Genomic DNA, 55,350 nt, shown 5'->3' with positions numbered 1-55,350 from the left:
CGTATTCCGCCATCCACGACGCCCCCGCCAGCAGCCGGTGGTAACGCTGCATGTCCAGCAGCGGCACCTGGCAGACGACAGCGCCGAACAGGTCCGGCCGCTGCGTCATCGCCACCCCGACCAGCAGGCCACCGTTGCTGCCGCCCATGATCCCGAGCCGCTCGGGGCGCGTGACCTTCGCGCGCACGAGGTCTTCGGCCACCGCGATGAAGTCGTCGTAGCTGCGCTGCTTGTGTGCGCCGACCGCCGCCTGGTGCCACGCCGGGCCGAACTCGCCGCCTCCGCGGATGTTCGCCACCACCAGCACGCCGCCCCGCTCGTACCACGCCAGCCCGAAGCCGCCCGAGTACCACGGCTGCATCGACACCTCGAAGCCGCCGTAGCCGTAGAGCAGCGTCGGGTTGTCGCCGTCGTCGCGGCAGCCCTTGGGGCGGACGAGGAAGTACGGCACCTGCGTCCCGTCCGCGCTGGTGGCGAAGCGTTGTTCGGCGGTCATGCCATCGCTGTCGAAGTAGCGCGGGCGCTGCTTGAGGACGTCCAGCGCGTCCGTGCCGGCGCGGGCCAGCATCAGCGAATCGGGCGTCAGGAAATCGGCATACGTGACCCAGTAGTGCTCGGCCAGCGGGTCGTCCGGCATGTGCGGGTCGTGCAGCGCGGCGATGCCCAGCGTGCCGGGGCCGGGCAGTTGGACAGCGCGGCGCTGCCACTGGCCGTCCACCAGCCGCAGCTCCTCCACCCGGTTCGCCACCTGGTCCAGCACGTTCAGCAGCACATGGCCGCGGGTCCAGGTGCTGCCGCCCAGCGAGCGGGTCGCGGTCGGGGTGAACAGCGCGGTCCACTGCGGGCGGCCAGCGAGCAGGTCATCGGCTTGGGCGACCAGCAGCGAGCCGGCCGGGTGGGTGACGGCGCCTTGCACGAGGTCGCTGCGCAGCTCCATCACCGCCCAGTGTTCGTGGAAACCAAGGCTGGCATCTGCCGGTTTGTCGAGGTGCTGCAGCGTGCCGTCCTGGCCGACCAGCCACATCTCGGTGGTGTAGAAATCGACCGAGCGGCCGTGGATGACGCGCTCGAAGCCGGGTGTGTCGTCCACGCTCACCCAGGCGGAGACATCGCTGGCCGCGCCTTCGTGGATGGTGACGGCGGCGCCCAGAGGCGTGCCGCGGTGCCAGCGTTTGATGACGCGCGGGTAGCCGGAATCGGTGAGCGCGCCGGGGCCGAAGTCGGTGCCGACCACCAGCGTGTCGGCGTCGAGCCAGCCCGCGCTGCTCTTGGCTTCGGGCAGGGTGAAGCCGCCTTCCGCCTCGCTGAGGAAGCGTTTGTCGATCAGGTCGAACTCGCGCACCACGGTCGCGTCCGCCCCGCCGCGGGACAGCGAGACGAGGCAGCGCCGCCACTCGCCGCCGGGCTGCGCGGGGGCCAGCACGTCGTCGCCATGCCAGACCCAGTTCTCGGCTTCGACCGCGGCGAGCGCGTCCAGGTCGAGCACGGCCTCCCAGTCCGGTTCCGGCTGCCGGTAGCTCGCCAGCGTGGTGCGGCGCCACAGGCCGCGGACGTGCTGCGCGTCCTGCCAGAAGTTGTAGAAGTGCGGGCCGACGCGGCTGACGTAGGGGATGCGCTCCCGGCTGTTCAGCAGCGCCAGCAGCCGGGGCTTGAAGTCGGCGTACTCGGGGCGGGCGCAGAGTTCGGCCTGCGCGCGGTCGTTGTGGGCGCGCACCCAGTCCAGCGCGGCCTCGCCCTGCACGTCTTCGAGCCAGAGATGCGGGTCGGTGGGCACAGCGGTGGCGGTGGAGGTGTCACTCATGGCGTGCTTTCGGCGTAGGGATCGGCGAAACCGAGCGCGGCCATGATCTCGCGTTCGCGCTGCTCCATGCACTCGGCGGCTTCCTCGTCGTCCTCGTGGTCGTAGCCCTGGGCGTGCAGCGTGCCGTGGACGAGCAGGTGGGCGTAGTGGTCGAGCAGCGCCTTGCCATTGGCAGCGGCTTCGGCCTCGACCACCGGCGCGCACAGCACCAGATCCGCCGACACCACCGGCTCGGCGCTGTAGTCGAAGGTGAGCACGTTGGTGGCGTAGTCCTTCTGGCGGAAATCGAGGTTCAGGCGCTGGCCTTCCTCGGCACCGACGATGCGGACGGTGATCTCGCCGGGCAGCTCCAGCGCGGCACGCACAAAGCGCATCACCTTGTGGCGCGGCAGCACGGCGCGGTGCCGCGGATCGGCGAATTGCAGGGACAGGCTCAGTTCAGGACGGGCAGCGGGCATGGCGGGTCGGCTCCGGTGGAGGACTTCGGTGTGCGGTTCAGTGGTCGGACGGATCGACGGCAGGACGGGCGGCGTCATAGGCTTCGACGATGCGCGCCACCAGCGGGTGGCGCACCACGTCGGCCGAGGTGAAGCGGGTCATCGCGATGCCGCGCACACCCCGCAGGATGCGCGCCGCGTCGGTCAGCCCGCTGACCTGCCCCTTCGGCAGATCGACCTGCGTGGTGTCGCCCGTGACGACGCAGCGCGAGCCGAAGCCGATGCGGGTGAGGAACATCTTCATCTGCTCGGGCGTGGTGTTCTGCGCCTCGTCGAGGATGACGAAGGCGTGGTTGAGCGTGCGCCCGCGCATGAAGGCCAGCGGGGCGACCTCGATCTGGCCCTTCTCGAACGCCTTGCCGACGCGGTCCATGCCCATCAGGTCGTAGAGCGCGTCGTAGAGCGGACGCAGATACGGATCGACCTTCTGCGCCAGATCGCCGGGCAGGAAACCGAGCCGCTCGCCCGCCTCGACCGCCGGGCGGGTCAGGATGATGCGCTGCACCGAGCCACGCTCCAGCGCATCGACCGCGCAGGCGACCGCGAGAAAGGTCTTGCCGGTGCCGGCGGGGCCGAGTCCGAAGGTGATGTCGTGGCCGAGGATGTTGTGCAGGTAGGTGGTCTGGTTGCGCGTGCGGCCGGCCAGCTCGCTGCGGCGGGTGCGCAGGACGATCTCGGGTTCGGCGCCCGCATCGGCGACCGGCTCGCCCGCGTGGACCACCCGCAGCGCGGGCGTGTCCTGCTGCATCGCCTGCACCAGCGCGAGCTGCAAATCGGCCGGATCGATCGCCTCGGTGGCGCGGTCGTAGAGCTGCTGCAGCAAGGCCACCGCCCGCTCGGCGGCACGGCGGGCGCCCTCGACCCGGAACGATTCGTTGCGCCGGCGGATACTCACGTCGAAGGCAGCTTCGATCGTGCGGAGGTGTTCGTCGAGCGCGCCGCAGACATGCGCGAGCCGGCGGTTGTCCTGGGGGATGAAAGCGTGGCGCAGGATCACGGGTGGAATGTGAACTATGAGGCAGGGGCCGGGAGCGTGATTGTCGCCGCGCCGCCGGTACGCCCGTGGTCCGGCAGAATCAAAAGCTTCGCCTTGCCCGCCTGTCTTTCGCTCCCCCTCTTCCGGATTTCACACCCCAGTGGTCACGCCTCCCGCGCCTGCGACAACCGTACTTTCGCCCGGCTGGCTGACCCAGCTCCGCACCCTCGGCTCCGGTCGCGGCCGTCCGCTGCTGATCGCGCTGCACCCGGCGCGCTGGGGGCTGATGGTGGTGGCGCTGATCCTGATCGGGCTGTGGATGGTGGAGATCGGCGGTCGCGCCAGTCCCGAGGGCATCACGACGATCCGCAACGCGGTGGTGGTGCGCGCCCCGACCCGCGAGGTGCCCATCACCGGCGCAGCGCGGCTGATCACGCTGCCCGATGTCTGGGACCACTCGCCCAAGTTCACGGCGCCGCTGTGGTACCAGTTGCGCTTCGACCTGCCAGCCAATCCGAATCCGGCCACGCTGCAGGGCCTGTACTTCGAGCGCCTGTGCGCCGCCTACGAAATACGCATCAACGGTTTTCGGCTGGCCGCGCGCGGCAATGTCTCGGCGCCGCAGCCTTACAACTGCCTCGACCCGGTGCTGATCACGCTGCCACCCGCACTGCTCAAACCGGCCGACAACCAGCTCGACATCCAGATCACGGCACAGGTGAGTTCCCAGGTGGCGGTGCGCGAACACGCCGGCCACCTCTCGCCGGTGCGCGTCGGGCGCATGGACGTGCTCGAAGAGGAGCTGCGCCGCGCCCGCACCTTCAACGTCAGCGCCACGCAGGCGCTGGCGCTGCTGGCCGGTCTGATCGGTGCGGCCTCTCTGGCCCTGGCGACGCTGACCCGGCTGGCCTACCTCGGCTATTTCGGCGCGGCCAGCGTGGGCTGGGCGCTGCTGTGTGCGCTGCTGACGGGTGCGCGGCTGCCCATGTCGGTGGTGGCACATGAATGGTTGATCGGCGCGCTGATGCCGCCGGTGGCCGTGGCGAGCATCCTTTCGCTGATGCGCTACAGCGGCATCAAGGTGCGCTGGCTGGAGCTGTCGATCGCGCTGCAGAGCGTCGTCGTGCCGCTGAGTCTGGTGATCGCCGCGCCCGACCGCATCAGCATGATCACCCACCCCTGGACGGTGATCCTGTCGCTGGAGGTCGCGGTGGCCACGGTGGCCTTTCTGCACCGCGCCTGGAACTACTCGCCGGCCGATTTCTGGGTGGTCTGTGCGGCGGTGGGCACGGGGCTGTTCGTGCTGGTCTTCGAGGAGCTGTTCGTGCCGGTGACGCTGCTGCTGCCGGGCAACCATGCGCTGAGCGTCGCTGCGGTGGTGATGTTCAGCGGCATGGTGCTGCGCCTGTACCAGCAGCTCCGCGGCGAGGTGGTGGCGGCCGAGCAGGGCCGGGCACAGGCCGAGCGCCGCGTGCAGGAAATCTCCGCCGACATCGAGAAGAACTACAGCCACATGGCCGAACTGCGTGTCGAGCAGGTGACGGCCAAGGAGCGCAAGCGCATCGCCGCCGACCTGCACGACGACCTTGGCGCCAAGCTGCTCACCATCGTCCACACCAGCGACAACGAGCGCATCGCCACCCTTGGCCGCGAAGCGCTCGAAGAGATGCGGCTGTCGGTGCGCGGCCTGGGCGGACGGGCGATGCAGCTCGGAGACGCCATCGGCGACTGGCGCAGCGAAGTGATGATGCGGATGTCGCAAGGCGGGGTCGAGCTGAACTGGAACACGCCCGACGACCTGCTGATGAGCGAGCGGGCGATGAGCGCGCGGGCCTATGTGCAGACGACCCGCATCCTGCGCGAGGCGGTGAGCAACATCCTCAAGCACAGCGGTGCGACCCATTCCGAGATCTCGATCCGGCAGGACATCAACGATTTCGAGCTGACGATTTCGGACAACGGCAAGGGCATCCCGATGGAGCTGGACGGCAAGCTCGACCGCGGCCACGGCATGTCCACGATGAAGGGCCGTGCCAAGCAGTTGCAGGGCCAGTGCCTGGTCGAGTCCGGCCCCGGCTATGGCACGACGATTCGCCTGACCTTGCCGCTATGAGCCTAACGCCCTTCGATCTTTCACGAAATTCGTTCAATTTCGTCCCCACGCTCATGTTCGCCATCCAGCGACCGATAGAGTCGTCACACTGCCATCCCGCCTGAGGAACGCTTATGAAAACCATTCTGCTGCTCGAAGACCTGCCCGAAATCCGCGCCTGGCTGCGTGCCCTGGTGATGCAGGTCTTCCCCGGCTCGACCGTGGTCGAATCCGCCCGCGTCCACGACGCGCTGCAACAGGTCACGGCCCACCGCTTCGATCTGGCGATGATCGACCTCGGCCTGCCCGACGGCTCGGGCGTCAAGGTGGTGCAGGCGCTGCGCGAGTCGCAGCCGGACGCGCAGTCGGTGGTCGTCACCATCCACGACGACGACGACCACCTCTTCCCCGCGCTGCAGGCCGGCGCGTATGGGTACCTGCTGAAAGAGCAGCCCCGCGAGCAGTTGATGGAACACCTGCAGCGCATCAGCCAGGGCGAGCCGCCGCTGTCGCCGTCGATCGCGCGGCGCATGATTTCCTACTTCTCCGCCCAGGCGAACAAGCCGATTGCGCAGCCCTACCCGACCACCGACACGCTCATGCCCAACGTGCAGTTGACCGAGCGCGAGCGCGAGGTGCTGCTGCGGGTGGCCAAGGGCTTCACGCTGCCGGAAATCGGCGTGCAGCTCGGCCTGTCACGCCACACGATCGCCGACTACGTCAAGCAGATCTACCGCAAGCTGAACGTGAGTTCGCGCGCTGAAGCCGCCCTTGAAGCGCAGCGCCTCGGTCTGTTCCGCCGCTGATGGTCTGCCTGCCGGTGAACCGTCCCGCGCATAATCGCGCCCCATGATCGGACGACTCACCGGCACACTGGCGGAAAAATCCCCGCCCCAGATCCTCATCGATGTGAACGGCGTCGGCTACGAAGTCGATGTCCCGATGAGCACGTTCTACAACCTCCCGCACCTCGGCGAGCGCGTCTCGCTGCACACGCATTTCGTCGTGCGGGAAGACGCACAACTGCTCTACGGCTTCCTCACGCCCGCGGAGCGCGAGACCTTCCGCCAGCTCATCCGCATCACCGGCGTCGGCCCGCGCATCGCCTTGGCCGTCCTGTCCGGCATGAGCGCGGGCGAGCTGGCGCAGGCCGTCAGCACGCAGCAGGTCGGCCGCCTCGTCAAGGTACCCGGCATCGGCAAGAAGACCGCCGAGCGGCTGCTGCTCGAACTCAAGGGCAAGCTCGGGCCGGATCTGGCGCTACCAGGCACGGTGGTGCAGACCGACGCGCAGTCCGACATCGTGCAGGCGCTGATCGCGCTGGGCTACAACGAGAAGGAAGCGGCGGCGGCGATCAAGCTGCTGCCGGCGGACATCGGGGTGAGCGACGGGATCAAGGCGGCGCTGAAGTCACTTGCACGCTGACGCCCTGGCGTTGGGATAAGCTCCCTGCAGGCACCGGGACGCAGCAAGGGACAGATCACCATGGCAATTCTTGAAGGCATTCAGATCCAGAACTACCGGGCCTTGAAGGACGTGGTGCTGGGCCGCACCATTTTTGAAGCCAAGGCAGAAACATTGCCCCGATTGATGGCGGTCATCGGTGCCAACGGAGTCGGAAAATCCAGCCTGCTGGATGCGTTGGGATTTCTCGGGGACTGTCTGGGCGAAGGCGTGGAAGCGGCCTGTGACAAGCCCCATCGTGGTGGATTCGAGCGGCTGCGCACCCAGGGCAGCACGGAGCCGATCTGTTTCGAGATTCGTTATCGAGAAAACAGCAACAGTCGCCCGATCAATTACACCCTGCACATCGACTGTGACACGCAAGGCCGCCCAGTCGTGACCAGAGAACGCCTGCGCCAGCGTCGGCAGGGTCAAACGGACGGCCAGCCTTATTCCTTTGTCGATCTCACCGACGGAAAAGGCTTTGCGTGGTCAGGTGATGCGACCAAGGAGCAAGAAGGAAAAGACAAGATTTCCATCAAGATGAGCGACCGCCAAGTGCTCGCCATCTCGACGCTGGGCACGCTGTCCGACCACCCGAGAATCGCCAAATTCAGGAAATTTCTCAGCGGCTGGTACCTTTCCTATTTTGTTCCGGAACTGGCCCGCAGCCAGCCCATGAGCGGCGCGGACCCGCACCTGGATCGTCGCGGCGAGAACTTGGCGAAATACCTTCGATTTATTCAGAGGGAACGCCCTATCACATTCAAGGACATGCTGACGCGGGTATCCAGGAAGATTCCAGGCATTCAATCCATAAAATCTGTTCCAGCACCCGATCGAAGGCTCTTGCTAGAGTTTCACGCAGAAGGTTATGCCGAACCCTTCTTTCAGCAGGACATGTCCGACGGCAGCCTGAAACTGCTGGCCTATCTGCTGCTGATGGAAGACCCGGTACCGGCACCGCTGATCGGCATCGAAGAGCCGGAAAACGGTCTGCACCACCAACTGCTGGGTCTGCTGGCCAGCGAATTCAAGACGTTTGCCAGCCAGCCAAAAGGGCCTCAAATACTGATCACCACCCATGCCCCCAGCTTGGTCGATGCACTGAGTCCCGATGAAGTCTGGATTCTCACCAAGGGGCATGACGGTTTCTCCAACATGAAACGGGCCAAGGATGTGCCGTCGGTGCAAGCCATGTTCGACGAAGGCATTCCGCTGGGCAGCCTCTGGTTCAGCAACCATTTTGGTCTCGACCCACAGTGATGCGCCCCTTCATCCATGCCCTGCTGGAAGGCGCGGCCGACGTGCCGGTGATGCGGGAAATCCTCACCCGGCGCTTTGGTCTGACCGAAACCCTGCATTTCGATTTGCACCCACACAACGGCAAGGGGAAATTGCCTGAAAATCTCCATCAACGCCCGAGTGAGCGCGATCGGACGTTGCTGCACCAGTTGCCCGCCAAGCTGCGGGCTTATGCCGATCTGGGGCAAGAAGTCCTGATCCTGGTGGTCGTCGATGCAGACGACACACCGGAGGCTGTCCTGCTGAACGAACTCGATGCCATGTTGTCAGCACTTCAGCGCCGACCGCCGCGTGTCCTGTTCCGACTCGCCATCGAAGAGACCGAGAGCTGGTTTCTCGCCGATCCCGATGCCATTGCAGCCGCCTACCCTGCCGCGAAGATCCAGCGCATCCAGAAAATAGATCCCGACGCGGTGGTCGGTGCCTGGGCAGAACGCATTGCGCCCCACATGAATTTCACGCACCCGCGTTCACCAAGCCTCAGAAAACTGCTGGACAGTCTGGTGGCTGAACACGTCGAGGAAGCATAAGCCCATGGCCATCCAGACCGACGACTTCGCCCCCGCCCCCTCCAAGCGCATCGTCAGCGCCGCCCCCAGCACACCCCAGGAAGAGGCGATCGAGCGCGCCCTGCGCCCGAAACTGCTCGACGAATACGTCGGCCAGGCCAAGGCCCGCGAGCAGCTCGAAATCTTCATCAGCGCCGCCAAGAAACGCTCGGAGGCGCTCGACCATGTGCTGCTGTTCGGCCCGCCCGGTCTCGGCAAGACCACGCTGTCGCACATCATCGCGGCCGAACTCGGCGTGAACCTGCGCCAGACGAGCGGGCCGGTGCTGGAAAAACCCAAGGATCTGGCGGCGCTGCTGACCAACCTGGAGAAGAACGACGTGCTCTTCATCGACGAGATCCACCGGCTCAGCCCGGTCGTCGAGGAGATCCTGTACCCGGCGCTGGAGGACTACCAGATCGACATCATGATCGGCGAAGGCCCGGCGGCGCGCTCGATCAAGTTGGACCTGCAACCCTTCACGCTTGTCGGCGCCACGACCCGCGCCGGCATGCTGACCAACCCGCTGCGCGACCGATTTGGCATCGTGGCGCGGCTGGAGTTCTACACGCCCGAGGAACTCTGCCGCATCGTCACGCGCTCGGCCGGGCTGATGGGGGCACCGATCGATGCGGAAGGCGCGATGGAACTGGCCCGCCGCTCCCGCGGCACGCCCCGCATCGCCAACCGCCTGCTGCGCCGCGTGCGCGACTACGCCGAGGTCAAGGGCGACGGGCGCATCGTCAAGCTGATCGCCGACAAGGCGCTGACGATGCTCGACATCGATCCGAAGGGTTTCGACGTGATGGACCGCAAGGTGCTGGAGGCCATCGTGCATCGGTTTGACGGCGGGCCGGTCGGGCTGGACAACGTGGCGGCGGCGATCGGCGAGGATTCGGGGACGATCGAGGACGTGATCGAGCCCTACCTGATCCAGCAGGGGTATCTGCAGCGCACGCCGCGCGGGCGGATCGCGACGCTGGCGGCGTATCGGCACCTGGGGGTGACGCCGCCAGCGAAGGCGGGGGCGCTGGGGGCGGCGGGTGATTTGTTCGGCGAGTAGCGATTCCAGAAGGACGGAGCCGGGCCGGGCCGGGCCGGGCCGGGCCGGGCCGGGCCGATCACGAAGCCGTGATCGAGTGGTACTTGGCCATCAGATCCTCGAAGAAGGACATGCCTTCGAGTTCACGGTTGTCTTCGTAGGCCAAGCAAATCAGCATGCGCACAAGAATCATTTTTTTGTCGCCTGTGGGCCTCGGGCCGCCATGGGTATCGACCCACTCCCACAGATGGTCCCGAATGCCTTCAAGATCAACAGCACCAGCGCCCATCCAATACATCTGAAGCTGCGGGAGCACGTCCTGGGTAATTTCCAGAGCAGCCCAATCCAGTGCCTTGATCTGTCTCAGCATGTATTCGGCATATTGACTATTTTCACGCACGAGACACTCTGATGGTTTTTCAAGCTTGGATTCCAGTAATTCGTCTTCCGTCATCTTGAAATCTTCAGAGAACTCGACGGTGTTCTTTTCATCCAGAAAACCGATCCTGCGTGGAGGCATCTTCTCGATATCCTGTACAGATCAGCGATCAGGTCACGATAACCCGTGCGCCGCCACCCCGCCACGGCTCCCGAGTCCGCCATCGCTGCTTTCTTCGAGCGCCACGCCCTCCAGATGCTGCGTATCCCCCCACCCCACCATCGTCAGCCGCTCCCCGGTGAACAACAGCCGGTTGATGCTCGCATTGCCGAGTTGCCAGGTGCGCGGCGCCTCGATCGGCATGCCGCAGGCGGCGCGGTAGAGGCAGTCGAGCACGCCGCCATGCGCCACCATCACCACGGTCTGCCCCGGATGCGCCGCAGCCAGCCGGTGCGCGGTGTCGATCGAGCGGGCATAGAACGTCCGCAGCGACTCGGCGCCCTCCGGCTCGAAATCCGGTTCGCGGGACTTCCAGCGTTGGACCAGCGCCGGGTGGATCGCCTCGACCTCGGCGACGGTGCGGCCCTGGAACAGCCCGAAGTGCCGCTCGCGCAGGCCGGCATCGTGGACCACCGGCAAACCGATGCGCCGCGAAATGGCGTCCGCCGTCGCCGCGGCCCGCACCAGATCGGACGAGTACAGCACCGCGATGTCTTCCTCCGCCAGCGCCTCGGCGGCCCGCTCGGCCTGCCAGTGACCCGTGTCGTTCAGGGGAATGTCGAGCTGGCCCTGGATGCGGGCATCGACGTTCCACGCCGTCTCGCCGTGGCGGACGGCGAGGAGGCGGGTGCTGCGGTCGTGGCCCATCACCGGCTCAGCCCCAGGTGTGCAGGCGGCGGTTCAGCGTGTAGGTGCCCGTCAGGCTGGTCTGGCCGAGCACATGGCCGTCGATCGCCGCCCGCACCTGCGCCCCCGTGAACGACCCCTCGACCGGGCAGCGGTCCAGGTCGGTGGCGTACAGCGTGAACACGTAGTGGTGAACCAGGCTGTCGTTGAACGGCGGGAACGGGCCGTCGTAGCCGAAGTAATCACCGGCCAGCTCAGGATTGCCGGCGAACCAGCCGGTGTAGTCGTTCAGGCCGTGGCGGGCGCCGTTGCGCGTGGCCGGGCCGGGCTTGCCGCGTGCGGTGAACCCTTGGCTGAACTCGCTTTCGTGCATGCGGTTCACCGTCGGCGGCAGATCGACCATCACCCAGTGGAAAAAATCCACCCGCGGCAGGTCCGCCGGCACCTCGCGGTCGGTCTGGTTCACGTCATCCCCCCGGCTGGGCGCGTCCGGGTCGTGGCAGATCAGCACCAGCGAGCGCGTGCCGGCCGGCAGGTCACGCCACCCAAGGTGCGGGCTGAGGTTGCTGGCGAACGTGACGATGTTGTTGCCATCCGATCGGCCGGCGGCAAAGCAGGGCGGGATGGGCGCGCCGTCTACAAAGGTTTCGCTGAACAGTTGCATGTCGGGTCTCCTTGCGGTGCAGGGGCTGAGGCAGCGGTTTCAAACGCCCCAGACGATGTCGTGGTCGGCGGCATGGGCACGCCGCAGCATCTCGATCAACGGCCACGCTCGCTGGCGCAGACTGACCTCTTTGGGTGGCGGCAGCGTGCGGCCTTCGGTGGCGGCTTCGGCCTCGGCGTCGCGGCGGGCGCGGTCTTCCTCGGCGATGGCGTGCTCCAGCGCGGCGATCGCGGCGGGCATCTGCACAGGCAGGAAGATGCCTTGCGCGGCGGGTTCGCGGCCCACCAGCTTCATCACGCGGTCACCGACAGGGGCGGTCATGATCAGGTCGCCAGCGGCCTTGGACTTGAACTTGTAGAGCATGGGCATTCCTCGGGTCGGTTCAAGCCGGATTGTGCGCTGCGTCGGACAAGCCCAGCGCCCCGGCGATCTGGCCGCGCACCGCCTGCACCAGCGCCCGCCGGTCCACGCCTTCGGACGACACCGGCTCCAGCACGCTGACGTGGACCTCGATCCCCGACGCGCAGGCGATCATCCAGAGACTTTGCACCAGCGTCGTTTCGCCGATGTAGGCCGCCGATGGGCTGACCGTGTGCCCCGGCTCCGAGAAGCGCAGCGCGATCGGCTGCACCGGTGCCCCGCTGCTCACCGCCGCCTGCAGCAGGTTGGCGTGGAAGGGGAGCAGGTGGTGGCCATCGGACGTGGTGCCCTCGGGGAAGAAGGCCACGGTGTCGCCCGCCTTGAGCGCCTCGGCCGACTGGTGGACCACGCGCAGCGCGTCGCGCTTGTTCTCGCGCTCGATGAAGAGCGTGCCGGCCTGCGTGATGAGCCAGCCGAGCAGCGGCCATGCCTTCACGTCCGACTTGGCCACGAAGCGGGCCTGCGGACAGACGGCGTGGACGGCCATGATGTCCAGCCACGAGACGTGGTTGATGGCCAGCAGTTGCGGCCCGTTCTGAAAGTGCCCGCTCGGTCGCAGCGTGATGCCCAGCAGCGCCAGCATCTCGGCCGACCACTGCTGGATGCGGGCACAGCGGTGGGCGGAGCTGGCGCCGTCGAACTCGCGCCACGCGATCCAGACGCCGCGCAGCACCTGCAGTGCCATGCGCCCGATCCGCCAGACCGCGCGCAGGCGTCGCCCGAAACCAGCCACCGCCACGTCAGCGCGTCTCGTGCGCGACGGTGCCGGCCACGAGCGTGGTGCGGACACGGCCGGGCAGCGCCATGCCCGTGTCGGCGAAGGCGAACGGCGTGTACTTGCCCTGACTCTCCAGCGCATCCGGCGTGACCGGCCACAGCGCCTCGGGGTCGAACACGCAGACATCGGCCACACCGCCCTCGACCAGCCGCCCCGCGCTCGACGACAGCGAGCCGAGCGCATCGCCCAGCACGCGCACCGGCTCGGACGTGACCCGCGCCAGCGTCTGCGGCAGCGACAGGCCGACATCCGCGCCCCACTTCAGCGCCATGCTCAGCAGCAGCTCCAGCCCGGTCGCGCCCGGCTCGGCTTCCGCGAAGGGCAGCGTCTTGGCGTCGCCCTCGACCGGCGTGTGGTCGGACACCAGCGCGTCGATCGTGCCGTCGGCCAGTGCCGCCCGCAGCGCATCGCGGTCGCGGCCCTGGCGCAGCGGCGGCGTCAGGCGCATCGCGGGGTTGAAGTAGCCGATGTCGATCTCGGTCAGGTGCAGCGAGTTGATGCTGACGTCGGCGGTCACCGGCAGCCCTTCGGCCTTGGCGCGTCGGAGCAGCTCGACCCCGGCCGCGCTCGACAGCCGGCACAGGTGGACCCGCGCCCCCGTGGAGCGCATCAGCTCGAAGATCGTGTGCATCGCGATCGTCTCGGCCGCCACCGGCACGCCGGACAGGCCCATGCGCGTGGCCACGCCGCCGCTGGCCGCAACCCCCTTGCCGAGCCAGTAGTCCTGCGGGCGCAGCCACACCGTGTAGCCGTGGGTCGAGGCGTAGAGCATCGACCGCTGCAGCACCAGCGTGTCCCGGATCGCCACGTCCGCCTGCGAGAAGCCGACACAGCCGGCCTCGGTCAGCTCGACCATCTCGGTCAGCGTCTCGCCCTTCAGTCCCTTGGTCAGCGCGCCCAGCGGGAACAGCCGGCACAAGCTGAGCTTGCGGGCGCGGAACTTGAGCATCTCGACCAGGCCGGGTTCGTCGAGCGCCGGGTCGGTGTCCGGCGGGCAGACGAGGCTGGTGACGCCGCCAGCCGCCGCCGCGTTCAGCTCGCTCTCCAGCATCCCTTTCTGCTCCTGCCCCGGCTCGCGCAGGCGGGCGGCCAGATCGACCAGTCCCGGCGCGACGATGCAGCCCGTCGCGTCAAGCGTGCGGTTCGGGTGGAAATCGGCGGGCGTGCGGCCGATGCCGACGATGCGGCCGGCGGCGATCGCCACTTCGGTGATTTCGTCGCGCCCGGAGGCTGGGTCGATCACGCGGCCGTTCTGGATCAGGATCTTCATGCTTCGTTCCCCGCAATGATCGACATGACGGCCATGCGCACGGCGATGCCGAACGTCACCTGCGGCAGGATCACGCTGTGCCGCCCATCCGCCACCGACGAGTCGATCTCCACGCCGCGGTTGATCGGGCCGGGGTGCATGACGATGCAGTCCGGCGCGGCCAGCGCGAGCTTGGCTTCAGTCAGGCCGTAGCTCTTGAAGAACTCGCCCGCGCTCGGCAGCATCGCACCGGTCATGCGCTCGTTCTGCAGCCGCAGCATGATGATCACGTCGGCATCCCGGATGCCTTCGGCCATGTCGTGGCAGACGCGCACGCCCATTTCGCGCAGGTCGCCCGGCACCAGCGTCTTCGGCCCGACGGCGCGGATTTCCGGCACACCGAGCGTCGTCAGCGCATGGATGTCCGAACGCGCGACCCGCGAATGCACGATGTCGCCGACGATCGCCACGCGCAGGTTGGTGAAGTCCTTCTTGTAGTGGCGGATCGTGTACATGTCGAGCAGCCCCTGCGTGGGGTGCGCGTGGCGGCCGTCGCCGGCGTTGACGACGTGGACGTGCGGGGCGCAGTGCTGGGCGATCAGGTACGGGGCGCCCGACTCGCTGTGGCGGACCACGAACATGTCGGCGTGCATCGCGGACAGGTTGGCGATCGTGTCGAGCAGGCTCTCGCCCTTGGCCGCGCTCGACTTGGCGATGTCGAGGTTGATCACGTCCGCGCTCAGGCGCTTGGCGGCGATCTCGAAGGTGGTGCGGGTGCGGGTCGAGTTCTCGAAGAACAGGTTGAACACCGACTTGCCGCGCAGCAGCGGCACCTTCTTCACCTCGCGGTCACTGACCGAGAGGAAGGTGCTCGCCGTGTCGAGGATGTGGTGCAGCACCGGCTTGGGCAGACCTTCGATCGACAGCAGGTGGATCAGCTCGCCGTGCTTGTTGAGCTGGGGGTTGCGGCGCGACAGCATCAGCGGGCCTCCTTGGTGTCCTGAATGTCCTGAACGGTGAAGCGGAACTGGCCGGCGTCGTCGCGGTCGAGCGCGAGCTGCTGCGTGGCCGGCAGCGCCAGACGCGCCGCGGCATACGCCGGCTGGATCGGCAACTGGCGCCCGCCCCGATCGACCAGCACCGCGAGCTGCACCGACGCCGGCCGCCCGAAGTCGAACAGCTCGTTGATGACAGCGCGGATGGTGCGGCCGGTGTAGAGCACGTCGTCGATCAGCACGATCGGGCGGCCGTCCACCGAAAAGGGCAGGTTCGTCGCATCCGTGGTCGAACCCAGGCCGCGGGAGCTGAAGTCGTCGCGGTGCAGGGTGCTGGAGATCACGCCGTGCGGTGTCGCCAGGCCGAGGTCGCGCTGCAGCCGCTCGGCCAGCCACGCGCCCCCCGACCACACGCCCACCAGCACCACGTCCGGCACGATCAAGGCACGCACGCCGGCCAGCAGCTCGGTGTAGAGCGCCTCGGCGTCAAGGTGCAGACTCATCGGGGTTCCTTTCGTTCTTGTTCATCCAGGTACTGGGTCAGCAGCAGCGCGGCGGCGGCGGCGTCGGCATCGCGGGCGCCGCTGGCCAGCACCTCGGTGGTGCTGTAACGCTCATCGACGCTGAACACGGGCAGACCGAAGCGCCCCTGCAACTGCCGGGCGAAGCGTTGCGCGCGGCGGGTATTGTCGTGGGCGGCGCCGTCCGGGTGGAAGGGGACACCGACGACCAGGGCGTCCGGCTGCCACTCGTGGATCAGCGCCGCGATCTTCACGAAGCGGGCATCGCCTTCGGCCGTGACCGTCGTCAGCGGGGTGCCGTGGCCGAGCAGGCGGTTGCCGCTGGCCACGCCGGTGCGCTTGAGTCCGTAATCGAAGGCAAGGAAGGTCTGCGGCAGACGGGACGGTGGCGACGGGCGCGCGGGCGGGGTGTCCGCCATGGTCATGCGTGGCCCGCGTCGTGCGACAGCATCGCCGGATCGACGCCCAGCAGCGCCAGCGCGCGGTGGTAACGCTGCTCGACGGGGGTGTCGAAAATGACGGCGGGGTCGGCGTCCACGTTGAGCCAGCCGTTGCGGGCCATCTCGTCTTCGAGCTGCCCGGCGCCCCAGCCCGCGTAGCCGAGGGTGATGAGCACGCGCTTGGGGCCGTCGCCGCCGGAGATGGCTTCCAGCACGTCGCGGCTGGTCGTCATCGCCAAGCCGCCGGGGACGGACAGCGACGAGGTGTAGGGGGCGTGGTCGTCGGCTTGCCGCTCGTGGAGCACGAAGCCGCGCTCGGTCTGCACCGGGCCGCCGTAGTACACCGGCTTGTCGGCCAGATCGGGGCGGTCGAGCGGCATGTCCACGCGCTCGAACAGGTGGCTGACGGTGATGTCGATGGGTTTGTTGATCACCAGTCCGAGGGCACCGCGTTCGGTGTGCTCGCAGAGGTAGACGACCGAGCCGGCGAAGCTGTCGTCGGCCATGCCGGGCATGGCGATCAGAAACTGGTTGGTGAGATTGATGCGACCAAGGGCAGGAGCGGACATGGCGCGGATTGTACCGATCGCGCAAACTGGCGGACATGCACACGCTCCCGCCCTCCCCTCGCCTGGACCCCGTGGACCGCACGCTGGTCTGGTTCCGCCGTGACCTGCGCCTGGACGACCACGCCGCGCTGCACCGCGCCTTGCGCCACGCCCGGCAGGTCTGGTGCGTCTTCGTCTTCGACACCACCATCCTCGACGCCCTGCCCCGCGCCGACCGGCGGGTCGAGTTCATCTGGCACAGCGTGGCCGAACTCGACCGGCTGCTGCGCGAGCGCGGCGGCGGGCTGCTGGTGCGCCACGGTGATCCGCGCAGCGAGATCCCGGCGCTGGCGCAGGCGCTGCGGGTGCAGGCGGTTCACGTCAACCGTGACGACGAGCCAGCCGCAGTGGCGCGGGACGCCAAGGTGCGCGGCGCGCTGGCGGAGGCGGGCATCTCGTTCCTGAGCTGGAAGGACCAGGTGATCTTCGAGCGCGACGAGGTGATGACCGCCGGGGGGACGCCGTTCTCGGTCTTCACGCCCTACAAGAACGCCTGGCTGCGCAAGCTCGACCCGTTCTACCTGCGCGCCTACCCCATCGAGCGCCATGCCCACGCCCTGGCCGCGGTGCCCGCTGCGCTCGACCGGGGTGCTCCCAGCCTGTCGGACCTCGGTTTCCTGCCCACCGACATGGCCGCCCGGCTGCACCCTGGGGCCAGTGGTGGCGCCCACCTGCTGCTCGACTTCCTGGAGCGCATCGACCACTACGCCGACACCCGCGATTTCCCGGCCGTGAAAGGCCCAAGCTACCTGAGCGTCCACCTGCGCTTCGGCACGGTGTCGATCCGCCAGCTCGCCCGGCTGGCGCACGAGCGCATGGTCGGCGGCTCGCGGGGGGCGGAGGTCTGGCTGTCGGAGCTGGTCTGGCGCGATTTCTACCACCAGATCCTGCACCACCACCCGCGCGTGGTCAGCCACTGCTTCAAGCCGGACTACGACGCCGTGAAATGGGAGCATGGCAAGCACGCCGACGCGCTCTTCGCCGCCTGGTGCGAGGGCCGCACGGGCTATCCGCTCGTGGACGCCGCGATGCGCCAGCTCAACCAGACCGGCTACATGCACAACCGGCTGCGCATGGTGGCGGCGAGTTTCCTGACCAAGCACCTCGGCATCGACTGGCGGCGGGGCGAAGCGTATTTCGCGCTGCACCTGAACGACTTCGATCTGGCGGCGAACAACGGCGGCTGGCAGTGGGCGGCCTCGACCGGCTGCGATGCCCAGCCGTATTTCCGCATCTTCAACCCGATGACGCAGAGCCGGAAGTTCGACGCGGCCGGGCGCTTCATCCGCCGCTACGTGCCGGAGATTGCCGGGCTGGACGACGACGCGGTCCATGCGCCGTGGGAAGCCAAACCGATGGAGCGGCTGGCGGCGGGGGTGGAACTGGGGAAGACGTATCCGGCGCCGGTGGTCGTGCATGAGGAGGCGCGGGTGGCGACGCTGGCGCGGTTCGATGCGGTCAAGAAGCCATTGCACAAGACCTGAATCCGACGCACCGCGGCACGCCGGCCCGTCCTCAGAACAACTCGATTTCGCCGCAGTGGCTGGTGTCCTCGATCAGCCCCTGGGCCACCAGCACCTCGTGGGAATGGGTCTGGTTCCGGCCGTTCGTCTTGCCGTGGTAGACCGCCTTGTCGGCGCGGTCGAAGCAGGCTTGCGGGGTGTCGCCAGGGCGCACGTCGCTGAAACCGATGCTGACCGTGACGTGGTGGATCGCCGGGAAGTCGCAGGACGCGATCGCATGGCGGAACCGCTCGAACGCCGTCATCGCACCGGCCTCGCCGCGGGCGGTCAGCAGCACCACGAACTCCTCGCCACCAAAGCGGTAGAGCTGGTCGTCGAAGCGGAACACCGACTCCATGATGCGCCCCACGATCGACAGCACCTCGTCGCCGACGGTGTGGCCGAAGCGGTCGTTGACGAGCTTGAAGTGGTCGATGTCGATGACGCCGAGCCAGTGTCGGCGCACGACCACCCCGGCGCGGCGGTCTGGCGTCTGGCTGTCGTCGTCAGGGGCGCCGTAGATGCGGCGGGCTTCGGCCACCGTGGCGTGCATGAAGGCGGTATCGAACCGCTTGCGGTTGAGCAGCCGGGTCAGCGTGTCGCGCTCGCTGTAGTCGAGCAGGCCGAGCACGTTGCGGTGGGCCTGGAGCAGGCGCTGCACCTCGGTGTGGGCGGCCACGTCCGGCGGAGCCGCCGTGTCCAGCTCCACCAGCCCGTCGAGCGCGTCGCCTTCGTCGGTGAACAGCGGCCAACCGGTGTGCCAGCCCGGTGCCGCGGTCTGCGCCGTGGTGAGCGCCGTGGTGAGCGCCACACCCGCCTCCGCGCAGCGCACCAGATCCGGCCGGTCGTGCCACGGCACCAGCGTGCGGGCGGCATCGTCGAGGCGCTCGGCCAGGGTGACGCCCGCGTGGCCAGGGTGCTGCTCGCCGCACAGCATCCAGTGCTGCGCGCTGCCCGCCTCGCCCTTCACCCGCCACAGCCGCACCCGCATGGCATCCGTCCGCGCCCCCAGCGCGGCCAGCAGGAGCGCATCGACCTCGGCCCGCTCGCGGCTGCGGGTCATCGCCAGCACCGTGTCGAGCAGGTCGGGCGGGGCCGGGCGCTGACTCATGGGCGGGTGTGCGACGCGATCAGGCGCAGCAGCTCGTCTTCGCTGTAGGGTTTGCCGAGGTAGTGGCTGGCACCGAGTTCGAGCGCCAGATCGCGGTGCTTGCTGGCGATGCGCGAGGTGATCATCGCCACCGGCAGCCCCGCCAGCCGGGCATCGCTGCGGATGTTGCGCAGCAGGTCGAAGCCGTCCATGCGCGGCATCTCGATGTCCGACAGCACGACCACCGGCCGCTCGCCCGCCAGCAGATCCAGCGCCTCCAGGCCATCCTTGGCGAGTGCCACGCGGTAGCCCTCGCGCTCCAGCAGGCGCTTGGTGATGCGGCGCACGGTGAGCGAATCGTCCACCACCAGCACCAGTGGCGCCGGTCGGGCCAGCTCGACCGGTGCATGGTCGTCCGGGCCGGTGAGGGCGGCGACCTGCATCAGCCGCTGCGCCCGCAGGCCGTAGACCGCCGCCAGCGCGACCGGGTTGTAGATCAGCGCCACCGCCCCGGAGGCCAGCAGCGTCATGCCCGCCAGCCCCGGCACCCGCGCCAGTTGCGCGCCCAGGTTCTTCACCACGACTTCGTGGTTGCCCAGCACGTCGTCCACATGCAGCGCCACCCGCTGCTGCGCCGAACGCACGATGACCACCGGCAGCGTCCGCCCGCTCATCTCCAGGCTGCGGCCCGGGTGGTCGAGCAGCGCCCCGAGCCAGTAGAACGGCAGCGTCTGGCCAGCGTAGGCATATTGGCCTTCGTGGTACGCCTGCACCACGCGCTCGCCCGGCGCGCGCTGGACCAGCTCGATCAGGTTGGACGGCACGGCGATCGAGCGCGTGCCCGCCCGCAGGATCACCACCTGCGTCACCACGGTCGTCAGCGGCAGCACCAGCTTGAAGCAGGTGCCCCGGCCGGCCTCGGAGCGGATCTCGATGCGCCCGCCCAGCGACTGCACGTCCGACTTGACGACATCCATGCCGACCCCGCGCCCCGCCACCTCGGACAGCACCGCCGCCGTGGACAGCCCCGGCGCGAAGATCAGGTCCGCCAGCGCCGCGTCCGCGACCACGGCATCGGCGGGGACCAGCCCCATCGCCACCGCGCGGGCGTGGATGCGGCCCAGGTCCAGCCCGGCACCGTCGTCGCGCAGCTCGACGCAGACCTCGTTGCCCTCCTGCACCAGCGTCATCGTGATGCTGCCGATGGCGTCCTTGCCCGCGGCCACGCGCTGCTCGGGTGCCTCGATGCCGTGGGTGACGCCGTTGCGCAGCAGGTGCTCGAAGGCGGCGGTCATGCGGTCCAGCACGCCACGGTCCACCTCGACCCCACCACCCACGATGTCGAAGCGCACCTGCTTGCCGACCTCCTTGGCCGCCAGCCGCACGACGCGGTACAGGCGCTCGGACAGGCTCTCGAACTCGACCATGCGCGTGCGCAGCAGGTCGCCCTGCAGTTCGCGGGTCAGGCGGGCCTGCACGGCGAGTTCGTCCTCGGCGGTCTGGAGGGTCCGCTGCAGCGCGCTGCGCACGGTGGCCACGTCGTTGACCGACTCGGCCATCATCCGCGTCAACTCCTGCAGCCGGGTGTAGCGGTCGAGTTCGAGCGAATCAAACTCCTGCGCCGCGGCGCGGGCCGCCTCGCGGCGCGATTCAAGCTGGGTGTCGGCCTGCAGCGTCACGTCGTGCAACTGCCGGCTCAGGCGCTCCAGGTTGTCGGTGAGGTCGCCCAGGGAGCTGCGGATGTGGCCGATTTCGGCGTCGAGACGCGAGCGGGTGATGCTGACCTCGCCGGCCAGGTTGACCAGCCGGTCCAGCAGCGCCGCCCGCACCCGCACCGGCTGCGGATTGAGCACCACGCGCTCGGGCGGCACGACCGGCACGCCGCCCGCAGGGGCGATGAAGCGGGACCAGTCGATGCCACCCGCCCCTGCCGCATCGGCGGGCAGCAGCACGGTGGCCGTGGTGGCCGCCCGCGCAGCAGCGCCGGGCGTGGGCGCAGCGGGCCGGCGGGATTCGTCGGACAGCGGGCGCGGCGGGGTGAGCGTGGTCTGGGCCCAGGGCGCGGCGACGATCGTGGACGCGGGCATCGACTGCCGCTCGCGCAGCGCCTCGAACGCCGCCACCAGCGCATCCACCCGCTGGGCCAGCACCGCCAGCCCAGCCCCCGATGCGGCCACGCCGCCCGCCAGCAGCGACTCGACCGCCGACTCGAAGCGGTGCGCCAGCTCGCCCAGGCGCATCGCCCCGGCCAGCCGGGCGCTGCCCTTGAAGGTGTGCAGCGTCCGCATGCAGGCGGTCGAGGCGCCGGTGTGGGCGGGGTGGTGCAGCCACGCGGCGACCTGGGACTCCAGCCGGGGCAACAGCTCCTGGGCTTCCTCGGCAAAGATCGGGAACAGGTCGGCATCGACCTGGTCGAGCTGGTCGATGTCAGCGTCGAATTCGTGGTCGATCGCGGGCGTGGCGATCGGCGGGGGTACGGGAATGGGAGCAGATGCAGGGGCAGGGGCAGGGGCAGGTGCAGGTGCAGGTGCAGCCACCTCGGGTCCGGCTTGGCTGTCGGACAGCAGTCGCTGCTGGACGGCGTGGCTCCACGCCTGCAGCCGCTCGCTGACCAGCGGCGACGCGGTCTGCAGGAAACCCGCCGCGAACTGGTGCAGCAGCCGGCGGATGTCGTCGCTGACCATGACGAACAGCTCGGCCTCGGCCGGGTCGATCGCGCTGGTGGCCTGCAGCGCCAGCGCCTGGTTCAGCGCGTGCTCCAGCGTGCGGGCCAGGTGGGCGAGTTCGGTGAAGCCGACGGTGGCCGAGTTGCCGGCCAGCGTGTGCGCCAAGGTCACGGCCTCGTCGCCCAGCAGGCGCGGCAGCTCCATCGCCCACAGCGTCAGCTCGGTGCCCAGGCGGCGCGAGACCTCGTCCGCCTCGTTGAGGTAGATGTTGAACAGCGGAATCTGCAGGCGCAGCGGGCCGATGACCTTGATCTGGTCGTCGTCGCCTTGCCGGTCGGGCTGCGCAGCGCGCAGCACGTCCGCGGCGATCTGGGCGCGCACACCGTCCAGGTCGATCACGTCGGCCATGGGCAACACAGGCAACTCGGGCAGCACGGGCGGTTCTGGCTGTTCCGGTGGCCCGGATGGCTCCGCCGGGTGGCCCAGATCGAGGCGTTCGATGTCCGGCAGCGGCTCGGGCGGACGGACCAGATTGGCCTCGGGCAACGGGCCGCTCAGGGTCGCGTGGGCCGAGGAGGTGGTGGTCTGCAGCGGTGCGCGCCAACTGTGGTGCTCGTCGTCCAGTTCGGGCAAACCGACCTCGATGCGCTCGACCAGCCCGTCCGGCAGCTCGAAATCGTCGAACGAGACATCGACCGCCGGCGGGCTGAAGTCCAGCGGCAGGTCGATGAGCATCGGCGCCTCCTGCCGCTCTGGCGCGCGCCACATGGCCCCGCCAAGCTCCATCGGCCGCGTGGCCTGCAGCGGCTCCATCAACGGCCGGACGGGCTCGTCGAACGGCACCTCCAGATCGACCTGTCCGCCCTCGGACAGCCCCCCCCAGCGTGAACCCGCACCCGACCCGGAACCGGCGGGCGGCGGCGCCGGCGGCATCGACTGCCCCGGCAGGCACACCCGCATCAGCTCGCCCGCCTGGCGCAGCACCTCGGCGCCGGCCATCACCGGCTCGGGCAGGAAGTCGCTCGCGTCGCGGCGACCGATCGCCTCGGTCCAGGCGCCAAAGTAGCGCAGGGCATCACCGGTGAAGGTGCGCAGATCGGGGCTGGCGGGCGTCTGCTCGGCCAGCCAGTGGTTGTAGAGCTGCTCGCACGACCAGGCCGCTTCGCCGAAGGCGTTGAAGCCGACCATGCGCGCACTGCCCTTGAGCGTGTGGAAAGCGCGGCGCAGGTGGGTGAGCAGCGGCAGGTTGGCGGGGGTCTGGGCCAGGGCATCGAGCGTGGCATGGCCTTCGAGCACCACCTCGCGGGACTCCTCCAGGAAGACCTCGCGCATCTCGTCGTCGTCTTCCAGGCCGGTGGGCTGGAAAACGGGCATGTCCAGCGGATTCGGCGCCGGCGGACGCGAGGTCAGCGGCGGGCCGAGCGGGTCCAGCCCCAGCGGCGCGGTGGCGGTCGCGACGAAGTCCTGCATTTCCTGCAGCACCTGGGCATGGTCCTCGTCGTGGTCGAGCGCCAGGCGGGCAGCGTTCAGGCGGGCGGCCAGGGCGGGCAGCGCCGCGACCTGGGCATCGTTCTGCAGCGCCTGCAGCTCGGCGGCCACCGCTTCGCGCGACACCAGCCCGTTCTGCACCGCGTCGGCGATGGCCTCGGCGCGGCTGATCACGTCGGCCGTCACCACCGAGCGGCCCATCACCGGCGAGAGCACGCCCAGCAGCGGATCGAACTGGAACAGCGACTTCGCCACGACCGGCTGCACGTTCAGCATGTCGATCAGGAAGCCCAGCGCCCCCAGGTTGGCCGCCAGCCGCTGGAAGGCGCTGAGGGTGCGTGGATCCTGCGGCTGGTGCTCGCTGTGCAGCAGGTGCTCCACGTCCTCGCGCATCCGGTGCAGCGTCTGGATCGCCCCCTCGATGCCCAGCACCGACAGCACGCCGCGCATCGAACCCAGCAAGCCCGGCACCCCCGCCAGCAACCCGCTCTCCTGCGGGCTGCGGAAGAACTGGTCGATCTGCTGCTCCACCTCGCCGAGCGTGGCGCGCAGCTCCTGCACCACGCTGCCGAGCGTGAGGCGCTCGCTGACACGGCGGTAGAGCGCCTCCATCCAGGGTTCCAGCGGCTGCGAACGCTGACCAGCGGTCACGCGGTCGATACGTTCGGCCAGCCGCACGGCGTGGTCGGCGTGGCCGGTGCGGTCCACATCGGACTCGTCGAGCGCCGCCTCCAGGTAGAGCAGGCTGGTGGCGACCTCCATGCCAAGCTCCGGCCCTGGCGGCCGGTTGCTGCGCACGACGGTGGTGGCGGCAGCGCCCAGTGCGCGGGCGAGCTGGCCGCCGTCCTCGTAGAGCCGGCTGATCGATTCACCCACCAGGGTGAACACGTCCAGCAGGGGGACGCTGCGGTGCGGATCGCGGAAGGCTTCCGGCGAGGAGACCAGGCTCCAGGCGTCCTTGGCCGATTTCACGCGCTTGCGGGTCTGCTGCACCTGCGCCGGGTCGCTGCGGCCGTAGCCCGGCGTGTTGTAGTCGAGCGGGGTGTAGCGGCCGAGGTGGTAGGCCGCGTGGACCGCGGCGAGCATGGGCGCCGGCTGCTCAGGGCGTGGCCAGGCGCGGGCGCAGTAGAACAGCAGGTCTTGCGCCAGCCGCTCCGAAAATCCTTCCTCGCCCTTGGCCCGGCTGCGCAGTTGCGCCATGACGCGGGACGCAGTGCGCTTGACGAACATGTCCAGCGGCAGCAGCCCGAGCGACCACGCCTGGAAAAACGCCGAAGCCAGCCGCCACAGCGTCGCCTCCTCGGCGCTGTCGGCGGCCAGGGCAAGGCTGGCGCAATCGCGCGCCAGCGCCGCCGACGCCGCGGGCGTGTTCTGGCGCATCAGCCCGAGCAGGGCACGCTCGACGCTGGCAAGCATGGCCGCATCCGCCCGGTGGGCCACGCTGCCCGCGACATCGGGCACTTCGCGCAGACGCCAGTCGTGCGCCCAGAGATCGGCGGGGTGGATGCGCTCGGCGCCATTCAGCTCCAGCAGCACCCGCCACTGCGCGAACAGCCCCACCGCCTGCACCGGCTTGCCCGCCAGTTTCTGGCCCAGGTAGTCGAGCAGCGCCAGCGACGCCTTCTCGACCGCCTCCACGCCGGCCGCGTCCAGCCGCTGCGGCTTGGCGACGAACCGCTGCACCAACTGTTCCGCCGAGCGCAGCAGCAGCGCCCCCTCGGGCAGGTTGACCAGCTCCAGCGCGCCCACACCCTGGTGGATCTGCTGCCGGGCGGTGCGCAGGATGGCCGGCTCGACATCGTCCAGGTCCGAGCCGGCCGCGGCACCGACCTCGCGCAGGTAGCGGCGCAGCGCCTTGTGCGCCGCCTCCAGCGTCTTGCGCAACTCGTCCAGCACCCAGCCCAGGGCGCTGAGGTCATCGGTCACGGCGGTGTGCGCGGCGGTGTGGTGCAGGTCCATCGGCATCAACTGATCAATTGATCTTGAATCGCGCCACCGACTGCCGCAATTCCTCGGCCGTGCGGGACAACTGGCGCACGAGCTGCGCGGTGGAGCGGGTGCCCTCGCCGGTCTGCTCGGTGACGGCGAAGATGTGCTGGATATTCTGCGCCACGACGGTGGCGTTTTCGGCTTCCTGGCGGGCCTGCGACGAGATGGCCTCGATCAGCTCGGCCAACTGGCGCGAGATGCGGTCGATCTCGGTCAGCGCCGTACCGGCGTTGTCCGAGAGCTTGGCCCCCTCGACCACGCCTTGCGTCGAACGCTCCATCGCCACGACCGCGTCCGCCGTGTCGGTCTGGATGGTTTTCACCAGCACGGCGATCTGGCGCGTCGCGTCGCCCGAGCGTTCGGCCAGCCGCTGCACCTCCTCGGCCACGACCGAGAAGCCCCGCCCCGCCTCGCCCGCCGACGCCGCCTGGATCGCGGCGTTCAGCGCCAGCACGTTGGTCTGCTCGGTGATGTCGGAAATCAGCTCGGTGATCTCGCCGATCTCCTGCGAGGACTCGCCCAGGCGCTTGATGCGCTTGGAGGTTTCCTGGATCTGCTCGCGGATGGTGTTCATGCCGCCGATGGTGTCGAGCACCGCGGTCAGCCCGGAGGTCGCCGCCGACAGCGAGTGCCGCGCCACGTCGGCCGACTGCTGCGCCTGGCCCGAGACACGCTGGATGCGGCCGGCCATCTGCAGCACCGCCTCGCCGGTCTCGCGGATCTCGCGCAACTGCTCGTCGGACGCGGCCAGCAGCTCGGTGGAGGTGGCCTCGACCTGCTGGGTGGTGTCGGTGACGCGCGCCACCGTGCCCTGCACCTGCGAGACCAGCGAGCGCAGTTCTTCCACGGTGTAGTTGACCGAGTCGGCGATGGCGCCGGTGATGTCTTCGGTGACGGTGGCCTGCTGCGTCAGGTCGCCCTCGGCCACGGTCTGCAGCTCGTTCATCAGCCGCAGGATCGCCGCCTGGTTGGCGTCGTTGACCCGCTTGGCCTCGCGCTCCTGGCGTTCGGCTTCGAGACGCTGCACGTCCGACACCGACGCCCGCTGGCGCTGGTCCGCCGTGAACACCAGCAGCAGCCCCAGCCCGCCCAGCAGCCCGAGCAGCAGCGACAGCCCCAGCAGCCCGACATTGAGCCAGCCGATGCCGCCCACCGACGCCACGCTGGCCTGGACCTGCGTCAGCCCTTGCCGCAGCACTTCGGTGTCGGCGAGGATGGCCGTCTGCGCCTCGCGGGCAGAGACGAGGCCCTGCAGGTTGCCGAGGATGGCGCCGGCGTGGGTGCGCAGCGCCTCGTGCGATTTCAGCAGTGCCTCCAGCCGGGCACGCACCTGCGGATCCTTGCTGGCGGTCAGGCGCAGGTCCGGGTTGCCATCGAGCAGCCCGCGGGCCACGTCGCGGAAGGTGTTCAGATCCTTGCCGAGCAGGAACAGCGCCTCGGGCGACACGCCTTCGACGGTGAGCGACTCGTTGGCGGACTTGCCGATGCGCTGGGTCAGCATCACCAGCCGGCCCGCCGCGGACACCTCGGTCGGCAGCGCGTCCTGCTGCACCTTGGCCGCGGCCACCGCCTCGGCCGCGTCGAGCAGCTCGCCCGACTGGCGGTTGATCGCCTTGAGGGCAGCGCCGACCTGGGTCAGCAGTTGCTCCTGGGCCAGCACGGTGCCGGCGTTCTTCTCGGTCTTGTCCACCACGGCCAGCAGCGGCTCGACCAGGCTGCGCGTGGTGAGCGACACCGCCTGGAGACCACTGTCGGCCCGGCCGCTCTGCAGGCCGCGCACGCTGGAGGCCAGCACCGCCGTCGATTCGCGCACCTCGGCAAACGCCTGCGGCTGCGCGGCCAGCGCCTGCAGCACCGCCTTGGCCAGCCGCTGGGACTGCATAAGCGCCTGCCCCGTCGCGCCGATCTGGGCCGAACTGCCGCCCGCCGAACGCACCGCCATCACCGACGCCAGCACCAGCCCCAGGCCGCCCAGCGCCAGCAGCACGCCCAGAAACCGCTGCTGCCGGTCCGACGACCAGCCGCCGATCAACGGCAGCCGGACGCGGGCACCCAGCAGCGCGCGCCGCGGCGCAGCACCCGAGGCGGGACGGCGCTCGTGGCGAGGCATCTGCAGGCTCGACGGCGCCGCCTCGCTGATGATGGAGCCTTCGGCCACCGAGATCGTGGTGCCGAGCGAGCCATCCTGCACCGTGTCGCGCAGGTCGTCGTGCTCCTCGTCGCTGACCGTGTACGGGCCGGCGTAGGACTCGTCATCCGGCAACGGCGCCTCCGGCCCGCCCTGCTGCCGGTGCTTGCCCTTGCCTTTGAGCTTGTCGATGAACCCCATCCCCGCCTCGTCTTTCACGCTGTCAGTCCACGCCGATGATGCGCAGGAAACGGGCGTCGCGCGGCAGCATCGACAAACGCAGCTCCTGCCAGAGCCGCCCGGAAGTGTCGAGCCAGCGCCCGCCGGCGAAATCCGGTTGCGGCTGGCCGTCCGCTGCCACCGGGGTCATCTGGTCGGCGTGGCGCAGCCCGGCCAGTTTGTCGATCAGCAGCGCCGCGTTCAGCTCCAGCGCCGGATTGAAGGCCACGACCCGCGCCTGCTCGCGCACCGCGGCCGGGATCCGTTCCCGCAAGCCCAGAAATCCGGCCAGGTCCACCACCCCCGTCAGCGCCCCACGCAGATTCGCCACCCCGAGGAACCACGGCTCGGTGTGCGGCACGCTCAGCAGCGACCCCGGCTGGAAAATCTCGCCCGCTTCGGCCAGCGGAAACAGGAAGGCGTGTCCGGCGCACTCGACCGCCAGCCAGCCCACCGTGTGCTCGATGCTGCGCACTTCCTGCAGCCGCTCGGCCAGCCGACCCTGCAACTCCCTCAGTGCTTCCTTGTTGGCCATGAGGGCTCCTGGTGGTGGACGTTCGGCGCGGCGTTCAGCCGAAGGCCCGGATCTTCTGGACCAGCTCGTCGGGGTTGACGGGCTTGACCACGTAATCCCGTGCGCCCTGGCGCATGCCCCAGACCTTGTCGGTCTCCTGGCTCTTGCTGGTGCACATGATCACCGGCACATCGGCGTAGCGCGGATCGCGGGTGATGGTGCGGGTGAGCTGGAAGCCGTTCTGGCCGGGCATCACCACGTCCATGAGGATCAGGTCGGGCTTTTCCTCGGCGATGCGGCGCAGGGCCTCGTCGCCGTTCTCGGCCGTGCGGACACGGAAACCCTGGCGCACCAGCAGGTCGGTCAGGACATGCAGTTCGGTCCGGGAGTCGTCCACCAACAGGATGTTGTGTATCGGCATGGCGGGTCGTTGGGGTGCGGGTCGTCGCAACCGGACTCAGCGCGGGCTGGTCCGGCCAACGCCCATCAGGACACCACCCGACAGTGCAACTGCACCGCCTGGAGCAACTGGTCCTTGGTGAAGGGCTTGGTCAGGTAGTCTTCCGAGCCGACCATGCGCCCGCGGGCCTTGTCGAACAGCCCGTCCTTGGACGACAGCATGATGACCGGCACGTTGGCGAACTCGGGGTTGCGCTTGAGGATGGCGCAGGTCTGGTAGCCGTCGAGCCGCGGCATCAAGATGTCGCAGAAGATCAGGTCCGGGCGGTGGTCGCTGACCTTGGCCAGCGCGTCGAAGCCGTCCTCGGCCAGCACGACCTCGCAGCCGCCCTGCTTCAGGAAGATCTCGGCGCTGCGGCGGATGGTGTTGCTGTCGTCGATCACCAGCACACGCGTGACCGGGCGCTCGCGTTCGGAACGTCCGGAAGTGGGGGTGTCAGGCAGGTGTTCCACGACAGTGCTCGATCAGATTTGGACCATCTCGAAATCTTCCTTGCGGGCGGCGCATTCCGGGCAGACCCAGTTCATTGGAACATCCCCCCAGGCCGTGCCCGGTGCGAGGCCATGCTCCGGATCGCCGGTCGCTTCGTCATAGATCCACCCACAGATCAGACACATCCAGGTTTTCGAAGGGCTCACGGCGTGTGTTCAGCTTGTCTACAATGGACAAAGATTGTAGCCACTGGCCTTGCCCGCAGGACAAGAACAGTCCGAGAACAGTCGGAACCCTTGACAACAATTGCCCCGGATGAACCCCAACGCAACCGACATCGTCAGTGACGACCCGCAGGATCTGCCGGCCCCGGCTTGCGTGATGAGCTTCAATGCCAGCGACGCCACCGGCGCTGGCGGTGTCGCTGGCGACATCGCCACCATCGCCGCCATGGGCGCACACGCCCTGCCCGTGATCTCCACCATCGTCATGCGCGACACGGCCGAGATCTTCGAGCACACCCCGCTCGACCCCGAAACCGTCGTCGAGCAGGCCCGCAGCGTCCTGGAAGACGTGACCATCTCCGCCTGGAAGGTCGGCTTTCTGGGCAACGCCGACAACGTCAGCGCCGTGGCCGAGGTGCTGTCCGACTACCCGGACGTGCCGCTGGTGACCTACCTGCCCACGCTGTCCTGGATGGACGACGAGGACGAGGCCACGTCCTACCACGAGGCCCTGCGCGAACTCGTGCTGCCGCAGACGCTGGTGCTGATCGGCAACCAGAAGACGCTCACCGACTTCCTGCTGCCCGACTGGGACTCCGAACGCCCGCCGTCGGCCCGCGAACTCGCGGTCGCCGCCGGCAAGCATGGCACGCAGTACGTCCTCGTCACCGGCCTGCAGTTGCCCAACAACCAGGTGGACAACGTGCTCTCGTCGCCGCAAGGCGCCATCACGGGCGAGAAGTTCGAGCGGTTCGAGACCACGTTCATCGGCGCCGGCGACACGCTCTCGGCCTCGATCGCCGCGCTGATGGCCACCGGGCAGGAGCTGCACATCGCCGTCTCCGAGGCGCTGGCCTTCCTCGACCAGTCGCTGGATTCCGGCTTCCGTCCGGGCATGGGCAACGTCGTGCCCGACCGCTTCTTCTGGGCCATCCCCCCGGACGACGAGGACGAAGACGGCGAGGACATCATCGATGCCATGTCCGCCGACATCGACTCGCCGACCAAGCCGCGCAGCATCCACTGACCAACCCGGCGCCGGTCCGCCCGGCGCGAGACCGATGACCACCAACGACCAGTTGTTCGAACGTGCCCGGAAGGTGATTCCGGGCGGCGTGAATTCTCCCGTGCGCGCTTTCCGTGCGGTGGGCGGCACCCCGCGTTTCATCGCCCGCGCCCAAGGCCCCTACATGTGGGACGCCGAAGGCAAGCGGTTCATCGACTACATCGGCTCGTGGGGTCCGATGATCCTGGGCCACGGCCACCCGGCGGTGCTCGCGGCGGTCCAGCAGGCGGCGACCGAGGGCTTCAGCTTCGGCGCCCCGACCGAGCGCGAGGTCGAGCTGGCCGAGGAGATCCTGTCGCTGGTGCCGAGCGCCGAGCAGATCCGCCTCGTCAGCTCCGGCACCGAAGCCGCGATGACCGCGATCCGGCTGGCGCGTGGCGCCACGGGGCGGTCGAAGTTCATCAAGTTCGAAGGCTGCTACCACGGCCACGCCGACGCGCTGCTGGTCAAAGCCGGCTCCGGGCTGGCCACGTTCGGCAACCCGACCTCGGCGGGCGTGCCCCCGGAAGTCGTGCAGCACACGCTGGTCCTCGAATACAACAACCTCGAACAGATCGAAGAAGCCTTCCGCCTGCACGGCCCGGAACTCGCCTGCGTGATGATCGAGCCGATCGCGGGCAACATGAACTTCGTGCGGGCGCAGGTGCCGTTCGTCAAGCGCATCCGCGAACTGTGTGACCAGCACGGTGCGCTGTTCGTGTTCGACGAGGTGATGACCGGCTTCCGCGTCGCCCTCGGCAGTGCGCAGAGCCTGTACGCCGAAGCGATCCCCGGTTTCGCGCCGGACATCAGCGTGTTCGGCAAGGTGATCGGCGGGGGCATGCCGCTGGCCGCGTTCGCCAGCTCGCGCCGGATCATGGAACACCTCGCCCCGCTCGGCACCGTCTACCAGGCCGGCACGCTCAGCGGCAACCCGGTCGCCACCGCCTGCGGTCTGGCGACGCTGCGCGAGATCCGCAAGCCGGGCTTCTTCGACGACCTCTCGCGCAAGACCCGAATGCTCGTGGACGGTTTGAAGGGCGCGGCGGATGCGGCCGGCGTGCCGTTCTCGGTGGACAGCCAAGGTGGCATGTTCGGCTTCTTCTTCATGCCCGAGCTGCCGCAGAACTACACCACCGTGATGACCACCGACCAGCCGCGCTTCAACCGCTTCTTCCACGGCCTGCTCGACCGCGGCGTCTACATCGCCCCGGCGCTGTATGAAGCCGGCTTCGTCAGCGCCGCGCACACCGACGCCGACATCGCCGAGACGGTCGCCGTCGCCGCTGACGTGCTGCGCAGCTTGTGAGCGAAGGAACACCCGCCATGACCGACGCACACGACCAGCCCCGCGCCCTCTACCCCACCGGGCCGATCTCGTTCGGCGGTCAGCCCGCTGTCCAACTGCGCTCGCCCAATGGTGCGCAGGCCACCATCCTGCTGCACGGTGCGCACGTCGTGTCGTGGATTCCGGCGGGTCACGAGGAACAGCTCTACCTGTCGTCCGAGACGACGTTCGGTGTCGGGGCAGCGGTGCGCGGCGGCGTGCCGGTGATCTTTCCGCAGTTCAACCAGCAAGGCCCGCTGCCCAAGCACGGCTTCGCCCGCAACCGGGCGTGGCAGGTGCAGGTGGCCGAGGTCCGCGGCGAACACGCCTTCGCGGTGCTGACCCTGAGCGATGACGAGGCCACCCGCGCGATCTGGCCGCACGCCTTCACGCTGGAGCTGACCGTCAGCGTCGATGACCGGCGGCTGGAGATGGAGCTGGCGGTGCTCAACACGGGCGAGGCGGCATTCGAGTTCCAGGCTGCGCTGCACACCTACCTCGGCTGCGGCGACGTGCGCCACGCGCAGTTGGAAGGGCTGCTCGACCAGAACTACCACGACGCCGTGCTCGACCAGCCGCGCCAGCAGTGGATCGACGTGGTCACGATCGCGCAGGAAATCGACCGCATCTACTGGAACGCGCCGAAGGAGCTGACGCTGCGCGAGACGGGGCGGCGGCTGCTGATCCAGTCGCATGGGTTCGATGACGTGGTGGTGTGGAACCCGGGGCCGGAGAAATGCGCCGCGCTGCCGGACATGCCGGACGACGACTGGCTGCAGATGCTGTGCGTCGAGGCGGCACAGATCGGCGACCGGGTGCGGCTGGCCGGTGGGCAGGAGTGGGCTGCGATGCAGACGCTGGTGATCGCGGACTGAGCTTGACATCCTCCCCGCCCTAAAGGACGGGGATTCCTCCTGCGAGACGCGCATGTCCGCGCGCGGCGATGTTCCTGGCGGCGTTCACGTCGCGGTGGTGTTCCGCTCCGCAATCGCAGCATGTCCATCGCCTCATTCGCAGACCTGTCCTACCTTTCGGACTGCTGGCGGGTATGCCCCCGCAGCGCGAACAGGTCTGGGTTGTGTAGGCTTCATTCACCTCCTCGAACACGATGCCGGCCTGATGGCTCTTGTATTCCAGCATCGTCTTCATCATCGACCACCCGGCGTCCAGCGTGGATTTCGCCATCCGAGTCTTCACCATCGCTTTCGCCTGCACGTTCCCGACGAAGATCGCCGCGTTGCGCTCGACCAGCCCGGTGCTGAACTTGTGCATCGCGTCCTTGCGCGTGTTGGCGATCTTCGCGTGGATCGCGCGCACCCGGTCCTTCTTCCCGGCTCGCTGGGCGATCCCCAGCGCGCCCTCATGCTTGCGGTACAGGCCGGACGCCAGCTCTTCGCCGTCCGAGCACGTCGCTGCAGTCTTCAGGCCGAGGTCGATACCGATCAGCCCAGTGCCAGCCGACTTCAGCACGTCCACCTTGACGCACACGTTCAGGTACCACCGGCCGCGCGCGTCCTGCGAGAACGATCCTGCGCGCAGATCGAACCGGCTCAGCCCGTAGCTGTCCCACAGACTGAACCTGTGCCCGAGAAAAGCGATCTGCCCGGCCTTGTACTTCGCGCCGCCCGCCTTGAACGGCACCCAGCCCAGCGAATACTTCGCCGCCTTCGCGTTCGACACGCGCCAATTGAGCCGGGCTTTCTTGAACTGCTTGCGCCGGGTGGCGTACTCCTCGCACACCAGTTGCACCGTGGCGCTACCGATCCGCACGCCCTCGCACTTCGAGTACCCCGCCGTGAGCTTCTGCAGGTCGAACCCGCTCAGCCACTTTCCGCGCTCGCGGATCGCCCGCGAACTGGTCTCGTTACAGTAGTTCCACACCTGATTGACCTCGCGCGCCATCAAGGACAGCACGCCCGCGTGCTTGTCCTTGATCCGTAGCTTGAGGGTCTTCACGGCTTCCATCCGACAACTGTATTTCCATACATGTCGCTTGACAAGCCGTTCCGGCTTGAACGCTCGACCCCGGGCTGAACCCCGGGGCTTGTCGCTTCGTCCGGGTCAAAATTACCGATCAGGAATTTATCGATTATCGGGCCGGATCCCTGTCCCCAAGACAAACACCAATCTCCCGCGCACAACCCAACAGCGCATGGTCCCCCGGCACACACCGGTTCACCCCCGCCACCGACTCCAGCGCCACGCTCCCCAGGCACCCGCCCTGCAGCGTCACCATCCGCCCGAAGTCCCCACGCCGCAGCAGCCGCGCCGCCTCGTTGCCGTACTGCGTCGCCAGCACGCGGTCGAACGGCGTCGGACTGCCACCCCGCTGCACATGGCCCAGCACCGTCGCCCGCACCTCACAGGCCAGCAGCGGCTGCAACTGCGCCCGCAGCGCGTGGGCGACGCCGCCGAGGCGGATCGGGTCGGGGCTGCCTTCGACGGTGCGCTCGACCGTCATCGCGCCGCCCACCGGCTTCGCGCCTTCGGCGATGCAGATCAGCGTGGCACGTCGGCGGGCGTGGCGCGCGCGGCAGACCTCGGCGATGTGCGCCACGTCGTAGCCGATCTCGGGCAGCAGGATCACGTCCGCCGCCCCCGCGATGCCCGCCTCCAGTGCGATCCAGCCCGCGTAGCGCCCCATCGTCTCGACAATCATCACGCGGCCGTGGCTCTGGCCGGTGGTCTGCACCCGCTCCAGCGCGTCGGTCACGGTGGCCACCGCCGTGTCGAAGCCGAAACTGCGCTCGCAGCCGGCGATGTCGTTGTCGATCGTCTTGGGCACGCCCACCATCGGCACCCCGCCCGCCGCGCCGAGCCGTGCGGCCATCGTCATCGTGCCGTCGCCGCCGATCGTCACCAGCGCGTCCAGCCCGAGTGCGCGCTGGTAGGCGATGACCTCCGCAGACACGTCCGCGCCGTGCCACGCGAAGGGGCTGGCGGTGTTGCTGGTGCCCAGGATGGTGCCGCCCATGGCGAGGATGCCGCTCACGTCGTCCCAGCCGAGCGGGCGGACGCGGCGCTCGATCAGGCCGAGAAAGCCGTCCTCGATGCCGATCACCTCGGCGCCGCACTGCCGGATCAGCGACTTGGTGACAGCGCGGATCACCGCGTTCAGGCCGGGGCAGTCGCCACCGCCGGTGAGGAGGCCGATGCGCATGAACAGATCCTTTCAAACGGTGCGCCCAGTCTAGGGCGCACCCGCGTGATTGCAGCCCCTGCGCCCTCCTAGAATCCGCCCCCATGCACATCCACATCCTCGGCATCTGCGGCACCTTCATGGGGGGTGTCGCCGCACTGGCCCGCGAAGCCGGCCACCGCGTCACCGGCTGCGACGCGAACGTCTACCCGCCGATGAGCGACCAGCTCCGCGCCCTCGGCATCGACCTGATCGAAGGTTTTTCCCCCGACCAACTGGCGCTGGCACCCGATCTCTACGTCGTCGGCAACGTCGTCAGCCGCGGCAACCCGCTGATGGAAGCGATCCTCGACGCCGGCCTGCCCTACACCAGCGGGCCGCAGTGGCTGGCGGAGAACGTGCTGCAGGGACGGCATGTGCTGGCTGTCGCCGGCACGCACGGCAAGACCACGACGACCTCGATGCTCGCCTGGGTGCTCGAAGCGGCCGGGCTGGAGCCGGGGTTCCTGGTGGGCGGCGTGCCACAGAACTTCGGCGTCTCGGCGCGTCTCGGCCGGGTCGCCGCGGGATCGCCGTTTGTCATCGAGGCCGACGAATACGATACCGCCTTCTTCGACAAGCGCAGCAAGTTCGTCCACTACCGCCCGCGCACCGCCATCCTCAACAACCTCGAATACGACCACGCCGACATCTTCCCGGACCTGGCCGCCATCGAGACGCAGTTCCACCACCTCGTGCGCACGGTGCCGTCGCAGGGACGGCTGGTGGTCAACATCCGCGAGGACGCGCTGAAGACGGTGATCGCGCGTGGCTGCTGGACACCGGTGCAGTTTTTTGGCGCCCGCAAGGAAGAGCCCGGTGCGCTGCGCAGCCGCGGCGAGCCACACGCCTTCGACGTGCTGCGCGGCAGCATGAAGGTCGGCCGCGTGGAGTGGCCGCTGCTGGGCGAGCACAACCAGCTCAATGCACTGGCCGCCATTGGTGCAGCCGAAGCGGTGGGCGTCACGCCGGCGGTGGCAGGCGAGGCGCTGAGCCGGTTCGAGAACGTGCGGCGGCGGATGGAGCTGCGCGGCGAGGCGGGCGGCGTGAAGGTCTACGACGACTTCGCCCACCACCCGACGGCGATCCGCACCACCGTCGATGGCCTGCGCCGCCGCATCGGCGACACGGCGCGCATCCTGGCGGTGTTCGAGCCGCGCTCCAACACGATGAAGCTGGGCGCGATGAAGTCGCAACTGCCGTGGGCGCTGGAAGAGGCGGATCTGTCGTTCTGCCACAGCGCCGGCCTGACCTGGGACGCCCGCGAGGCGCTGTCGCCGATGGGCAAGCAGGCGCGGGTCTGCGACTCGATCCCGGAGCTGGTGGACGCGGTGGTGCGGCTCTCCCGACCGGGGGACCAGGTGCTGTGCATGAGCAATGGGGGGTTTGGCGGCGTGCATGGGAAGCTGCTGGAGGCGCTGGCCCGCAAGGGGTGACGCAGCCGCCATGCTCAACCAGCACGCCCGCACGACCCACCTCCTCTACCTCCACGGCTTCCGCTCCTCGCCACAGTCGATGAAGGCGCAGACGATGGCCGCCTGGGTCGCCGCCCACCGGCCAGACCTGACGTGGTGGTGCCCGCAACTGCCGCCCTCGCCCGCCGACGCCGTGGCGCTGGTCGAAGCAGGCACCCGCGACTGGCCCGCCGACACCCGCGCCGTGGTGGGCAGCTCGCTGGGCGGTTTCTACGCCACCGTGTTCGCCGAAACCCATGGCTGCCGCGCCGTGCTGGTCAACCCGGCCGTCGATCCCGCCCGCGATCTGGCGAAGTACATCGGCGAGCAAACCGCGTGGCACGACCCGGCCGACCACTTCTTCTTCCGCCCCGAGTTCATCGACGCGCTGCGGGCGATGACGCCGGGCGCACTGCGTGAGCCATCACGGTATCAAGCCTGGGTGGCCAAGGGCGACGAGGTGCTCGACTGGCGCGAGATGTCCGCCCGCTACGCCGCGACCGAGCTGCACCTGCTCGACGGGGGCGACCACGCACTCAGCGATTTCGACGACCACCTGCCGGCCATGCGCCGGTTTCTGCAACTGGACTGAGGTGTTTTCTCCATGCGACTGAAAGACAAGGTTTCGATCATCACCGGCGCCGCCCAGGGCATCGGTCTGGCCACGGCGCTGAAATTCGCCCGCGAAGGCGCCGTCGTCATCGTCTGCGACATGCAGCCCCAAGCCGTGGACGCCGCCGTCGCACAATGCCACGCCATCGGCGCGCAGGCGGCGGGCTTCGCCGTCAACGTCACCGACCGGGCGGCGGTCGATGCGATGGTCGCCGCCGTGAAAGCGCAGTTCGGCCGCATCGACGTGCTGGTCAACAACGCCGGCATCACCCGCGACGCCCGGCTCCAGAAGATGACGATCGAGCAGTTCGACGCGGTGATCGACGTGAACCTGCGCGCCGTCTTCCACTGCGCGCAGGCCGTGGTGGACACGATGGTCGAGCAAGGTTCGGGCGTGATCCTCAACGCCAGCTCGGTAGTCGGCATCTACGGCAACTTCGGCCAGACCAACTACGCCGCCAGCAAGTTCGGTGTGATCGGCTTCACCAAGACCTGGAGCCGCGAACTCGGGCCGAAGGGCATCCGCGTCAACGCGGTGGCGCCGGGCTTCATCGAGACGCCGATCCTCTCGACGATTCCAGACAAGGTGCTCGACGGGATGCGCGCCGAAGTGCCCCTGCGCCGGCTGGGCACGCCGGAGGAGATCGCCAATGTGTATGCCTTCCTGGCGAGTGACGAGGCGAGTTATGTCAATGGGGCAGTGCTGGAAGTGGCGGGCGGGCTGACGGTCTGAGCCGCCAACCCGCCCTTCCGACTCAGTAACCAGCCGGATAGACCGCCGCCGTGCTCATCACGATCGGCGCCCCGACCTTCGCCGGCACCTGGCTGACCTGGCTCATCGGGAACAGCAGCTTGCCCGACGGCGCGAAGTTGTAGGCCGCGACCTGGGCACTCGCCGCCGCCGTGACCTTCACGCCCCACAGGTCGAACATGGGGCGCATGTCACGGCCGATGATGAAGGAGCTGGCGATCAGCAAGAAGTCGTTGCCGCTCATCGCTGACGGATACGCCGCCGCGTAGGTGCCGAAGCCGAACTTCGCCGCCGACGCCGCCCAGGTGGCTTGGCTGGCGTCGAGGTTGCGGTCCAGCAGGTAGGCCAGACTCAGTACCGCCCAGCCGTCGCCGAGGTTGGCGTTGTAGTAGCGCGCGTGCTCGACCAGTTGCCGGTAGAACATCACCCGCTCCGAGTTGTTGGCGGCGTAGGCGGTGTTGCCCCAGAGGCTGGCCTGGGCCGCGTCCACCGGAACCGGCTGGCCGAGGGCCGTCTTGAGCGCGTTGAACACCACCAGCCCCGTGCCCGCCCGATCGACCAGCGGCGTGGCCACCCCGGCCGGCGACAGGTTGTACTGCGTGCGCTTGTGGACCGGGAAGATGTTGTTGGACACCTCGCCCGACTGGCCCGCGTAGATGTTGAGCCGGCCGCGCTGCAGGTTGTGGCCGATCTCGTGGGTTTCGCCCCAGCCCAGCGGCGTGAAGGCCCAGTCCTGGTCATACGGGTTGCCGCTGCAGCCGTTGCCGCAGGCCGCGTGGACATCGCTGACGACGTGCTGCATGACATCGCGGCGGTGCTGCGTGCCCGTGCAGTCCCAGCCCTTGAGGGCGCAGAAGCTGGTCACGGCCGGCGCGAGCACGTACTGACCGGCGGTGGCGGAGTTGAAACCAGCGAGTTCGTAGGTGTCCTTGATCGTGTAGGTCCAGGTGTCGCCCACCAGCTTCGACAGGTTGCCGCCGTAGCTGGCCATGCTGGACCGGAAGTTCGCCAGCGTCGAGTGCAGCGTCAGGGTGTCGGTGGTGATGCCGACCCAGTTGGTGGGGGTTGCGGCCAGTTCGGCGTTGAAGGCCGTGACCTGGGCGGCGTCGTTGGCGTTGCGCAGCACCGGATGGGTCGTCACGCCGGTCACTTGCACGGCCACCGCGGGCACCGTGCCGGCTGCCGCATCGACGTGCAGGAACAGCGGGCCACCGTAGGGGCTGGTGATCGTCACCGTCTGGCCAGCTTTCAGCGGCGAGCGGGGAGCGGTCAACTGCGTCGGGCGGTCCAGGCCGGTCGGCTGGTTGAAGACCCAGGTGGTGTCGCGCAGCATGTTGAGGCCGAACTGCACCACGCCAGGGCCGGTGTCGGTGCGGGTCAGCGTGACGGTGCGGCCGGGCATGACGTACAGGCCCGTCATGTGGTCGCGCGTGCCGGTCAGCGGCGGCGTGACCGTGGCGGTGCGGGTCTGGGCGACCACCGTGGTGGGGATCAGGTTCGAGAAGTTGCCCAGGTTCTTGGCGACGCTGGCAGACGGCCGGTGGACGTAGGCGGCCATGTCGGAGAAGTAGGCGCGATAGAAGGTCGCGCCGCTGGTGGCCTTGTTGAGCGGGTAAGCCACCGTCTCGCGGTACTTGTCGCCCAGCAGCACCAGCAGCTTCTCCAGCGTGTAGCCGGAGCGCGAGAAGATGGCGGTGCCATTGGCGTCCAGCGCCCGCAGCGCGGTGCGGATCGCCTCGGCCGGCGTGCCGAACTGCGACATGTAGGTGGCGTCACCCGAGCAACTGATGCGGCCCGAGGTGGTGCAGCCGCTCCAGGTGGAGGTGAAGGTGCCCGTGTCGAGCCGGTTCACCAGCGCCTGCACGTCGGCGAGGTTGTTCGGCATGGCCGGCAGCGTCGCCGGGTTGAAGCCCTTGAGTCCGTTCTGCGACCAGTAGTTGTTGACCTGTCCCAGCCCGAAGTAGTCGAGCATCCGGCCGGAGAGGTCGTTGGTGTCGCGGTAGTGGTGGAGATAGAGCACCGGGATGCCGCGGCCCTGCGCGTTGAGCACGGCCTGCATGACGGTGGCGCCGTTGTAGGCGTTCGGGCCTTGCTCGCGGCCGATGACGAGCAGATCGGCCCCTTGCAGGCAGGCGTCGAGCTTGTCGCCGTCACAGCGGTTGTCGGCCTGGGTGGCCGCGCCCGTGACCACGCCGTTGAGGGCGACACCGGGGTACTTGCTGGTGAACCAGGTGCGGGTCTTGTTCTCGTGCGGGAACCAGTAGGTCTCGGTGCCGGGCAGGTGGGCGGTAACGACCTTGAGGTTGGTGAACGTGGTGCGCCTGGTCAGCCAGGCCACCGTGTTCAGCAGGAACTTGTCCATCGACGCATTGCCGGGCACGCCGAAGGGGTTGCCGCCGAAGGCGGCGTAGCGGGCATTGCCGGCGGCGTTGGTGCCAGCCACCGCCAGCGTGGTGCTGGTGCCAGCGTTGCCACTCCCGTAGCTCCAGTTGGTGGGCAGGATGGCCTGGTTCTGGGTGCTGTCGAGCAGCGTGAACCAGGACGAGTCGTGCGAGGGATCCCAGTCGAGGCTGGTCAGGCTGGTGGCGTTGGCCGTGCCGTTGGCGTTCAGGCCGAACAGGGCCTGCTTGAGCGCGGCGTAGCCGGTCTGCTGCGTGCTCAGCAGGGTCTTGGTCGTGGCCGTGACGGTGGCCAGCGTGACGCCGGCGGCATTGCCCGTGGCCAGCGCCGTGGTCATCGGGTCCGCGACGGCCAGGGTGCGCATGTTCGGCGTCGCCGTGTTCTCGACGGCATCGGCCTGGGCAGAGGGGCTGTCCGTGCCGCCGCCACCGCAGGCGGTCAGCAGTGCCGCGGCGGCCAAGGTGGTCAGCCAGCCGACACGGCGGTGACTCAGGGGGTGGGGATGCATGGTTGTCCTGGTGTCAGGTGGGAATAGGCGGGGATAGGCGGGGATTTGTCCTGCCATTATCGAAACTGGACCAAAACGTTCCACGCATTAGTTCTCACAACTTCTTCACATCGCACGGCAAATAACGACAATTCGTAACAAAATTAGCGCAAGACATGCGGTCATGGGATGTGCTGATCCGCGCAAGGCATGCTGGTGACGGGTGCCGCCAACAGGAACGCCGGGCAGCCATCGGCGACAATCCCTCCCCTATGAATGCCCTCTTCGAAGACGCCGGAAAATTCCTCGCCGGGCGCGTGATGTCGGAAGCCGAAAGCTCGATGCAGATCGAGCTGGACTCCGGCAAGCGTGTCAAGGTCAAGGCCGCCAATGTGCTGCTCAAGTTCGACAAGCCCTCGCCCGCCGAGCTGATCGCCGAGGGCCAGCGGCTGGCCGAGGAGATCGAGCTGGAGCTGGCGTGGGAATTCGCGCCCGAGGACGAGTTCGCCTTCGCCGATCTGGCACGCGACTACTTCGACGCCAAGGCCGGCCCGGCGCACCAGGCTGCCGCCCTGTTCAAGCTGTTCCATGCGCCGCACTACTTCCGCCGCATGGGCAAGGGGCTGTTCCGCAAGGCGCCCGAGGACATCGTCAAGGCGGCCCTGCTCGCCATCGAGAAGAAGGCGCAGGTCGCCGCACAGATCGAGACCTGGACCACCGAGCTGATCGCTGGCGAGTGTCCGCAGCCGGTGCGCAACGAGCTGTACAAGATCCTGTTCAAGCCGGACAAGAACGGGCCGGAATACAAGGCCGTGGTCGAAGCGGCCAAGCGGTCGCAGCGCGCACCGCTCGACCTGCTGCTGGACTGCAAGGCGATCGACAGCCCCTACCAGTTCCACTGGCGGCGTTTCCTGTTCGAGACCTTTCCCAAGGGCGTTGGCTTCCCCGCCGCGCTCACCGCCCCGCAGATCAAGGATGCGCTGCCGCTGGCCCCCGTGCGGGCCTTCTCGGTGGACGACTCGGCCACGACCGAAATCGACGACGCGCTGTCGGTGCAGGGCCTGGGCACGGGCACCATCGTCTTCGGCGTCCACATCGCCGCGCCCGCGCTGGCCATCGCGCCGGATTCGCCCATCGACAAGGTGGCGCGCGACCGGCTCTCCACCGTCTACATGCCGGGCTGGAAGCTGACCATGCTGCCGGACGACGTGGTGCAGACCTACACGCTGCTGGAAGGCCGCGACTGCCCAGCCGTGTCGCTGTACGTGACGATGGACGAGGCCACGCTGACGGTACTGTCCAGCGAGACGAAGCTGGAGCGGGTGCCGATCGCCGCCAATCTGCGCCACGACAAGCTCGACGCGGTGGTGACCGAGGCGGCGCTGACGGGCGCGGCGCCGGCCGACTTCCCCTTCGCGGCCGAGCTGGCCTTCGGCTTCCGGCTGGCGAAGCACCTCAAGGCGCAGCGCGAGGTCGTGCGCGGCAAGCCGGAGAACTTCAACCGGCCGGACTACAACTTCAAGCTCGTCGATGCCGCAGGCCAGTCGCCCGTGGAGCCACCGATCGGCCACGAGACGGTCCAGATCAGCGAACGCCGCCGCGGCGCCCCGCTCGACACCATCGTTGCCGAGGCCATGATCCTGGCCAACAACACCTGGGGCGGCTGGCTGGCCGAGCTGGGCGTGCCGGGCATCTACCGCAGCCAGGCGAGCATGGCGCCGGGCGTCAAGGTCCGCATGTCCACCCGTGCGCAGCCGCACGCCGGCATGGGGGTCGCGCACTACACCTGGGCCACCTCGCCGCTGCGGCGCTACGTGGACCTCGTGAACCAGTGGCAGATCATTGCCTGCGCCCGCCACGGCAAGACCGCGGCGCTGGTCGCCCCGTTCAAGCCCAAGGACATGACGCTCATGGCGATCATCTCGGGCTTCGACACCGCCTACTCGGCCTACAACGGCTTCCAGAACGCCGTCGAACGCTTCTGGACCCTGCGCTGGCTGACGCAGAACGGCGTGACCGAACTCGACTGCGCGGTGATGAAGGACGGGCTGGTGCGGGCCGACACGCTGCCGCTGGTGCTGCGCGCGGCCGGGGCGGACGCGATGCCACGCGGTGCGCGGGTGCGGGTGCGGCTGGGCGAGCCGGATCTGCTGACGCTGGACATCGGCGGCAGCGTGCTCACCCGGCTGGATGACCCGACCCGCAGCGACGACGACGCCGTACCCGACGACGACGCCGAGGAAGGCGCCGAAGCCGCGGCCACCGGGCTGGCACTGGCCATCGACCTGGACGACGCCGAGGGCACCCCCACCGCACCAACGGAGCCGGCGGCCCCGGTACCATCGGCCACCTGATTTCCGCCTCCGTCCCCGCCGATCCAAGATGCAGCGCCTCAAGCAACTCTCGACCCTCCAGACCGCCTTGCTGCTGTCGCTCGGCCTGCACGCGGCGGTGCTGATGGTGCGGGTGGTCGATCCGCAGGCGTTCGACCGGATCCTGCAGGACACGCCGCTGGAGGTGGTGCTCGTCAACGCCAGTACCGCCGAGAAGCCGACCAAGGCGCAGGTCATCGCCCAGCGCAACCTGGCCGGTGGCGGCGACGCGGACAAAGGCACCGCCACTTCCCCGCTGCCGCCCTCGCCTGCCGATCAAGCGGGCAACGCCATCGACGACGCCACGCGCCAGATCGAGCAGATGCAGGCGCAGCAGACCCAGTTGCTCACCCAGATCAAGCGCGAACTCGCCAAGCTCAACACCCCCGACCCGGTACAGGCGGCCAACAAGACGCCGTCCACCGCCTACGCCGAGGAAGAGCGCCGCCGCCAGCTCATCGACCAGCTTGCCCAGATCGAGAAGCGCATCAACGACGAAAACGCCCGCCCCCGCCGGCGCTACGTCAGCCCATCCGCCCGCGAAGGCGTCCACGCCCTCTACTACGACGCGCTGCGCCGCCGCATCGAGGACATCGGCACCCGCAACTTCCCCGAAGCCGAAGGTGCCAAGCTCTACGGCGAACTCAGCATGCTGATGGAAGTGGACAGCTTGGGGCGGGTGGTCGAGGCCGAGGTGATCAAGACTTCGGGCAACCGGGCGCTGGACCGCAAGGCGCAGTCCATCGTGCGCGGTGCCGCTCCCTACGGCCACTTCACGCCGGCCATGCGCGGCCAGTTCGACCGGCTGGTGTTCGTGTCGCGCTTCCGCTTCACGCGGGACCAGGGGGTGCAAGCCTCGGTCGAAGACACCACGCCCAAGAACGCACCCGCAGCGCAGTGAGCGTCCCGCCCGCCCTCTCCACCGTTTCACTTTGCCCGCCCCTGCCATGGACCGCTACGCCGTGATCGGCCACCCGGTGGAGCACAGCCGCTCCCCCGACATCCACGCCCGCTTCGCCGCCCAGACGGGGCAGTCGATCGCCTACACCCGCTTGCTCAGCCCGCTGGACCGCTTCACGGACACGGTGCGCGCCTTGGCCGATGGTGGCGCACGGGGCGGCAACGTCACCGTGCCGTTCAAGTTCGAGGCATGGCAACTCGCCACCCGCCGCACCCCCCGCGCCCAGCGCGCCGAAGCGGCCAACACGCTGCGCTTCGACGCCGAGGGCTGGTGGTGCGACAACACCGACGGCGTCGGGCTGGTGCGTGACATCACGGTCAACGCCGGTGTGGCGCTGGCCGGTCGGCGGGTGCTGCTGATCGGTGCGGGCGGCGCGGCGGCTGGGGTGCTGGGGCCGCTGATCGAGGCGGGGCCTGCGGTGCTGGCCGTCGCCAACCGGACGGCCGACAAGGCGCAGGCCCTGGTGGATCGCCATGCCGATCTGGCCCGCGACCACGGCGTCGCCCTGTGCGCAGCGCCACTGGACGCGCCCGGTACCGCCTTCGACGTGGTCATCAACGGCACGGCCAGCAGCCTCGCCGGCGCGGGGGTGCCGGTGCCGGCCAGCGTGCTGCGACACGGTGCGCTGGCAGTGGACATGATGTACGGCACAGGCGCACGGCCCTTCCTCGACTGGGCGGCGCGGCACGGCGCCACCGGCCGCGACGGGCTGGGCATGCTGGTGGAGCAGGCGGCCGAGTCGTTTTTCGCGTGGCGCGGCGTGCGGCCCGAGACGGCGCCGGTGCTGGCCGCGCTGCGGGCGCAAGTGGACGGCGTGCGCTGACCGGCCATGGCCACCAAGACCCCGCCCTGGCGTGGCCACCTCTGGCGGCTGCTGGCGCTGCTGCTGTTGAGTGCGGTGGCGCTGCAGCTCTACTTCGTCTTGCGCATTGCGCTGATGGCGGTGGTCGATCCGCAGTCCACGCCCTTCCAGCGCAGCGAGATCTGGCGTCTGGCGACCGAGCAGGGCCGTGTGCTCTGGAGCCAGGCGTGGCGGGACCGCACCCGCATCAGCCCCCACCTGCAGCGCGCCGTGATCGCCAGCGAGGACGCCGGATTCAACGACCACAGCGGTGTCGAGTGGGACGCGCTGGAAAAAGCCTGGGAGCGCAACCAGCGCGCCGAGGCCGTGGCCGCCCGCCGCAAGGTCGAGCCGAAGGTGGTCGGCGGCTCCACCATCAGCCAGCAGCTCGCCAAGAACCTCTTCCTCTCCGGCGAGCGCACCGCCGCACGCAAGGGCCAGGAGTTCCTCATCACCTTCATGCTCGAAGGGCTGCTGAGCAAGCCGCGCATCCTGGAGATCTACCTCAACAGCGTCGAGTGGGGCGAAGGTGTCTTTGGCGCACAGGCCGCTGCGCAGCACTATTTCCACGTCGAAGCGCACCAGCTCGCTCCGGCACAGGCCGCGCGGCTGGCGGTGATGCTGCCCGCGCCCAAGCGGTTCGAGCAGCGGCCCGGCTCGCCGTATCTGGTCCACCGTGCCGCATCGATCACCGCGCGCATGGGCGCGGTGCCTCTGCCCTGATCCGCCCTGACTTCCACCGGACACCATGCGTGAACTGACCGAAGAAATCGCCGCGATGGCCGCCCGGTTGGTGGTCGAGGAGGGCCTCGAATACGGCCCCGCCAAGCGCCGCGCCGCGCGTGACCTGGGCCGAGGGGCGTCGCGCAGCGTCAACATGCCGGACAACGACACGGTGGAAGACGCCGTGCGCGAGTACCTGTCGGTGTTCTGCGCCGACACGCAGCCGCTGGAACTGGCGGCGCTGCGCACGGTGGCGGCGCTGTGGATGGCGCGGCTGGCCGAGTTCCGCCCCCACCTGACCGGCGCGGTCTGGCGCGGCACGGCGACACGGCTCTCCGCCGTCCACCTGCAGCTCTACTGCGATGACTGCAAGTCGGCCGAACTGGCGCTGATCAACCAGGGCGTGGACTACGACGTGGGCAGCGTGAACGGACCGCGCCACCAGCCGGTGGACGTGCTGAGCCTGTCGCAGCGTTGTGACGCGCTGGGCGAGCCGGTGACGGTGTTCCTCACCATCCTGGACCATGACGACCTGCGCGGCGCGCTCAAGCCCGATGCCCAAGGCCGCACGCAGCGCGGTGATCTGGCCGGTCTGCAACGCCTGATGACCGACAAGACTGACAAGGACACACCATGAACCGCAGAAGCTGGGTGGGATGGAGCGCCGGGGTGGCGGTGGTTGCCGGTGGCGCAGGCTGGCTTGCCCGCCAGCGCACCACCGAACGCCACCACCCGAACGCAGCCCCCGCCATCGCGGGAGCCACAGCGTCCACCCCGACCACGGCCGCATCGAACAGCGGCGGCGGTGATCTCTGGTCGCTGCAATTCGACCGCCCCGAAGGTGGCACGCTGGCCCTGGCGGGCCTGCGCGGACGGCCGCTGCTGGTCAATTTCTGGGCGACCTGGTGCCCGCCGTGCGTCAAGGAAATGCCGCTGCTCGACGCCTTCGCGCGTGCGCAGGCAGCCCGCGGCGCCGCGGGCTGGCAGGTCATCGGGCTGGCGGTGGATGGCCCCACGCCGGTGCGGGAGTTCCTGAAGAAGACGCCGGTGGGCTTTCCGATCGGGCTGGCGGGCTTTGGTGGCACCGAATTGGCGCGCCAATTGGGGAACACGACCGGGGGGTTGCCCTATACCGTGGTGCTCGGCGCGGACGGGCAGGTGCTCCACCGCAAGCTGGGCGAGACCAATGTGCAAGAACTGCAATCCTGGGCCGACGCCGTGCAGCGCGGCACCACCGGATGAACGGTTTGGTTCTTGCATGAACCTTGGCGCGTGGCATCATCGCGCACCCCGCCGAACGGGTCTCAATTTGTACAGACCGTCATCGAATGGAACTGAAAAGCGCGTAAAGTCTGGGGTTTGGCTGACAAACCCGCGGCAACACGGCCCATCTTGACGCGAGTCCTGCACGCACACCGACGCGACAGGGCCGACGCCGGCAAGTGGGGCACACATCCAACTGCCCCACCCACTGCAACCCGAGAATCACGGAGCCCCCATGGACCTTCGCAAGCTGAAGACCCTGATCGATCTGGTGTCGGAATCCAATGTCTCCGAGCTGGAGATCACCGAAGCCGACGGCAAGGTGCGCATCGTCAAGCAAAGTGCCGCCCCCGCCATGGTGATGGCCGCGCACTACCCCGGCCAGCCCATGCACCCGATGGCGCACGCCATGCCGGTGGCCGCCGCCGCCCCGGCCGCTCCGGTGGCCGAAGTCATCACCGGCCATGTCGTCAAGTCGCCGATGGTCGGCACCTTCTACCGCGCCTCCAACCCCGGTGCCAAGGCGCTGGCCGATGTGGGCACGGTCGTCAAGAAGGGCCAGTCGGTGTGCATCATCGAGGCCATGAAGATCATGAACGAGATCGAGTCGGACGTGGACGGCACCGTCACCAAGGTGCTCGTCGAGAACGGCCAGGCCGTCGAGTACGGACAGCCGCTGTTCATCATCGAATAAGGCCCGCGCCATCATGTTCAAGAAGATCCTGATCGCCAACCGCGGCGAGATCGCGCTGCGCATCCAGCGGGCCTGCCGCGAGATGGACATCCAGGCGGTGGTGGTGTACTCGGAAGCCGATCGCGACGCGAAGTACGTCAAGCTGGCCGATGAAGCCGTGTGCATCGGCCCCGCCGCGTCGCAGAAGAGCTATCTGCACATGCCCGCGATCATCTCGGCCGCCGAGGTGACGGACGCCGAAGCGATCCACCCTGGCTACGGCTTCCTGTCGGAGAACGCCGACTTCGCCGAGCGTGTCGAGAAGAGCGGATTCGCCTTCATTGGTCCGCGCCCGGAGTCGATCCGCCTGATGGGTGACAAGGTTTCCGCCAAGGAGGCGATGGTCAAGGCCGGTGTGCCGACCGTGCCGGGTTCTGCCGGTGCGCTGCCGGACGATCCGAAGGAAATCATCCGCATGGGCCGCGAGACGGGCTATCCGGTGATCATCAAGGCGGCGGGTGGTGGCGGCGGGCGGGGGATGCGCGTGGTGCATTCCGAGGCGACGCTGCTGCACTCGGTGGAGACCACCAAGGCGGAAGCCGGCGCGGCCTTCAACAACCCGGCCGTCTACATGGAGAAGTTTCTCCAGAACCCGCGCCACATCGAGATCCAGATCCTCGCCGACCAGCACGGGCACGCCGTGTGGCTGGGCGAGCGTGACTGCTCGATGCAGCGCCGCCACCAGAAGATCATCGAGGAAGCACCGGCGCCGGGCATCCCGCGCAAGGTGATCGAGAAGATCGGCGAACGCTGCGCCGCCGCCTGCCGCAAGATCAACTACCGCGGCGCCGGCACCTTCGAGTTCCTGTACGAGAACGGCGAGTTCTTCTTCATCGAGATGAACACCCGCGTGCAGGTCGAGCACCCGGTGACGGAACTCGTGACCGGCATCGACATCGTGCAGCAGCAGATCCGCATCGCCGCTGGCGAGGAACTGCCCTTCACGCAGAAGCAGATCACCCAGCGCGGCCACGCCGTCGAGTGCCGCATCAATGCAGAAGACCCGTACAAGTTCACCCCGTCGCCCGGCCGGATCACGGTCTGGCACCCGCCGGGCGGACCGGGCGTGCGCGTCGATTCCCATGCGTACAGCAACTACGTCGTGCCGTCGAACTACGACTCGATGATCGGCAAGATCATCGTCCACGCCGACACGCGCGACCAGGCGCTGGCCCGCATGCGCAGTGCGCTGAGCGAGATGCTGGTCGAGGGCATCCAGACCAATATCCCGCTGCACCGGCAACTGATGGCGGACGCCGCGTTCATGGAAGGCGGCACCAGCATCCATTACCTGGAAGGCTGGCTGGCGGCACGGAAGACGCTGGGATGATCGAGCTGACCTTGCTGTGCCCGGCCGATCAGGTCGATGCGGTGTCGGACGTGCTGATGGACGCGCTGGATGCGCTGGCCGTCACCGTCGAGGACGCGGACGCCGACACGCCCGACGAGGCCCCCATCTTCGGTGAACCGGGGATGCCCGCGACGCTGTCGGCCAGCATCAGCGGCTGGCAGCGGTCCGTCGTCAAGGCCCTGTTCAACGACGAGGACGCAGCCACCGACGCCTGCACACTGCTGCTGGCCCAGGACGGCGACGATGGCGCGAGCGCCTTCACCGATCTGCACGTCCAGGGCCTGTACCCGGTGGCGGACCAGGACTGGGTGCGTCTCACGCAGTCACAGTTCGAGCCGGTGCTGATCACGTCCGCATTCTGGATCGTGCCCTCGTGGCACAAGCCGCCGGAAGGCGCGACGCGCGTGATGCGGCTGGATCCGGGCCTGGCATTCGGCACGGGCACGCACCCGACCACCCGCATGTGCCTGCGCTGGATCGCACGCCATGCCGATCTGGCGAACCCGTGGCCGCGGGTGCTCGACTATGGCTGCGGCTCGGGCATCCTGGCCATCGGCGCCGGGCTGCACGGTGCGGTGGACATCGACGCCGTGGACATCGACTACGCGGCAGTCGAGTCGAGCCGGGCCAATGCGGCGGCCAATGGCGTGACCCTGCGCCGGGTCGGCTTGCCCGATCTGGCCGAAGGACAGTACCCCGTGGTGCTGGCCAACATCCTGGCCGCGCCGCTGAAGCTGCTGGCGCCGCTGCTGAGCGGCCATGTCGCACCGGGCGGCTCGCTGGTGATGGCCGGTCTGCTGGAGCGCCAGATCGAGGAGCTGCAGGCAGCGTATGCCCCGTGGCTCGCGCTGGAAGTGGCAGACCGTGAAGATGGCTGGGTGCTGCTGACCGCCCGCCGCCCCTGAAACCGGGTGGCAATGGCATGATTCCGGCATGAGTCTGGCCACATCCTGTCCCTCCTGCGGCACCGTCTTCCGGGTGGTGCAGGACCAACTGAAGATCTCCGAAGGTTGGGTTCGCTGCGGGCATTGCCAGGAGGTGTTCAACGCGCTGGAAGGGTTGTTCGACCTGTCCCGGCGCGACACCACCACGCCAGAACCTTCACCGGATCTGGCCGTCCCCGCCACCAGCAACCCGAACGATCCGGCCTGGATGGAGACGCGTCCGGCGATGTTCTCGGATGGCAAGGTGCTGCGCGAGCGGCAGGAAGCCCTGCAGAACCGGTCATCGTCACCGGCTGCTCCCACCCCGATGCCCGCCCCGAAGCGGGTGGAAAAACGGGTGGAAATCAGCACCCGCCGCGCCGCCACCTGGGATCCTTCGGTCCAGGAGCCGGAGCGCGGCATGGCGCCGACCCAGCCCGACCCTGGTGCCTGGCGCACGACGAGCGCCGACACGACCCTGCCGGTGCCCCCACTGGCGCCCGAGTTCCTGCGCGGCTCCAGCTTCGAGGAGCCGGTGCCGGACAGCCTGTTCGCGGAACCGGATCTCGACCCCGCGCCCTCCAGTGACGAAACGGCCTACCCGGCCACCACGCTCGAATTCCGTTCCGAGGCGTTCAGTGCCTTTGCCGCCGCACGTCTGCGCCGCGATGGGCGACCCGATGTCGATCTGCCGCTGGAGTGGCCCTCGGCACCTGCCCCGCTGATGCCGACCCCGCCACCGCCGCCACCGCCGCCACCGCCGCCGCCGCCACCGCTGGCAGCCGAACCCGCACCGCCACCGCTGGCAGCACGACCCATCCCTGATGATCTCGAAAAAACACTGGATCTGAGCCTCGGCGAGGCAGCCGAACCCGTGTCAGTGGAGCCACTGCCGGCGCCGGCAGAGATCGTGACGCCGCTGACGTCATCCCGCACGCAGACCCCCGAGGACACCGATCCGCACCATCTGCCAGAGTCCACCCTCGATACGGTGTCGCTCCCCGAGTTTGTGCGCCGTGCCGACAGCAAAGCCCGCTGGGAGCGCCCCTTGGTGCGCGTCATGCTCGGTGGTGCGGCCATCGGGCTGGCGGTGACCCTGGTGCTGCAGATCGGCCAGCACTGGCACGACCTCATCGCTGCCCGCTGGCCCACCACGCAGTCGCTGCTGGCGCGTGCCTGCCTGCAGTGGCACTGCCAGTTGGCGCCTCCTCAGCAGCTCGACGCGCTGGTCGTCGATAGCACCACCCTCAGCCGCCCGCCCAACGCCGACAGCTACGTGCTGGGCGTGACGCTGCACAACCGGGTGGGTTACGCCATCGCCGCACCGCACATCGAACTCAGCCTGACCGACATGGCTGGCGCAGTGGTGCTCCGCCGGGTGTTGACGCCGACTGAATTCCGGCAGAGGGACACCCTGGCCGCGCAGAGCGATGCGAGCTGGAGCCTGGAATTCACCAGCACCAACCAGCGCATCGCTGGCTACACGCTCGCCGCGTTTTATCCCTGAGCCTGGGCCAGCAACGTCGCCGCGTCGCTGACCTCGAACTTGCCCGGACCTTCGACGTTGAGCGTCTTGACCACGCCGTTGTCCACCAGCATCGAGTAACGCTGCGAACGCACGCCGAAGCCCTTGGCGGTCAAGTCCAGCACCAGGCCGGTCGCCTGCGTGAACAGTGCGCCGCCGTCACCCATCATGCGGACCTTGCCGGCAGCGGCGTTGTCACGGCCCCAGGCGCCCATCACGAAGGCGTCGTTGACCGACACACACCAGATTTCGTCCACGCCAGCGGCCTTGAACGCCTCGGCCTGGGCAATGTAGCCGGGCAGGTGCTGCGCGGAGCAGGTCGGGGTGTAGGCACCCGGCAACGCGAAGATGGCAATCTTCTTGCCCGCGGTTTCCTTGGCCACATCGAAGGCGTTCGGGCCGATCGCGCAGCCGTTGCCCTCGATCTCGACGTATTCGAACAGGGTGCCCGCGGGCAGTTGGTCACCAATCTTCAACATGAGAAATCTCCATTCAAAATAAAAAAACCGGCAGCCAGTATCCCAGCATGCCGGTTTCGATGTGTCGGGTCGGATTCAGACCAGACGTGCCTTCTCGACCAGACGGGTCACGACCCAGTTCTTGGTCTTGGACAGCGGGCGGCTTTCCGAGATTTCGACCAGATCACCCATCTTGTACTCGTTGGTCTCGTCATGCGCGTGGTACTTGCGCGAACGGGCCACGATCTTGCCGTACAGCTCGTGCTTGGCGCGACGCTCGACCAGGACGGTGACCGTCTTGGAACGCTTGTCGCTGACCACGCGGCCGACCAGGGTGCGGGTGTTCTTCTGCGCCGGAGCAGCAGCTTGGTCTTGGACCTGGACTTGGGCTTCGCTCATTGGGCGGCTCCCTTCTTCTTCTCGGTCAGGATGGTCCTGACGCGAGCGATGTCACGGCGCGTCTTGCGCAGCGTCGTGTGGTTGGTCAGTTGCTGCGTTGCCTTTTGCATGCGCAGACCGAAATGGGCCTTCAGCAGATCGCTGATTTCCTTTTCGAGCGCGGCAACGTCCTTGGCGCGGAGTTCAGAAGCTTTCATTCATGTTCCCCTTGCTCAGGTACCGAACTGGCGCAACACGAAGGTCGTGCGCAGCGGCAGCTTGGCGGCAGCCAGCGTGAAGGCTTCACGGGCCAACGCTTCCGGCACACCATTGAGTTCATAGAGCACCTTGCCCGGCTGGATTTCAGCCACGTAGTACTCCGGATTGCCCTTGCCGTTGCCCATCCGCACTTCGGCCGGCTTTTGCGAGATCGGCTTGTCCGGGAAGATGCGGATGAAGACACGGCCACCGCGCTTGATGTGGCGCGAGATGGCACGACGGGCAGCTTCGATCTGGCGAGCGGTGATGCGGCCACGCTCCGTGGCCTTCAGACCGAACTCACCGAACGCCACCAGAGCGCCACGGGTGGCGACGCCGGTGTTGCGGCCCTTTTGTTCCTTACGGAACTTGCGACGCGACGGTTGCAACATTCCTTATTCTCCTTTGGGGGCGGCCGGTGCAACGGTACGCACCACGCGCTTGACGCCCGCTTCACCCGCCGGTGCGCCAGCAGGAGCACCCGGACGGCGGTCGTTGTTGCCACGCGGTGCGCCACGGCGCGGTTCGCCCGGACGGTCATTGCGCGGACCACGGCGACGGCGGTCGTCTTCCGGACGCTCTTCGCGTGCGGCAGCCGGCGCTTCGCCATTGGCCAGACGGTCACCCTTGTAGACCCACACCTTGACACCGATGATGCCGTAGGTGGTCTTGGCTTCCGAGAAGCCGTAGTCGATGTCGGCGCGCAGCGTGTGGAGCGGCACCCGACCTTCGCGGTACCACTCGGTGCGTGCGATTTCGATGCCGTTCAGACGACCGGCCGACATGATCTTGATGCCCAGGGCGCCCAGACGCATCGCGTTCTGCATCGCGCGCTTCATCGCGCGGCGGAACATGATGCGCTTTTCGAGCTGCTGGGTGATCGATTCGGAGATCAGCTGCGCATCGACTTCCGGCTTGCGCACTTCCTCGATGTTCACGGCGACAGGCACCTTGAGCATCTTGGCGAGTTGCAGCTTGAGGTTCTCGATGTCCTCGCCCTTCTTGCCGATCACCACGCCCGGACGCGCCGAGAAAATGGTGATGCGGGCGTTCTTGGCGGGGCGCTCGATCAGGACGCGCGAGACGGCGGCGCTCTTGAGCTTCTTCTTCAGATACTCGCGAACTTCGATGTCTTCAGCCAGCATGGCCGCGAACTGACGGTTGCCGGCGTACCAGCGCGACGACCAGTTGCGCGTGACCGGCAGGCGGAAACCGATCGGATGGATTTTCTGTCCCATGGATTTCTTCCTGCCTTAGTTGCCAACGGTCACGTAGATGTGCGCGGTGGGCTTGCTGATGCGGTTGCCGCGGCCTTTGGCCCGTGCGGAAAAACGCTTCAGCGTGGCACCTTGCTCCACGTAGATCGAGGTGACGCGGAGTTCGTCGATGTCAGCGCCGTCGTTGTGCTCGGCGTTGGCGATCGCGCTCTCCAGCGCCTTCTTGATGATGCCGGCGGCCTTCTTTTGCGTGAAGGCCAGGATGTCGAGGGCCTGACCGACCTTCTTGCCGCGGATCAGGTCAGCCACCAGACGACCCTTGTCGCAGGACAGGCGGACGCCGCGGACGATTGCTTGAGTTTCCATCGTCGCCGCTCCTTAGCGCTTGGCTTTCTTGTCCGCCGGGTGACCCTTGAACGTACGGGTCAGCGCGAACTCGCCCAGCTTGTGGCCGACCATCTGGTCGGTCACGTACACGGGCACATGCTGCTTGCCGTTGTGAACGGCGATCGTGACACCGATGAACTCGGGCAGGATCGTCGAACGGCGCGACCAGGTCTTGATGGGCTTCTTGTCCTTGATAGCGACAGCCTTCTCGACCTTGTTCAGCAGGTGGTGGTCAACAAACGGACCTTTTTTCAGTGAACGAGACATGAGCTACTACCCCTTATTTCTTGCGACGCGACACGATCATGTTCTGCGTGCGCTTGTTGTTGCGGGTGCGGTAGCCCTTCGTCAGGGTGTTCCACGGCGAAACAGGCGCTTGGCCCTCGCCGGTGCGGCCTTCGCCACCACCGTGCGGGTGGTCCACCGGGTTCATGGCAGTGCCGCGAACCGTCGGACGGATGCCCCTCCAACGCATCGCACCGGCCTTGCCGTACTGGCGCAGGTTGTGCTCTTCGTTGGAGACTGCGCCGATCGTCGCGCGGCAGTCGATGTGGATCTTGCGCACTTCACCCGAGCGCAGACGCACCTGGGCGTAGACGCCTTCACGCGCCATCAGCGTCACCGAGGTGCCGGCCGAACGGGCGATCTGGGCGCCCTTGCCGGGCATCATCTCGACGCAGTGGATCGTGGAGCCCACGGGGATGTTGCGGATCGGCAGCGTGTTGCCGGCCTTGATCGGCGACTCGGCGCCGCTCAGGACCGTCTGACCGGCTTCCAGGCCACGGGGAGCGATGATGTACGAACGCTCGCCGTCGGCGTAGCACAGCAGGGCGATGTGCGCCGTGCGGTTGGGGTCGTACTCGATGCGCTCGACCTTGGCGGGGATGCCGTCCTTGTTGCGCACGAAATCGACCACGCGGTAGTGGTGCTTGTGACCACCGCCCTTGTGGCGAACCGTGATGTGACCGTTGTTGTTACGGCCGGAGTTCTGCTTCTGGGGTTCCAGCAGCGAAGCTTCCGGAGCGCCCTTGTGCAGGTGCTTGTGAACCACCTTGACGACGCCACGGCGGCCAGGCGAAGTCGGTTTGACCTTGACGACAGCCATTACGCGGCCTCCCCGAAGTTGAGTTCCTGACCAGCCTTCAGCGACACGTACGCCTTGCGGACGTGGTCACGGCGACCGATGCGTCCACCGAAGCGCTTGGTCTTGCCCTTCTGGTTGACGACCTGCACCGAGTCCACTTCGACCTTGAACATCAGTTCAACGGCGGCCTTGATCTCGGGCTTGGTGGCGTCCTGCAGCACCTTGAACAGCACTTGGTTGTGCTTCTCGGCGATGCTGGTGGCCTTCTCGGAGATGATCGGCGCGACGAGCACCTGGGCCAGACGG

55 protein-coding genes (1 of these 55 only partly in view) are annotated in these 55,350 nt (G+C 68.3%); 23 read left to right on the top strand and 32 right to left on the bottom strand.

The genetic code is table 11. The features are described 5' to 3' along the window. The 3 genes in view from QZW52_RS03135 to QZW52_RS03125 are tightly spaced (at most 37 nt apart) and all read right to left on the bottom strand, a layout consistent with a single transcriptional unit that may run on beyond the window. Window positions 1-1,801, bottom strand: partial view of a prolyl oligopeptidase family serine peptidase gene (locus tag QZW52_RS03135; protein ID WP_293995160.1) — the 5' portion only. 290 nt of this gene lie to the left of the window's left edge; only the first 1,801 of its 2,091 coding nucleotides appear in the window; the start codon lies at window positions 1,799-1,801; its stop codon lies off the left edge, out of view. After that, a complete protein-coding gene (gene ybeY, locus QZW52_RS03130) occupies window positions 1,798-2,259 on the bottom strand; it encodes an rRNA maturation RNase YbeY (RefSeq protein ID WP_293995156.1) in 462 nt (153 codons plus the stop codon). The genes QZW52_RS03135 and ybeY overlap by 4 nt, the downstream gene beginning before the upstream one ends. A 37-nt stretch (window positions 2,260-2,296) precedes the next feature. Then, a complete protein-coding gene (locus QZW52_RS03125) occupies window positions 2,297-3,295 on the bottom strand; it encodes a PhoH family protein (RefSeq protein ID WP_293995153.1) in 999 nt (332 codons plus the stop codon). Between the two features lie 139 nt (window positions 3,296-3,434). Between QZW52_RS03125 and QZW52_RS03120 the strand changes: the two genes are divergently transcribed. From QZW52_RS03120 to ruvB, 6 genes are all read left to right on the top strand, one after another. Next, complete coding sequence (locus QZW52_RS03120; RefSeq protein WP_293995150.1) at window positions 3,435-5,387, top strand: sensor histidine kinase; 1,953 nt, start codon at window positions 3,435-3,437, stop codon at window positions 5,385-5,387. Between the two features lie 113 nt (window positions 5,388-5,500). After that, entirely contained in the window at window positions 5,501-6,172 is a 672-nt protein-coding gene (locus QZW52_RS03115) for a response regulator (protein ID WP_293995147.1), read from the top strand. 43 nt (window positions 6,173-6,215) lie between these two features. Further along, window positions 6,216-6,791 (top strand): Holliday junction branch migration protein RuvA, encoded by a 576-nt coding sequence (ruvA, locus tag QZW52_RS03110; protein ID WP_293995144.1) that lies wholly within the window; start codon window positions 6,216-6,218, stop codon window positions 6,789-6,791. A gap of 60 nt (window positions 6,792-6,851) precedes the next feature. Beyond that, the gene (locus QZW52_RS03105) at window positions 6,852-8,075 is read left to right on the top strand and encodes an AAA family ATPase (RefSeq protein WP_293995141.1); all 1,224 of its coding nucleotides are present in this window, start codon (window positions 6,852-6,854) and stop codon (window positions 8,073-8,075) included. Next, window positions 8,075-8,644, top strand: a complete 570-nt coding sequence (locus QZW52_RS03100; protein ID WP_293995139.1) for a DUF4276 family protein — start codon at window positions 8,075-8,077, stop codon at window positions 8,642-8,644. Before QZW52_RS03105 ends, QZW52_RS03100 begins: the two co-directional genes overlap by 1 nt. A gap of 4 nt (window positions 8,645-8,648) precedes the next feature. Next, window positions 8,649-9,725: a Holliday junction branch migration DNA helicase RuvB gene (gene ruvB / locus QZW52_RS03095; RefSeq protein ID WP_293995136.1), complete on the top strand. Its 1,077-nt coding sequence runs from the start codon at window positions 8,649-8,651 to the stop codon at window positions 9,723-9,725. Between the two features lie 58 nt (window positions 9,726-9,783). On the opposite strand, the gene QZW52_RS03090 is transcribed toward ruvB, so the two are convergent. Genes QZW52_RS03090 through QZW52_RS03045 form a run of 10 tightly spaced genes read right to left on the bottom strand, consistent with a single transcriptional unit; the run spans window position 9,784 to window position 16,565 of the window. Continuing rightward, window positions 9,784-10,224: a hypothetical protein gene (locus QZW52_RS03090; protein WP_293995134.1), complete on the bottom strand. Its 441-nt coding sequence runs from the start codon at window positions 10,222-10,224 to the stop codon at window positions 9,784-9,786. A gap of 33 nt (window positions 10,225-10,257) precedes the next feature. Next, window positions 10,258-10,950: a histidine phosphatase family protein gene (locus tag QZW52_RS03085; RefSeq protein WP_293995131.1), complete on the bottom strand. Its 693-nt coding sequence runs from the start codon at window positions 10,948-10,950 to the stop codon at window positions 10,258-10,260. Window positions 10,951-10,957: 7 nt separating this feature from the next. Then, window positions 10,958-11,593, bottom strand: a complete 636-nt coding sequence (locus QZW52_RS03080) for a YbhB/YbcL family Raf kinase inhibitor-like protein (RefSeq protein ID WP_293995128.1) — start codon at window positions 11,591-11,593, stop codon at window positions 10,958-10,960. 39 nt (window positions 11,594-11,632) lie between these two features. Next, entirely contained in the window at window positions 11,633-11,956 is a 324-nt protein-coding gene (locus QZW52_RS03075) for a DUF1840 domain-containing protein (protein ID WP_293995125.1), read from the bottom strand. Window positions 11,957-11,975: 19 nt separating this feature from the next. After that, the gene (locus QZW52_RS03070; protein ID WP_293995123.1) at window positions 11,976-12,698 is read right to left on the bottom strand and encodes a lysophospholipid acyltransferase family protein; all 723 of its coding nucleotides are present in this window, start codon (window positions 12,696-12,698) and stop codon (window positions 11,976-11,978) included. A 55-nt stretch (window positions 12,699-12,753) separates the two neighbouring features. Next, window positions 12,754-14,061, bottom strand: coding sequence for a dihydroorotase (locus tag QZW52_RS03065; protein WP_293995120.1), 1,308 nt, complete (start codon window positions 14,059-14,061; stop codon window positions 12,754-12,756). Continuing rightward, a complete protein-coding gene (locus QZW52_RS03060; RefSeq protein ID WP_293995117.1) occupies window positions 14,058-15,020 on the bottom strand; it encodes an aspartate carbamoyltransferase catalytic subunit in 963 nt (320 codons plus the stop codon). Before QZW52_RS03060 ends, QZW52_RS03065 begins: the two co-directional genes overlap by 4 nt. Beyond that, window positions 15,020-15,538 (bottom strand): bifunctional pyr operon transcriptional regulator/uracil phosphoribosyltransferase PyrR, encoded by a 519-nt coding sequence (pyrR, locus tag QZW52_RS03055; protein ID WP_293995114.1) that lies wholly within the window; start codon window positions 15,536-15,538, stop codon window positions 15,020-15,022. The genes QZW52_RS03060 and pyrR overlap by 1 nt, the downstream gene beginning before the upstream one ends. After that, window positions 15,535-15,975 carry a Holliday junction resolvase RuvX gene (gene ruvX / locus QZW52_RS03050; protein WP_293995182.1) on the bottom strand — a complete coding sequence of 147 codons (441 nt, stop codon included), beginning with the start codon at window positions 15,973-15,975 and terminating at the stop codon, window positions 15,535-15,537. Before ruvX ends, pyrR begins: the two co-directional genes overlap by 4 nt. A 2-nt stretch (window positions 15,976-15,977) precedes the next feature. After that, complete coding sequence (locus QZW52_RS03045) at window positions 15,978-16,565, bottom strand: YqgE/AlgH family protein (protein ID WP_293995111.1); 588 nt, start codon at window positions 16,563-16,565, stop codon at window positions 15,978-15,980. A gap of 35 nt (window positions 16,566-16,600) precedes the next feature. Here QZW52_RS03045 and QZW52_RS03040 point away from each other — a divergent pair, with 35 nt between their 5' ends. Next, a complete protein-coding gene (locus tag QZW52_RS03040; protein ID WP_293995108.1) occupies window positions 16,601-18,088 on the top strand; it encodes a cryptochrome/photolyase family protein in 1,488 nt (495 codons plus the stop codon). Between the two features lie 31 nt (window positions 18,089-18,119). Here QZW52_RS03040 and QZW52_RS03035 read toward each other — a convergent pair whose 3' ends face one another. The 7 genes from QZW52_RS03035 to QZW52_RS03005 all read right to left on the bottom strand — a co-directional run bounded on the left by QZW52_RS03035 (window position 18,120) and on the right by QZW52_RS03005 (window position 29,277). Next, a complete protein-coding gene (locus tag QZW52_RS03035) occupies window positions 18,120-19,217 on the bottom strand; it encodes a GGDEF domain-containing protein (protein WP_293995106.1) in 1,098 nt (365 codons plus the stop codon). Next, a complete protein-coding gene (locus QZW52_RS03030; RefSeq protein WP_293995103.1) occupies window positions 19,214-25,315 on the bottom strand; it encodes a hybrid sensor histidine kinase/response regulator in 6,102 nt (2,033 codons plus the stop codon). The genes QZW52_RS03035 and QZW52_RS03030 overlap by 4 nt, the downstream gene beginning before the upstream one ends. A 7-nt stretch (window positions 25,316-25,322) precedes the next feature. Then, window positions 25,323-27,668: a methyl-accepting chemotaxis protein gene (locus QZW52_RS03025; RefSeq protein WP_293995179.1), complete on the bottom strand. Its 2,346-nt coding sequence runs from the start codon at window positions 27,666-27,668 to the stop codon at window positions 25,323-25,325. 22 nt (window positions 27,669-27,690) lie between these two features. Continuing rightward, on the bottom strand, window positions 27,691-28,221 hold the full coding sequence (locus tag QZW52_RS03020) for a chemotaxis protein CheW (protein WP_293995100.1): 531 nt from the start codon (window positions 28,219-28,221) through the stop codon (window positions 27,691-27,693). A 34-nt stretch (window positions 28,222-28,255) separates the two neighbouring features. Then, complete coding sequence (locus tag QZW52_RS03015; RefSeq protein WP_293995097.1) at window positions 28,256-28,621, bottom strand: response regulator; 366 nt, start codon at window positions 28,619-28,621, stop codon at window positions 28,256-28,258. A gap of 65 nt (window positions 28,622-28,686) precedes the next feature. After that, the gene (locus tag QZW52_RS03010; protein WP_293995094.1) at window positions 28,687-29,112 is read right to left on the bottom strand and encodes a response regulator; all 426 of its coding nucleotides are present in this window, start codon (window positions 29,110-29,112) and stop codon (window positions 28,687-28,689) included. A gap of 12 nt (window positions 29,113-29,124) precedes the next feature. After that, entirely contained in the window at window positions 29,125-29,277 is a 153-nt protein-coding gene (locus tag QZW52_RS03005; protein ID WP_293995176.1) for a rubredoxin, read from the bottom strand. Between the two features lie 130 nt (window positions 29,278-29,407). Between QZW52_RS03005 and thiD the strand changes: the two genes are divergently transcribed. The 3 genes from thiD to QZW52_RS02990 are packed head-to-tail and all read left to right on the top strand — an operon-like array spanning window position 29,408 to window position 32,563. Continuing rightward, entirely contained in the window at window positions 29,408-30,343 is a 936-nt protein-coding gene (thiD, locus tag QZW52_RS03000; protein WP_293995091.1) for a bifunctional hydroxymethylpyrimidine kinase/phosphomethylpyrimidine kinase, read from the top strand. A gap of 34 nt (window positions 30,344-30,377) precedes the next feature. Beyond that, window positions 30,378-31,670 carry a glutamate-1-semialdehyde 2,1-aminomutase gene (hemL, locus tag QZW52_RS02995; RefSeq protein ID WP_293995088.1) on the top strand — a complete coding sequence of 431 codons (1,293 nt, stop codon included), beginning with the start codon at window positions 30,378-30,380 and terminating at the stop codon, window positions 31,668-31,670. Between the two features lie 17 nt (window positions 31,671-31,687). Next, window positions 31,688-32,563 (top strand): D-hexose-6-phosphate mutarotase, encoded by an 876-nt coding sequence (locus tag QZW52_RS02990; protein ID WP_293995084.1) that lies wholly within the window; start codon window positions 31,688-31,690, stop codon window positions 32,561-32,563. 19 nt (window positions 32,564-32,582) lie between these two features. Here QZW52_RS02990 and QZW52_RS02985 read toward each other — a convergent pair whose 3' ends face one another. Further along, window positions 32,583-33,653: an RNA-guided endonuclease InsQ/TnpB family protein gene (locus QZW52_RS02985; protein ID WP_293995081.1), complete on the bottom strand. Its 1,071-nt coding sequence runs from the start codon at window positions 33,651-33,653 to the stop codon at window positions 32,583-32,585. A gap of 124 nt (window positions 33,654-33,777) precedes the next feature. Next, the gene (locus QZW52_RS02980) at window positions 33,778-34,848 is read right to left on the bottom strand and encodes a 6-phosphofructokinase (RefSeq protein WP_293995078.1); all 1,071 of its coding nucleotides are present in this window, start codon (window positions 34,846-34,848) and stop codon (window positions 33,778-33,780) included. An 83-nt stretch (window positions 34,849-34,931) separates the two neighbouring features. On the opposite strand from QZW52_RS02980, the gene mpl reads away from it, so the two are divergent. Genes mpl through fabG form a run of 3 tightly spaced genes read left to right on the top strand, consistent with a single transcriptional unit; the run spans window position 34,932 to window position 37,665 of the window. Continuing rightward, window positions 34,932-36,302 carry a UDP-N-acetylmuramate:L-alanyl-gamma-D-glutamyl-meso-diaminopimelate ligase gene (gene mpl / locus QZW52_RS02975; protein WP_293995076.1) on the top strand — a complete coding sequence of 457 codons (1,371 nt, stop codon included), beginning with the start codon at window positions 34,932-34,934 and terminating at the stop codon, window positions 36,300-36,302. Window positions 36,303-36,312: 10 nt separating this feature from the next. Continuing rightward, complete coding sequence (locus tag QZW52_RS02970) at window positions 36,313-36,912, top strand: YqiA/YcfP family alpha/beta fold hydrolase (protein ID WP_293995074.1); 600 nt, start codon at window positions 36,313-36,315, stop codon at window positions 36,910-36,912. 12 nt (window positions 36,913-36,924) lie between these two features. After that, window positions 36,925-37,665 carry a 3-oxoacyl-ACP reductase FabG gene (fabG, locus tag QZW52_RS02965; protein WP_293995072.1) on the top strand — a complete coding sequence of 247 codons (741 nt, stop codon included), beginning with the start codon at window positions 36,925-36,927 and terminating at the stop codon, window positions 37,663-37,665. Window positions 37,666-37,687: 22 nt separating this feature from the next. On the opposite strand, the gene QZW52_RS02960 is transcribed toward fabG, so the two are convergent. Then, entirely contained in the window at window positions 37,688-40,591 is a 2,904-nt protein-coding gene (locus QZW52_RS02960; protein WP_293995070.1) for an ImpA family metalloprotease, read from the bottom strand. A 251-nt stretch (window positions 40,592-40,842) separates the two neighbouring features. Between QZW52_RS02960 and QZW52_RS02955 the strand changes: the two genes are divergently transcribed. The 10 genes from QZW52_RS02955 (at window position 40,843) to QZW52_RS02910 (ending at window position 51,244) form a co-directional block, all read left to right on the top strand. Then, on the top strand, window positions 40,843-42,924 hold the full coding sequence (locus QZW52_RS02955) for a ribonuclease catalytic domain-containing protein (protein WP_293995068.1): 2,082 nt from the start codon (window positions 40,843-40,845) through the stop codon (window positions 42,922-42,924). 28 nt (window positions 42,925-42,952) lie between these two features. Beyond that, complete coding sequence (locus QZW52_RS02950) at window positions 42,953-43,843, top strand: energy transducer TonB (RefSeq protein WP_293995066.1); 891 nt, start codon at window positions 42,953-42,955, stop codon at window positions 43,841-43,843. A 46-nt stretch (window positions 43,844-43,889) separates the two neighbouring features. Then, a complete protein-coding gene (gene aroE / locus QZW52_RS02945; RefSeq protein ID WP_293995064.1) occupies window positions 43,890-44,726 on the top strand; it encodes a shikimate dehydrogenase in 837 nt (278 codons plus the stop codon). Between the two features lie 6 nt (window positions 44,727-44,732). Further along, on the top strand, window positions 44,733-45,467 hold the full coding sequence (mtgA, locus tag QZW52_RS02940) for a monofunctional biosynthetic peptidoglycan transglycosylase (RefSeq protein WP_293995061.1): 735 nt from the start codon (window positions 44,733-44,735) through the stop codon (window positions 45,465-45,467). Between the two features lie 25 nt (window positions 45,468-45,492). Beyond that, complete coding sequence (locus QZW52_RS02935; RefSeq protein WP_293995057.1) at window positions 45,493-46,104, top strand: hypothetical protein; 612 nt, start codon at window positions 45,493-45,495, stop codon at window positions 46,102-46,104. Continuing rightward, window positions 46,101-46,709, top strand: a complete 609-nt coding sequence (locus QZW52_RS02930; RefSeq protein WP_293995055.1) for a TlpA family protein disulfide reductase — start codon at window positions 46,101-46,103, stop codon at window positions 46,707-46,709. Before QZW52_RS02935 ends, QZW52_RS02930 begins: the two co-directional genes overlap by 4 nt. Window positions 46,710-46,965: 256 nt before the next feature. After that, window positions 46,966-47,424, top strand: a complete 459-nt coding sequence (gene accB / locus QZW52_RS02925) for an acetyl-CoA carboxylase biotin carboxyl carrier protein (protein WP_293995054.1) — start codon at window positions 46,966-46,968, stop codon at window positions 47,422-47,424. Between the two features lie 13 nt (window positions 47,425-47,437). Then, window positions 47,438-48,793: an acetyl-CoA carboxylase biotin carboxylase subunit gene (accC, locus tag QZW52_RS02920; protein ID WP_293995051.1), complete on the top strand. Its 1,356-nt coding sequence runs from the start codon at window positions 47,438-47,440 to the stop codon at window positions 48,791-48,793. Further along, window positions 48,790-49,719 (top strand): 50S ribosomal protein L11 methyltransferase, encoded by a 930-nt coding sequence (gene prmA / locus QZW52_RS02915; RefSeq protein ID WP_293995048.1) that lies wholly within the window; start codon window positions 48,790-48,792, stop codon window positions 49,717-49,719. Before accC ends, prmA begins: the two co-directional genes overlap by 4 nt. A 28-nt stretch (window positions 49,720-49,747) precedes the next feature. Then, the gene (locus QZW52_RS02910) at window positions 49,748-51,244 is read left to right on the top strand and encodes a zinc-ribbon and DUF3426 domain-containing protein (RefSeq protein ID WP_293995045.1); all 1,497 of its coding nucleotides are present in this window, start codon (window positions 49,748-49,750) and stop codon (window positions 51,242-51,244) included. Here the strand turns inward: QZW52_RS02910 and QZW52_RS02905 are convergent. The 9 genes from QZW52_RS02905 to rplW all read right to left on the bottom strand — a co-directional run. Beyond that, the gene (locus QZW52_RS02905) at window positions 51,235-51,741 is read right to left on the bottom strand and encodes a peroxiredoxin (protein WP_293995042.1); all 507 of its coding nucleotides are present in this window, start codon (window positions 51,739-51,741) and stop codon (window positions 51,235-51,237) included. The genes QZW52_RS02910 and QZW52_RS02905 overlap by 10 nt on opposite strands. Window positions 51,742-51,816: 75 nt before the next feature. Then, window positions 51,817-52,119, bottom strand: coding sequence for a 30S ribosomal protein S17 (rpsQ, locus tag QZW52_RS02900; RefSeq protein ID WP_293995040.1), 303 nt, complete (start codon window positions 52,117-52,119; stop codon window positions 51,817-51,819). After that, window positions 52,116-52,316, bottom strand: coding sequence for a 50S ribosomal protein L29 (gene rpmC, locus QZW52_RS02895; RefSeq protein ID WP_293995037.1), 201 nt, complete (start codon window positions 52,314-52,316; stop codon window positions 52,116-52,118). Before rpmC ends, rpsQ begins: the two co-directional genes overlap by 4 nt. Window positions 52,317-52,331: 15 nt before the next feature. Further along, window positions 52,332-52,748: a 50S ribosomal protein L16 gene (gene rplP, locus QZW52_RS02890; RefSeq protein WP_293995035.1), complete on the bottom strand. Its 417-nt coding sequence runs from the start codon at window positions 52,746-52,748 to the stop codon at window positions 52,332-52,334. Window positions 52,749-52,751: 3 nt separating this feature from the next. Further along, on the bottom strand, window positions 52,752-53,594 hold the full coding sequence (rpsC, locus tag QZW52_RS02885) for a 30S ribosomal protein S3 (protein WP_293995032.1): 843 nt from the start codon (window positions 53,592-53,594) through the stop codon (window positions 52,752-52,754). A 15-nt stretch (window positions 53,595-53,609) separates the two neighbouring features. Next, window positions 53,610-53,939 (bottom strand): 50S ribosomal protein L22, encoded by a 330-nt coding sequence (rplV, locus tag QZW52_RS02880; protein ID WP_179633149.1) that lies wholly within the window; start codon window positions 53,937-53,939, stop codon window positions 53,610-53,612. Window positions 53,940-53,951: 12 nt separating this feature from the next. After that, window positions 53,952-54,227: a 30S ribosomal protein S19 gene (rpsS, locus tag QZW52_RS02875; protein ID WP_179633150.1), complete on the bottom strand. Its 276-nt coding sequence runs from the start codon at window positions 54,225-54,227 to the stop codon at window positions 53,952-53,954. Window positions 54,228-54,240: 13 nt separating this feature from the next. After that, window positions 54,241-55,065, bottom strand: a complete 825-nt coding sequence (gene rplB, locus QZW52_RS02870; protein ID WP_293995025.1) for a 50S ribosomal protein L2 — start codon at window positions 55,063-55,065, stop codon at window positions 54,241-54,243. Continuing rightward, on the bottom strand, window positions 55,065-55,350 hold a 286-nt coding region (rplW, locus tag QZW52_RS02865), incomplete at its 5' end, for a 50S ribosomal protein L23 (RefSeq protein WP_293995022.1). The genes rplW and rplB, both read right to left, overlap by 1 nt.

The sequence above is a fragment of the Sphaerotilus sp. genome (assembly GCF_013299175.1).
Classification (GTDB): domain Bacteria; phylum Pseudomonadota; class Gammaproteobacteria; order Burkholderiales; family Burkholderiaceae_C; genus Sphaerotilus.
The sequence above is the reverse complement of the archived record's forward strand: the minus strand, read 5'-3'. Positions and strand labels throughout refer to the sequence as shown.

Excerpts from the sequence above, each read along its gene's own strand:
- QZW52_RS02960 (WP_293995070.1), bottom strand. The coding sequence starts at position 40,591 with ATGCATCCCCACCCCCTGAGTCACCGCCGTGTCGGCTGGCTGACCACC.
- QZW52_RS03085 (WP_293995131.1), bottom strand. The coding sequence starts at position 10,950 with ATGGGCCACGACCGCAGCACCCGCCTCCTCGCCGTCCGCCACGGCGAG.
- QZW52_RS03090 (WP_293995134.1), bottom strand. The coding sequence starts at position 10,224 with ATGCCTCCACGCAGGATCGGTTTTCTGGATGAAAAGAACACCGTCGAG.
- ruvB (WP_293995136.1), top strand. The coding sequence starts at position 8,649 with ATGGCCATCCAGACCGACGACTTCGCCCCCGCCCCCTCCAAGCGCATC.
- QZW52_RS03060 (WP_293995117.1), bottom strand. The coding sequence starts at position 15,020 with ATGCTGTCGCGCCGCAACCCCCAGCTCAACAAGCACGGCGAGCTGATC.
- hemL (WP_293995088.1), top strand. The coding sequence starts at position 30,378 with ATGACCACCAACGACCAGTTGTTCGAACGTGCCCGGAAGGTGATTCCG.
- QZW52_RS02910 (WP_293995045.1), top strand. The coding sequence starts at position 49,748 with ATGAGTCTGGCCACATCCTGTCCCTCCTGCGGCACCGTCTTCCGGGTG.
- rplV (WP_179633149.1), bottom strand. The coding sequence starts at position 53,939 with ATGGAAACTCAAGCAATCGTCCGCGGCGTCCGCCTGTCCTGCGACAAG.
- rpmC (WP_293995037.1), bottom strand. The coding sequence starts at position 52,316 with ATGAAAGCTTCTGAACTCCGCGCCAAGGACGTTGCCGCGCTCGAAAAG.
- fabG (WP_293995072.1), top strand. The coding sequence starts at position 36,925 with ATGCGACTGAAAGACAAGGTTTCGATCATCACCGGCGCCGCCCAGGGC.
- rplB (WP_293995025.1), bottom strand. The coding sequence starts at position 55,065 with ATGGCTGTCGTCAAGGTCAAACCGACTTCGCCTGGCCGCCGTGGCGTC.
- QZW52_RS03035 (WP_293995106.1), bottom strand. The coding sequence starts at position 19,217 with ATGAGTCAGCGCCCGGCCCCGCCCGACCTGCTCGACACGGTGCTGGCG.
- QZW52_RS03020 (WP_293995100.1), bottom strand. The coding sequence starts at position 28,221 with ATGGCCAACAAGGAAGCACTGAGGGAGTTGCAGGGTCGGCTGGCCGAG.
- QZW52_RS03005 (WP_293995176.1), bottom strand. The coding sequence starts at position 29,277 with ATGTGTCTGATCTGTGGGTGGATCTATGACGAAGCGACCGGCGATCCG.
- QZW52_RS02990 (WP_293995084.1), top strand. The coding sequence starts at position 31,688 with ATGACCGACGCACACGACCAGCCCCGCGCCCTCTACCCCACCGGGCCG.
- QZW52_RS02985 (WP_293995081.1), bottom strand. The coding sequence starts at position 33,653 with ATGGAAGCCGTGAAGACCCTCAAGCTACGGATCAAGGACAAGCACGCG.
- pyrR (WP_293995114.1), bottom strand. The coding sequence starts at position 15,538 with ATGAGTCTGCACCTTGACGCCGAGGCGCTCTACACCGAGCTGCTGGCC.
- rplP (WP_293995035.1), bottom strand. The coding sequence starts at position 52,748 with ATGTTGCAACCGTCGCGTCGCAAGTTCCGTAAGGAACAAAAGGGCCGC.
- accC (WP_293995051.1), top strand. The coding sequence starts at position 47,438 with ATGTTCAAGAAGATCCTGATCGCCAACCGCGGCGAGATCGCGCTGCGC.
- prmA (WP_293995048.1), top strand. The coding sequence starts at position 48,790 with ATGATCGAGCTGACCTTGCTGTGCCCGGCCGATCAGGTCGATGCGGTG.
- ruvA (WP_293995144.1), top strand. The coding sequence starts at position 6,216 with ATGATCGGACGACTCACCGGCACACTGGCGGAAAAATCCCCGCCCCAG.
- QZW52_RS02950 (WP_293995066.1), top strand. The coding sequence starts at position 42,953 with ATGCAGCGCCTCAAGCAACTCTCGACCCTCCAGACCGCCTTGCTGCTG.
- QZW52_RS03100 (WP_293995139.1), top strand. The coding sequence starts at position 8,075 with ATGCGCCCCTTCATCCATGCCCTGCTGGAAGGCGCGGCCGACGTGCCG.
- rpsQ (WP_293995040.1), bottom strand. The coding sequence starts at position 52,119 with ATGAGCGAAGCCCAAGTCCAGGTCCAAGACCAAGCTGCTGCTCCGGCG.
- accB (WP_293995054.1), top strand. The coding sequence starts at position 46,966 with ATGGACCTTCGCAAGCTGAAGACCCTGATCGATCTGGTGTCGGAATCC.
- QZW52_RS03115 (WP_293995147.1), top strand. The coding sequence starts at position 5,501 with ATGAAAACCATTCTGCTGCTCGAAGACCTGCCCGAAATCCGCGCCTGG.
- aroE (WP_293995064.1), top strand. The coding sequence starts at position 43,890 with ATGGACCGCTACGCCGTGATCGGCCACCCGGTGGAGCACAGCCGCTCC.
- QZW52_RS02970 (WP_293995074.1), top strand. The coding sequence starts at position 36,313 with ATGCTCAACCAGCACGCCCGCACGACCCACCTCCTCTACCTCCACGGC.
- thiD (WP_293995091.1), top strand. The coding sequence starts at position 29,408 with ATGAACCCCAACGCAACCGACATCGTCAGTGACGACCCGCAGGATCTG.
- QZW52_RS03070 (WP_293995123.1), bottom strand. The coding sequence starts at position 12,698 with ATGGCACTGCAGGTGCTGCGCGGCGTCTGGATCGCGTGGCGCGAGTTC.
- mpl (WP_293995076.1), top strand. The coding sequence starts at position 34,932 with ATGCACATCCACATCCTCGGCATCTGCGGCACCTTCATGGGGGGTGTC.
- QZW52_RS03080 (WP_293995128.1), bottom strand. The coding sequence starts at position 11,593 with ATGCAACTGTTCAGCGAAACCTTTGTAGACGGCGCGCCCATCCCGCCC.
- QZW52_RS02955 (WP_293995068.1), top strand. The coding sequence starts at position 40,843 with ATGAATGCCCTCTTCGAAGACGCCGGAAAATTCCTCGCCGGGCGCGTG.
- mtgA (WP_293995061.1), top strand. The coding sequence starts at position 44,733 with ATGGCCACCAAGACCCCGCCCTGGCGTGGCCACCTCTGGCGGCTGCTG.
- ybeY (WP_293995156.1), bottom strand. The coding sequence starts at position 2,259 with ATGCCCGCTGCCCGTCCTGAACTGAGCCTGTCCCTGCAATTCGCCGAT.
- QZW52_RS03065 (WP_293995120.1), bottom strand. The coding sequence starts at position 14,061 with ATGAAGATCCTGATCCAGAACGGCCGCGTGATCGACCCAGCCTCCGGG.
- QZW52_RS03030 (WP_293995103.1), bottom strand. The coding sequence starts at position 25,315 with ATGCCGATGGACCTGCACCACACCGCCGCGCACACCGCCGTGACCGAT.
- QZW52_RS02930 (WP_293995055.1), top strand. The coding sequence starts at position 46,101 with ATGAACCGCAGAAGCTGGGTGGGATGGAGCGCCGGGGTGGCGGTGGTT.
- QZW52_RS02980 (WP_293995078.1), bottom strand. The coding sequence starts at position 34,848 with ATGCGCATCGGCCTCCTCACCGGCGGTGGCGACTGCCCCGGCCTGAAC.
- rpsC (WP_293995032.1), bottom strand. The coding sequence starts at position 53,594 with ATGGGACAGAAAATCCATCCGATCGGTTTCCGCCTGCCGGTCACGCGC.
- QZW52_RS02935 (WP_293995057.1), top strand. The coding sequence starts at position 45,493 with ATGCGTGAACTGACCGAAGAAATCGCCGCGATGGCCGCCCGGTTGGTG.
- QZW52_RS03045 (WP_293995111.1), bottom strand. The coding sequence starts at position 16,565 with ATGTCCGCTCCTGCCCTTGGTCGCATCAATCTCACCAACCAGTTTCTG.
- QZW52_RS03040 (WP_293995108.1), top strand. The coding sequence starts at position 16,601 with ATGCACACGCTCCCGCCCTCCCCTCGCCTGGACCCCGTGGACCGCACG.
- QZW52_RS03015 (WP_293995097.1), bottom strand. The coding sequence starts at position 28,621 with ATGCCGATACACAACATCCTGTTGGTGGACGACTCCCGGACCGAACTG.
- QZW52_RS03025 (WP_293995179.1), bottom strand. The coding sequence starts at position 27,668 with ATGGGGTTCATCGACAAGCTCAAAGGCAAGGGCAAGCACCGGCAGCAG.
- QZW52_RS03105 (WP_293995141.1), top strand. The coding sequence starts at position 6,852 with ATGGCAATTCTTGAAGGCATTCAGATCCAGAACTACCGGGCCTTGAAG.
- QZW52_RS03075 (WP_293995125.1), bottom strand. The coding sequence starts at position 11,956 with ATGCTCTACAAGTTCAAGTCCAAGGCCGCTGGCGACCTGATCATGACC.
- ruvX (WP_293995182.1), bottom strand. The coding sequence starts at position 15,975 with ATGGCGGACACCCCGCCCGCGCGCCCGTCGCCACCGTCCCGTCTGCCG.
- rpsS (WP_179633150.1), bottom strand. The coding sequence starts at position 54,227 with ATGTCTCGTTCACTGAAAAAAGGTCCGTTTGTTGACCACCACCTGCTG.
- QZW52_RS02905 (WP_293995042.1), bottom strand. The coding sequence starts at position 51,741 with ATGTTGAAGATTGGTGACCAACTGCCCGCGGGCACCCTGTTCGAATAC.